This window comes from Pseudonocardia sp. GCM10023141, assembly GCF_042653605.1.
In genome coordinates, this window is the sequence record NZ_JBHSIR010000060.1 from 55541 (window position 1) to 109689 (window position 54149).

Here is a 54149-nt window from a genome sequence, read left to right on the forward strand (position 1 = left end):
CGGCCACGTGCGCGGGCGGTGGGGCGGTGGCCGCACCACCGGCGGGCTGCGCCTGGACGGGCGGCTTCACGACGTCGTCGAACGAGCGGCCGAGTATGAGCTGCAGGACGCCGTTGGCGCCGGGGTCCGGGATCGACGTGGCCGCGGGCACGGAGCTCGCCAGCAAGCCGGCGGCCGCAGCCTGGTCGGGCGAGAACTTGATCACCGTCTGGGTGGTGGGCTGGGGCGCGTTGGACACGTCCCCGATACCGAACCCGAGCGAGCGCAGCGTGTCGCCGATCTGCGCGGCCCGCCCCGGGGTGTCGGACGCGTTGAGCACCTGCACCTTCATGTCGCCCGGCTTGGGCCCGGCGGCGGTGGCGGCCGGGCCTGCGACGGCTGCGGGCAGCGCGACGTGGCGGCGGATCGCGGAGAACAGCGTGGCGGCATCGGCGTCGCGCAGCATCGTGTTGCCGCGACCGTTGAGCTCCGGGCTGGTGGGCACGCTGGTGAACGTGACGCCGTCGGCGTCGAGCCGGTGCAGCGTCCGTGCGACACCGGCGATGCCGTCGATCCCGATGCCGTCGGCGACGATCCCGCCCGCGATCGCGGTGCGCAGGGCCGACACCTGACCGAGGTCCAGCAGCCCCGTGGTGGACAGCGCCCCGTCGAAGACCGCGGACAGCACCTGCTGCTGGCGCTCGAGGCGGCCGTAGTCGGGCGACGGGTCGCCCGCCACGCTGCCGGCGTGCACGAAGTCATCGGTGTGCTGGCTGTCGAGGTTCTGGCGGCCTGCGGAGGGGGCCACCGGGCCCAGCACCGAGTCCTGCACCGGGCGGGCCAGGCAGAGCGGGATGCCCCCGACGGCGGCGACCAGCGGCGAGACCTTGTCGAGGCTCACCCCGATGTACCCGGTGATCGCGAGCCCGGTCAGCTGCTGCACGACCCGCGTGACGCAGCGGGGGCCCCCGACATCGAGTGCCGAGGTGAGCTGCGTGCGGGTCTCGGCGCTCTGGGTCTCGTTGGTGTAGGAACCGGAGATCGGGTCGTAGCGCGGGCACGGCGGGCGGGTCGTCTCCAGGCCGGCCGGGATCGACAGCACCACGACGGGGCCGTTGCCGGCGGGGACGTGGACGACGCTGACGGTGTCGGCGCCTGCCGAGGTCCCCGGCGGGGTGTCCTGCTGGGTGGTGCCGGCGGGTGCGGGCGGGTCGGTGGCCACGACCAGCACGTTCTGGTCGCCCTTCTGCGCCGCGCCGTCGACGATGGCGCCGGACCCGGTGTCCAGCGCGGCGACGTGGCGCACCGACGAGGACAGCCAACCGCGCGTCACCCAGCCGGTGGCGGAGGTCAGGAACACGACCAGTGCCAGCGCGACGAGGAGCAGCTGCCCCAGCGACGGCCGGGGCAGGTCGCGCAGGGAGAACCGCGGCTTGGCGTCGACGTCCTCGTCGTCCGGGTCGGCGCCGAGCACGAGGCCGGCGTGGGCCGCGGTGAGCCGCACCAGCGTCTCGTCGATGCGGCTGGCGCGGATGTCGTCGCTGTCGGAACGCTCGTCGCGGCGGGAGCGCTCAGCGCGCTCGCTGATGTCGGGCACCCCGCTGCCGAGATCGGCGGCCGGACCGGGGCGGGCACCGGGGAGGGCCCGGGCGCCCCCCTCCTGGCGAGCTTCGGTGGGCCCCGCGGCCGGCCGGGCTGCGGCCGCGCGACCGCCCGGAGCCCGCTCGGGCCCGGTGGTGGGCCCGTTCGCGGTGCGACCACCGGCGAACCCGCCGCCGGTGGGACGCGGCCCGGTCCGCCCGCGGGTGGGCGGCGGTGAGCCGGCGGCCCCGGGACCACCGATGGGTGGCCGCGGCGGGACTCGCCGGGACTCCGCGTCACCGGAGCTCGACGGCGGCCGCAGCAGCGGTGGCGGCGGGGGTGGTGGCGGCAGCGACGAGGGGATCGGCGGTTCCGACAGCGGTGGCAGCGGAGCCCGCGCGGGTGCGGACCGGGGCGGAGCGGGGCGGCCCTGCGGCGGGCGACCACCGTTCCCGTTGCGGGCCGGTGCGTCGGGGCCGGGGGGACGGCGGGTATCTCCTCGCACCGGTCCCGGCTGCGCCGCCCGCGACGACCCCCGCGACCCGGCCTGTGACCCCGGAGGGGCCACGGGCGGCGGTGGTGGCGGCGCGGCCGGGGGAGTGCTGGGCGGCGGTCCGGGGTGCCGGCCGCCCGTCGCACGGGGCCGCGCGGCCCGCGGCGGGACCGCAGGATCGGGCCGGCCCGATCGTCGCGGCGGCTCGGGCGGGGCGGAGCGCGCGGCCGCCTCCGCTGCCTCGTCGGCGAGCTCGGCGGCCCGCCTGCGAGCCGCCCGCCCACCGCTGACGGGGGTGCGCGCCGGGCGCGACGGATCGGGCGTGGTCTGCCCCGGCCGGAGCAGACCATGACGCGCGAGGACATCGTCGATCGACTCGTCCTCCACGCCACCTCCTCCGGCCCGACATGCAGCAGGGCGGTCACGGGTTGGAGAACCCCGTGCCCGCCCTGCGACCGTTCACGAGTTTACTAGCCGCTGCGTCCGTGCTGTGCGACGGAGCGGCGACCGCCCGCGGCTCCGGCCAGTCGGACGAGCCCACCCCGCCGGTCACGGTATGCCACAGCATTCCGTCCCGAGTTCTTCGCGGCGTAGAGCAAGCTGTCGGCGGCGCCGACCAGTCGCTCGACATCGGTGAGCGGGCCGTTGCTGTGGGCCACCCCGATGCTGACGGTGACGCGCAACCGCTCGTCGAGCTCGTGCCACGGGTGATGATCCACGCGGTCCCGGGCCTCCTCGCATGCGAACACGGCGTCGCGGAGGCTGCAGCCCGGCAGGACCAGCGCGAACTCCTCACCGCCGTATCGCGCGCAGAACGATCCCTCGGGCAGCCCGCTGCCCAGCTCCGCGACGATCCGCTGCAGCACGCGATCGCCGAAGCGGTGCCCGAACGTGTCGTTGACCTGCTTGAAGTGATCGGCGTCGACGAGTGCCACGCAGATCCCGGCGGTGGTGCGGCAGGCCGGATCGGTCAGCAGCGTCACGAGCCGCTCGTCCAGGTAGCGACGGTTGTAGGTGCTGGTCAGGCTGTCGCGGCGGCTCTGCTCGCGGGCCTCGGCGTGCTCGCGACGCAGCCGGTCGAGCTCGTCGGCCGGTGCGGGCTGGCCGTGCAGCAGCCGCACGGCCACCCGGAGGTGCTCGTAGGCCTGCTCCCAGTGACCGTCGGCGGCCAGCTCCTCGGCCGCTGTCGTGTGGCGCTCGGCTGCGATGTCCGGCGCGATGTCCGGCGCGATGTCCGGCGCGACGTCGAGGGCGGCGTCGCCGATCGCGTCGCCGGGTCGTGCTGTCCGTATCATGATCGTCGATCACCTCCCCTGTTACCCGTGTTATCGACGTGGCGGATGGGGCGCTTGAGGTGTAAAGGGCCGAAGTACCCGTTGGCGCGTTGCTCCACCCGACCGGGGTGCGGCCGTGATCACCGACGGGTATCGGCCGCCGGGATCACCCGCCCGAGTGCTCCAACTCGGCGCCGAAGGGCACGGACGGGTCGTCCGGGTCGTCGAGCCAGTGTTCGGGCAGTGTGACGCGGCCGGGGGAGCCCTGGCGGCCGCGCGGGCCGTCGGCTTCGGCCGGGAAGGGCTCGTCGGGGTCGAGCCTGGCCAGCAGCTCGTCGAGCTCGTCGATGCTGCCGACGAGCCCCAGTGCGCGCCGGATGTCCGGCCCGACCGGGAAGCCCTTGAGGTACCAGGCCATGTGCTTGCGCATGTCGCGAATGCCCTTGTCGACGCCCATGTGCTCCTGCAGGAGCACGGCGTGGCGGCGCAGGGTGGCGGCGACCTCACCGAGCCGCGGTGGCGTCGGCAACGGCTTGCCGGCGAAGGCGGCCTCGAGATCGCCGAACAGCCACGGCCTGCCGAGGCATCCGCGGCCGACGACGACGCCGTCGCACGCGGTGGCCTCGACCATCGCGAGCGCGTCGGCGGCGCTGAAGATGTCGCCGTTGCCGAGCACCGGGATCTCGGCGGGCAGCGCGTCGCGCAGGCGGGCGATGGCCGACCAGTCCGCGGTGCCGGAGTAGCGCTGCGCGGCGGTCCGGGCGTGCAGCGCGACGGCGGCGACCCCGGCCCCGACGGCGCGGTGCGCGGCGTCGAGGAAGGTGTGGCGCTCGTCGTCGATGCCGATGCGCATCTTCACGGTGACGGGAAGCGGCCCGGCGTTGTCGACGGCGGCCTGCACGATGGCCTCGAACAGCCTGCGCTTGTACGGCAGTGCGGCGCCGCCGCCCTTGCGCGTGACCTTGGGGACGGGGCAGCCGAAGTTCATGTCGATGTGATCGGCGAGGTCGCGCTCGCGGATCATCCGCACGGCCTGGCCCATCGCCGCGGGGTCGACCCCGTAGAGCTGCATCGACCGCGGGTTCTCGTCCGGATCCATGGCGATCATGCGGAACGTCAGCGGGTTCTTCTCGACGAGACCCCGAGACGTGATCATCTCGCAGACGTAGAAGCCTGCGCCCTGCTCACGGCAGAGCCTGCGGAACCCGGCGTTGGTGATGCCGGCCATCGGAGCCAGCACGACGGGGGTCTCGGACACGTACGGTCCGATGCGCAGCGGAGGCCGCACGGCGGCGGACACGGTGGACGGGGCACTCACGAGGCCCCATTGTCCTCCTTGTCAGAAGTCCACGGTCATGCAGGCCGCGCGAGCGCCTGCCGTGCCCGCGTGACCGGCGTCGGTGGCGGTGCCCATCGCGTGGATGACCACCGAGTGGGCGCGCCGGTCGTCGGGGAACGCCCACGGCACGGTGGTCTCGGCGCTACCGGCACCGTTGGCGTCGGTGGTGAAGTCGAGCCAGATCTCGTTCTGCGGGTTGGCGTACTTCGGGTCCACGCTGGGCTGCACCGGGTCGACCTTGTTCTGGAAGTGCGGGCCGGCCAGGTCGCCCGTGGCGCCGCAGGCCTTGGTGTGGGCGTGTGCCCCGTAGACCCGGCTGGGTTCGAGCCCGCGCACCGCGAGCTTGACGGTGGTGTTGCCACCCTCGGTCGTGGAGCTGACCGCGCCGCGGGAGCCCGGCCGCACGAGCTTGGCGTCGTAGGTGACCGCGACGCCGGGGGCGTCCACGAACGTGGCGCTCACCTGGGTGTCGTGGGAGGTGACGCTGACAGCGGCCGGAGCGACCGCGGTGGCGGCTCCGCAGCCGGTGAGTGCGAAGACCGCGACGAGACCGGCGAACGCGGGGCGTGGGGAGCGCATGAGAGCAGGATGCGGCGTTGCGCTTGGTAGCAGACGGCGGCCCCCATTTAGGCCACGTGGGGGATTTGTCTGCCGCTGAATGTCACGGTGTGCTGGTGGGTGATGGGGGTGTGGGTGACCGCTGCGCGGGCCCGGCGCCACCGGACACACGAGCTAGACCCGCCCGACCTCGGCCAACGCCCGGTCCAGGATCGCCACCCCCTCGGCCAGCTCCTCCTCGGTGCTGGTGAGCGGCGGCGCGATCCGGAACACCCCGCCCATGCCCGGCAGCTGCACGATGTTCATGTGCAGCCCGAGCTCCAGGCAGCGCCGCGTGACCTGGCGCCCCAGCTCGTCGGAGCCCTCCTTGGTCTCGCGGTCCAGCACGAGCTCGATGCCCTGGAACAACCCGCGCCCGCGGACGTCGCCCACCACGGCATGCCGCTCCTGCAGGCCCAGCAGGCCGTCGCGGAGGAACTCGCCGTTCGCCTCGGTCCGGACGTCCATCTTGTCGCGCTCCAGCACGTCGAGCACGGTGTTGCCGACGGCTGCCACCAGCGGATCGGAGACGTGGGTGGTGAAGAACAGGTAGCCGTTGTCGTGCGCCTCCTGCTCGATCTCCGCGGTGGTGATCACGGCGGCCAGCGGCAGCCCGGCGCCGAGCGTCTTCGACAGCGTCAGGATGTCGGGGGTGATGCCGGCCTGCTCGAACGCGTACCAGCTACCGGTGCGGCACAGCCCGGTCTGCGCCTCGTCGACGATCAGCAGCATGCCCCGTTCCCGGCACTTGACCTGCAGCGCGGCGAGGTAGCCCGGCGGCGGCTCGATGAGCCCGCCGGAGCTGAGGATCGGCTCGACGATGCACGCGGCGAGGCTGCCGACGGACTGGGCGTCGACCAGGTCGAACGCGGTGTCCAGCTGACGGCGCCAGTCGAGCTCGCCCGCGGCGTCGACGACATCGGGCCGGTACGCGTTGGGTGTCGGGATCGCGATGTTGCCGGGGGCGGCGGGCCCGTAGCCCTTGCGGCCCGCGCTGTAGGTGGCGCTCACCGCGCCCTGGGTCATGCCGTGCCACGACCGGCTGAACGAGACGATCTCGAACCTGCCGGTGACCAGCTTGGCCATCCGGATCGCGGCCTCGTTGGCCTCCGCGCCGGTGGTCAGCAGCATGACCTTGGACAGCGGGTCCGGCACCGAATCGGCCAGCCGTCGCGACAGCGTCACGACCGGGCGCGAGAGCATGCCGCTGAAGAGGTGGTCCAGATCCCCCACGGCCTGCCGCACGGTCGCGACGATCTCAGGGTGGGAGTGGCCGAGGATGGCGCTCATCTGCCCCGACGTGAAGTCGAGGAGCCGGCGCCCGTCGGCGGTGTAGAGGTAGCTGCCCTGCGCCCGTTCGATGATCTCGGGGGTGAACCCGCCGGGCCCGTACCGGATCACGTGCCGGTCGACGTCGGTCCAGAACTGCGCGGGGTTCTCCATGGCTTCGACGGTAGGTCGCCCCGCTGCGCGGGTCCATCGACAGATTGTGCCCAGGCTGTGCGGCTGTACCGAACAATGGGGGCATGCTGAGTCCGTGGCGCCTGCGCCTGCTCACCCACTTCGAGAGCCTCGGCACCGTCCGCGCGGTCGCCGATGCGCTGGACATGAGCCCGTCGTCGGTGTCGCAGCAGCTCACGGTGCTGGAGCAGGAGTCGCGCACCGCGCTGTTCGAGCGGCACGGCAGGCGCATCGCGTTGACGCCGGCGGGGGTGCGCCTCGCCGTGCACGCCCGGGAGATCCTTCGGCGCATCGAGACGGCCGAGGCCGACCTCGCCGAACAGCGCTCCGAACCGGTCGGTGACGTGCGCATCGCGTCGTTCTCGAGCGCCCTGCACGCGCTCGTGCTGCCCGTCGCTGCGCGGCTGCGCAGCCGCCATCCCCGGCTGCGGATCGTGGCCACCGAGCTCGAACCGCACGACAGCCTCCGGGCACTGCGCCGCGGCGACGTCGACCTCGCGATCGTCTACGACTTCGCCGACGGCTGGCTGCCGGTCGACGACCAGCTGCATCGCGTGCGCCTCACGAGCGATCCGGTGGTCGTCGTGCTCCCGGCCGACCACCCGCTCGCCGCGGACGGCCCGGTCGAGCTCGCCGCGCTTGCGGGGGAGCGCTGGGTCATGGACCATCCCGGCTGCTACCTGTGCGAGCTCGTCGTCCGGCTGTGCCGGCGGGCCGGCTTCGAGCCGGTCGTCGCAGGCCGCTACGGCAGCTACTCGCTGCTGCTGGAACACGTCCAGACCGGGCTGGCCGTGTCGGCGCTGCCCGCGCTGGCCGTCGACGAGCGCTATGACGTGGCCGTGCGCGAGCTCGCGGACGCGCCGGTCCGCACGATCTTCGCCGCGGTACCGGCGGCGCCGGCACCGCAGCCCGCCGTGCGGGTGGTGCTGCGGGAGCTGACGGCCCGGGGAGCCGCTATCTGAGGTGGTCGGCGAGCGTGCCCTCGGTGCCGAACAGCTCCACCTTCCACTTCTCCAGCAGCGCGGTGGCGTCCATGTCGTCGGGGTGGAAGCCCGGCTTGTTGTAGGCCTGGATGTTCTGGCGCATCGAGCGGTTGAGGAACGGTGAGCGCGGCAGCCTGCGCAGGCTGCGCAACAGCCGGACGGGGTTGTAGGCCGCCCGGTCCCCGGCCAGCGAGATGGCGGTCAGCCCGACCACGATCGGGATGAACAGCGCGTTCACCAGGTGCATCGTGTTGATCCGCAGCCGCTCCGAGCCGCCGGCCGCGCGGAAGACGTCGAACGCGACGGACTTGTGCTCCGACTCCTCGAGCGCGTGCCACAGCAGGACCGAGCGCACCTCGGTCTCGCCGAGCAGTGCCTGCGCCTCCGGGCTCGTCAGCAGGCGTTCGGCGATGGTGGCCGTGTAGTGCTCCAGCGCCGCGGTGACCGCGAGCTGGAACTTGTGCGGGAACAGCCGGTCGGAGCGGATCATCAGCAGGTTGGTGAAGCGATCGGCCATCCGCGTCGGGTAGCCCATCTCCTGCAGCTTGTCGTTGAGCGCCCGGTGCTCGCGCCCGTGCGTCACCTCCTGCCCGATGAAGCCCGCCACCTGTGACAGCAGCTCCTTGTCGGTGAGCTCCTCGCGGTAGCGGCGCACCGCGCGGATGAAGAAGTCCTCACCCTCGGGGAACAGCGCGGAGAGCATGGCGACGATGTGGCTCATCATCAGATCGCCCTGCACGTAGTGGCGGTCCAGCGAGCCGGACGGGTAGGTGAACGCGATCCGGCGCGTCCGCACCGTTCGCGGCGGTACCGGACGTTGCTGCTCGATCGTCATCTCGTCCTCCTCGACGGGTGGCCTGCGCCACACTCAAACGCATGTAACAAACCTCGTCAAGATGTAAACCCCGTTAAGGTGGTGCCATGCGGATGAGCAGCGCGCGTGACGGGGTCCCGGAACCGGATCTCCTGCACCGCGCGCTGGCCACCGCCATCCCCGACGACGAGACGGCCAACCGGATCCTGTCCGCCGCCTTCGACCAGGCCGAGGACTTCGGGCTGCGCCGGTTCACGATGGACGACGTCGCGCGCCGCGTCGGGGTCTCCCGCGTCACCGTCTACCGGTACTTCCCGAAGAAGGACCAGCTGATCAACGCGCTGCTCATGCGCGAGATGCGGCGCTTCCTCACGAAGCTCGACGCGGTGATCGAGGCCGAGAGCACCACCGAGGCGAAGCTGGCGCAGGGCCTGGTGTTCTGCATGACGTTCCTGCGCGCCCACCGCGTGCTCAACCGGCTGCTGCGCACCGAACCCGAGCTGATCCTGCCCCACCTCACCACCAAGGCCGGTCCGGTGATCGCGGCGGCCCGCAGCTGGATCGCCCGCCACGTCCGCGACGAGGTGACGGCGGGCCGCATCGCCCTGCCCGACCGCGACGTCGACGCGGTGGCCGAACTGCTGGTCCGCACCGTCATCTCGCTGGTGATCTCCCCGGAGACCGTCCTGCCCCTGGACTCCCCCGAGGAGCAGCAGCGCCTCGCCGCCTTCTACCTGGTGCCGCTGGTAGCAGCCCTGCGCCCCCGCTGACCACCCACCGCTGATTTCACCATCTCGACACGCCGATTTCGCCACCCGAGCACGCCGATTTCGCCATCTCGACACGCCGTGTTCGCCGTTTCGGCACGGCCATGGCGCGCCGACGTGTGTCGGATCGGCGAAATCGGCGTGATGGATCGGCGAAATCGGCTGCGTGGGTTAGCTGACCAGCACGACGACCAGCGTTCGGGGGCCGTGGACGCCTTCCACGCGCTGCAGCTCGATGTCGCTGGTGGCCGACGGGCCGCTGATCAACGTGATCGGACGGCGGGGGTCGAGCGCGGTCACGAGCTCCGGCACCGTCTGCACCACCTGCTCGGCGCGCACCACGCACACGTGGACGTCCGGCACGAGCGTGATCGCGCGGCGGCCCTGGTCGGGCGAGCCGTCCAGCGCGATCGTGCCCGTCACGGCGCAGGCCGCCGCGCAGGCGGTGACGACGGTGGTGAAGCCGTCGAGCTCCGCGGGTGTCAGCGCGCCGTCATCGGGGGTCCCGTCCGGGCACCAGCCATCCCGCAGTCCCGGCGCGACGATCACCCGCCCGTCGAGCGCGTCCCGGATCGCGGCGGGCACCCCGTCCGGGTCGGTGTGGATCACGGTTGCCTTGTAGTCGACGAGCCGGTCGGTGAACAGTTCCAGCAGCGCGGCGGAGCCGGGCGGGTGCTCGCCGGTGCGGTGGTAGTCGCGGGGGATCGCCGCGGGTCCGGGGGATCCGGCGTTCGCGTTGGCGCCCCGGATCCGGGCGAGCACGTCGTCGCGGGCGCTCATCCCCGCTCCCGCTTCCACCACTCGCGGAACGTCTCGACGGGTGGACGGGCCAGGTCGCGGCTCCCCGTCCAGGCCGACAGCGGCGGCGGCAGCGTCGAGATCCGGCCCGATCGACGGCCCAGCACCCGCCCCAGCCGCGACGCCTTCTCCGCCGCGGCGAACCGCTTCTGGTCGGCCATCACCCAGGCCGCCGCCGCCATGGCGACGGCTTCCGCGCTCGGTACGCCACCCCGGTTGGCGTCGACGTGCTGGGCGCGCAGACGCACGAGCAGCGACGGGATGTCGATCCGCACCGGGCACGCGTCGAAGCAGGCTCCGCACAGCGACGACGCGTACGGCAGCGAAGCGTTGTCCTCCACGCCCGTGAGCTGCGGCGACAGCACCGCGCCGATCGGGCCCGGGTACACCGAGCCGTAGGCGTGCCCGCCCGCACGCTCGTAGACCGGGCAGACGTTGAGGCATGCCGAGCACTTGATGCAGTGCAACGCGGAGCGCCCGACCTCGTCGGCGAGGGTGGCGGTGCGGCCGTTGTCCAGCAGCACCAGGTGGAACGTCTGCGGCCCGTCGCCGGGCGTGACGCCCGTCCAGGCCGAGGTGTAGGGGTTCATCCGCTCGCCCGTCGACGAGCGGGGGAGCAGCTGCAGGAACACCTCGAGGTCCCGCCAGGTCGGCACGACCTTCTCGATCCCCATCACGGTGATCAGGGTGTCGGGCAACGTCAGGCACATCCGCCCGTTGCCCTCGGACTCGACGACGAGCAGCGTGCCGCTGTCGGCCACGGCGAAGTTGGCGCCGGAGATCGCCACCTTCGCGCGCAGGAAGCGCTCCCGCAGGTGCTTGCGGGCGGCCATGGCCAGCAGGCGCGGCTCCGAGGTCAGCTCCGGGTCGACGCCCGGCATCTCGCGCAGGAAGATCTCCCGGATCTCGGCGCGGTTGCGGTGGATCGCGGGCACCAGGATGTGGCTGGGCAGGTCGCCGCCGAGCTGGACGATCAGCTCGGCGAGGTCGGTCTCCTTGGCCTCGATGCCGGCCGCCTCGAGCGCGTCGTTGAGGCCGATCTCCTGGGTGACCATCGACTTGACCTTGACGACCTCGGTCTCGCCGGTGTCCCGCACGAGCCGCGTGACGATCGCGTTGGCCTCGTTGGCATCGCGAGCCCAGTGCACCGTGCCGCCGCGGGCGGCTACCTCCCGTTCGAGGCGTTCCAGGTGCTCGTCCAGCCGGGCCATCGTGGCGGCCTTGAGCGCCGATCCGGCCAGTCGCAGCTGCTCCCAGTCGTCGAGCTCGGCGACGACGGCGGCGCGCTTGCCGCGGATCGTGCGGGTGGCGTGGCCGAGGTTGCGCCGCAGTTGGGAGTCGGCGAGCGCGCCGCGCGCGGCATCGGGGAAGGACTGCTCACCGCGCAGGTGCCCCACGCCGCGCGGGGCCGGAACGCCGAGGAAGGTGCTCATTCCGTGGCCGCCAGTACCTCCGCGAGGTGCACCGCACGGGTGCCGGTGCGCAGCCGCGACAGCCCGCCGCCGATGTGCATCAGGCACGACGCGTCGCCCGCGCTCACGACCTCGGCGCGGGTGGCGATCACGTTGGACATCTTGTCGGCCAGCATCGCCGTCGACGTGTCGGCGTTCTTCAGCGCGAACGTGCCGCCGAAGCCGCAGCACTGCTCGGCGTCGGGCAGCTCCAGCAGCGTCATGCCACGGACGTGGCGCAGCAGTCGCAACGGCTTGTCGGCCACGCGCAGCATCCGCAGCGAGTGGCAGGTGGGGTGATAGGTCACGCGATGCGGGAAGTAGGCGCCGACGTCCTCCACCCCCAGCACGTCGACGAGCAGTTCGGACAGCTCGTAGGTACGGGCGGCGACGTCGGTGGCGCGGCCGGCGAGCCGATCGTCGCCGGCACCCGCGGCGACCATCGCGTGCTGGTGGCGGACCGAGCCCACGCACGACCCGGACGGTGCGACGATCACGTCGTAGGGCTCGAAGACCTCCACGTGGTGGCGCACCAGGGGCAGCGCCTCGCGCTGGTACCCGGTGTTGACGTGCATCTGCCCGCAGCAGGTCTGGGCCTCGGGGAAGACCACCTCGTGGCCCAGCCGCTCCAGCAGCGTGACGGTGGCCCGGCCGACGTCGGGATGGAGCGCGTCGGCCAGGCACGTCACGAACAGTGCGATCCGCATCGGTTCCCTCCCCGCGCTGTGGTCGGACCACACGGTAGACGTGTGGTCCGACCACAGCCAGTTAGGCTCGCCTCATGCGCGTGCACGAGCTCGTCATGGCCCGGATCGAGGAGGACCTCGCCGCCGGACGCCTGACGCTGGGCGATCGCCTGCCCGCTGAGCGGGCGCTGGCCGAGCAGCTCGGGGTGTCGCGGCCACCGGTGCGCGAGGCGATCCGCGTGCTGGAGGCGCTGGGTGTCATCCGGACGGCCACCGGCTCGGGGCCCGATGCCGGTGCCGTGCTCATCGCCGAGCCCGCCACCGGTCTCGCCACCGCCATGCGGTTGCACGTCGCGACCACCGGCGTCCCGGTGCGTGACGTCGTGCAGTTGCGGCTGCTCGTCGAGAGCTGGGCGGTGCGCGAGGCGGCGCAGCGGGCCGCCACCTCGACGGTCGAGCTGGCACGCGCCGCCGACCTGCTCGTCGCGATGGACGAACCCGGACTCGATCCCGACCGGTTCCTCGACCTCGACGGCGCCTTCCACGCGGCGTTCGTCGAATGCTCGGGGAACGTGCTGGTCGAGGCCGTGATGGCCGGGGTGCGGGGAGCGGTCCGCTCGTACGTGGGGGTGGGTGCCCGACGCGTTCCGGACTGGGAACGCACCGCCGAGCGCCTGCGCGCCGAGCACCGCCGGATCTTCGACGCCGTCAGCGCCGGTCGAGCCGACGATGCCGAGCGCGAGGTCCGCGACCACATCGAGGGCTACTACCGCGATGCGGGGATCTGATCGGCATCACGTCGGGTAGGCGGCGGTCCGGATCACCGCGACGTCACGCGGGGCCACCTCGTTGCCGTCGTCGTCGATGTAGCCGACGTGCACCGGGCGCCCACCCTCGCGGGTGCGGCGTTCGATGGTGTTGCCCTCGGCGCGGGGGAGGTGGTGGTCGCCCCACTGCTGTAGGGACGCGAGCACCACGTCCAGCTCGCGTCCCGCATCGGTGAGCAGGTAGGCGTCGCGGGGCCGGCTGCCGGGCTCCTGGTAGGGCTCCCTGGCCATGACGCCGTACTCCACGAGCGTGGCCAGTCGATCGGTGAGGACGTCGGAGGCGATGCCCAGTGCGGCGCGGAACTCGGCGAACCGGGTGGCGCCGGTGAACGCCTCGCGCAGGATCAGGAAGGTCCAGCGCTCGCCGACCACGCCGAGGCTCCGGGCGATCGAGCAGGACGACTCCAGCAGCTTGGGGGCGGCCGTCTTCGAGCTGGTCATGTCGCCATCCTACCCCTGGGTTGCCCAATCCAACCCAGCAAGCTAGGTTGGAATTACCAACTCAGCCACTCGGGAGCCGTCATGGACCTGTCCACCACCACCGCCTTCGTCACCGGCGCCAACCGTGGCCTCGGTCGGCACTTCGCCGAGCAGCTGCTCGCCCGCGGCGCCACGGTCTACGCCGGAGCTCGCAACCCGGCCCCGGTCGACCTGTCCGGGGCGATCCCGGTCGCCATCGACGTCACCGATCCCGCGTCCGTCGCCGCCGCGGCCGCAGCGACATCCGGCGTCACCCTGCTGATCAACAACGCCGGCTCCGGCACCGGAGCCTCGGTGCTGACCGGTTCGATCGACGACATCCGGCTCGAGATGGAGACGCACTACTTCGGCGCGCTGGATGTGACCCGCGCCTTCGCGCCCCAGCTCGCCGCCAACGGTGGCGGCGCCGTGCTCAACGTCCTGTCGGTGCTGTCGTGGTTCACCGCCCCGCACGTGTCGGCGTACTCGGCGGCGAAGTCGGCGGCCTGGTCGCTCACCAACGCGCTGCGCATCGAACTCGCCGGGCAGCGGACCGTGGTCAGCGCCCTGCACGTCGGATACATGGACACCGACATGGCGCGCGACGTGACCGGGCCGAAGAGTGACCCGGCGGTCATCGCGAAGATCGCGCTGGACGGAGTCGAGGCCGGCAGCACCGAGATCCTCGCCGACGAGCTGAGCCGCAACGTTCAGGCCGGGCTGGCCGGCGGCGTTTCGGCACTCTATCCGCAGGTGGCCTGACCAGGAGCGCACCGAATGGCGGCAGCGGCCACTGATCGCATCGATCAGTAATTGACGTAGAGCCGCGAGCACGTTGGTGACCTCGGGATCCTCGACGAGAACCACTCGAAAGAGGGAGTATCCAAACGCAAAGTAATCACCGTGCACGATGGTGGTAGAGCATTTGTCTGTGAGTCATTCAGGCGCTACTTTATTCGTGGCCAGCGAGGCTCCCCAGTCAATCGCTGGCACTGAATGGAATCGGCCCCGGCCGGATCTGCATGACTTGAACGGGAGACAACTGTGCTGAAGAAGGCTGGAATCCTGGTGGCCGCAGCGGCTGCTGGTCTGCTCGCTGTTAGCCCCCTCGCCTTCGCGACGGAGGGCCACTCGGTCACCAACAACAACTCCAACGGTGACACGAGCCACGGCCTCGTGAACGTGGCGGACAACAACGCCAACGTTCCGGTCCAGCTCTGCAACAACAACGTGCCGGTCAACGTGCTGGGTGTTCAGGTCTCCGACCTGTCCGCACAGCTGTCGGGCGCGCTGGGCCTCCTGGGCTCCGGCGAGGCCGGCGACACCGCGCAGTCGGCCGACCGCTCCTGCGGCGACAACAGCGGCAGCGCTGGCGACCTGCACGAGCAGGGCTGATCTAGCTCATCTCGTCAGAGAGCCCGGACCGCTTCGGCGGTCCGGGCTCTCTCGCGTTCGCGGGCTCGTACCGGGCGATGCCGACGCAAGCGCCGAACGGCGGATCCGATGCGTAACGCCGCCGGGGTTGCAGGCGAAAAGGTGATGAGATCGTCCTGGCGGAGGGGCCGGGCCGGTCGCCGGGGCAAGATCCGGCTCAGCAGCGCCCGCTCATGGCATGTGAGCGGGCGCTGCGCCGTCTCCAAGGAGCCGGGCGCATTGGAGGGGTTCAGCGCGCACATCAGGACTCGGAGCACGTCACCGGCACGTTACGTTGCATCCGGGTACGGCCGTCGTCAGTTCCGATGCCGTTGATGTGCGCCCCGCCCGGCCGGGCAGTCCACGCAGGCCTGCCCGGTGTCGCGGTCGGTGGTGGCCCGGTCAGTGCCCGGTGCTGCCCCAGCCCTCCCGCAGCAGCCGCACGATCTCTCTGAAGGCCGCGCGCCGATCCGGTTCGTGGCGCGCCAGGTCGAGTCCGCCGAGGACGAACCGGGCCACCGCTCTCGCCCGCAGGCTGCTTCCCGGCTGCTCCGATGCGATGACCTCGGCCAGTGCTTCCTCGTGCCGATCGAGCATGCGTCGCGCGTACTCCCGCAGTGCCGGCGTGGCGGCGATCATCGCGGTGAACTCGCGGAACTGCGGATCGACGGGGTCGTGGACCAGCCGGTCGGCCAGCAGGTGTGCCTCGATCGCGTCGAGGACGTCCTGTCCCGCCGGGCGATCGCGCACCGCGGCGACGAGCTGTGCTTCCTGGGCGGGGGCCTCGTCGAAGACGAGGGACTCCTTCGTCGGGAAGTGCGTGAAGACCGTGGTCGGTGAGACGTCGGCCCGCGTCGGCGATCTCCTTGACGGTGACGCCGTCGAACCCGCGCTCCAGGAACATCCGCGTCGCGGCGTCGGAGATGTACGTGCGCGTCTGCGCCGCGGGTGTCGGGGTCGTCGCGGAAGTTGGCGGTCTCCAGGACCTTCGCGTCCTCGACGGCTCGCCACCAGCGTTCCCGCTTGGTGCCGCGCCCGGTCTCCTCCTCGATGAACCCGTGCTGGGCGAGGTGGCGCAGGTGCCAGCTCACGGTGCCGGTGTTCTCGCCGAGCCGGGTCGAGAGCGCCGTGGCGGTCGCCGGGCCGTCGAGGGTCAGCAGCTCCGAATCTGGCCTGCGGGTATGAAACCCATGCGGCGCCTCGACGCGCGCAGCCTGCGCGGCTTGGCGCATCCCCTGCGCATGAGCTCGTCGCCGTGGTGGCTGCGGCTGACGCGCTCGCACACACCTCCGGTGCACGGCACACACCGTGCACGGTGTGTGCCGGGACGCTGCGGTGTGTGCGAGCGGTCAGGGGTTGACCACCAGCGCGGTCACGTCGCGGACCCAGCGGGCCGCCGGACTCGCAGCCGGCGGCGGCCAGCACCAGCAGCACCCCGCGCAGTCGGGCGAGGCGGCGCCGTCGCCGCCTGTGTGACTCGGCATGGGCGGTGACATCCTTGGGGTTCGGCAGCAGGGGCCGGGCGCGCTGCGTGAGCACAGGTCCGTGGCGCATTCGACCATGTGCAATGTCGCAAATGTCAGGCAAGCCCTCGATCGCGTGCCCGCATTCGCGGAACCAAATAATGATCAGATCCGCATCCGCGGAGATCCTGGTCGAAGGAGTCGCCGGTGTCCCTGATCTACCTGTTCTCCTACGGCACGCTGCGGTTGCGTTCCGTGCAGCTCGCCCAGTTCGGCCGGGAACTGGGCGGCGAGCCGGACGAGCTCGTCGGCTACGCCATGGCGACACTCGTGATCACCGACCCGGATGTGATCGCGGTCAGCGGGTCCGACCGGCATCCGGTCGTCCGCTTCACCGGCGATCCGGCCGATCGGGTGGCCGGCAGCGTCTTCGTGATCACGGCGGCGGAGCTGGCCGCCGCCGACGAGTACGAGGTGGCCGACTACGTCAGGATGTCGGCTCCGCTCGCGTCGGGGCTGCAGGCCTGGGTGTACATCGGGGCGTCGACGGGTGCGCCCGACGGCTGACCGAGCCCCAGCGATCGGCGGCGTGCAGGGCGTTGAACCGGTGCCGTTGTGGGTACCTCTGGTGGATGACGCTTCCGAGACTCACCTCACGCCGGAAGCACCTGCGTCGGCGCTGGACGGTGCCTGCCGATGCCGAGAGCCCCGCGGTGCTGCGGATCCATGCCAGGAGCGAGCTGGTCCACTGGGACGTCCCCGGGCCGGCGATCGACGAAGCGATCATGGTGCTCAACGAGCTGGTCAGCAACGCACTCCAACACTCCCGCGCCCGCACGGAGGTGCGACTGAGCTACAACGGCGACCGGATCCGGATCCGGGTCCGCGACGATTCGGCCCAGCCACCGAACCTGCGCCCTCGCAGCCTGCTCGCGGTGGCCGGTCGCGGGTTGCAGCTGGTTGACGCGATCGCCCACGGTTGGGGATGGCGACCTCACGCGATCGGGAAGACGGTGTGGGCGTCGATCAGGACCGGTCCGGTGTCCCCCGCTCCCGGGGTCGTGCACTACCTGCGTCCACCGGCGTTGTTGCTGCACTGATGCCACATCTCCGCATCCGGCGGGGGCCGTCCGTGTGAAGTTGCCGGCTCGTCGTTCGCTCGCCGCTAGAGTCCGGTGGTGAACGACTCCCACGGTGACGACGCGCTCGGCGTGGATCTCCGGCTCAGCACCACCACCACCATCGACGACACCGTGATCGTCGCCGCCGCGGGCGAGGTGGACATGGTGACCGTCCCGCAGCTGCACGCGGCCGTGTTCGAGGTGCTCAACAGCGATCCTGTGCCCGGCAGGCTGGTCCTGGACCTGCACGACGTCACGTTCCTCAGCTCCGCAGGCCTGGGCCTGATGGTGGAGATCGCGGGCACCGCCGAGGCCCGCAACATCAGCCTCGCCGTCGTTGCCGGCACCCCGGTACTGGTCCGCCCGCTGGAGGTGACCGGCCTGGCGGAGCGATTCGCGCTCTTCGACGACCTGCCCGCCGCACTGGCCGCCCGGTAGCACCGAACACGCCCGGGGATCCCGCGTTTGGCGCCCGTGACCGGCGGGTACCTGTCGCCATGGCGGTGGTTGCGGTGCGCACGCAGACAGCCCGTTCCCCGCGCAGCGCCGGGCCCGCCGCGGCTGGGCCCACCCCGACCGACGCCGGGTCGGATCGGTCGAGATCTGCCGACGAGTACGGCCATCTCGCTCCGCTGCTGGCGCAGTACGCGGGCCTCGATCCCGCCGACGGACGTCGATCGGCGTTGCGTGCTCGGTTGGCCGATGGGTACCTGCCGGTCGTGCACCACATCGCCCTGCGCTACGACCGGCGCGGTGTCGCGCTCGACGACCTCGTCCAGGTGGGATCGATCGGGCTGCTCAAGGCGCTGGATCGGTTCGACCCGGCGCTGTCGGGGTCGTTCCTGACCTATCTCATCCCGACGGTCACCGGTGAGATACGCCACTACTTCCGCGATCATGCCTGGGCGGTGCGGGTCCCCCGTCCGCTCAAGGACATCCAGGCTCCGCTGCGGGCCGCCGCCGCGGTGTTGACGACCGAGTTGAACCGGGCACCCCGACCCAGCGAGATCGCCGCTCGTCTCGGCATCGACCGTGAACAGGTCATCGAGGCCCTGCGCGTGCAGGACGCCTACCGGCCAGCCTCCCTCGACGGCGATACCGGCACCGACACCGGTGACAGCGCCCTCGTCCGGAGTCTCGGCCAGCTCGACGCCGCCTTCGGCCAGGTCGAGAACCGGGAGTCGATCAAGCGAGCACTGGCCACACTCGCACCCCGGGACCGGGACATCATCGTGTTGCGCTTCTTCGGGGAACTCACCCAATCCCAGATCGCCGAGCAGGTCGGGCTCTCGCAGATGCACGTCTCCCGGTTGCTGGCACAGGCGTTGAAGCTCCTGCGCACTGCCATGACCACGCTCTGATGCATGGCGGTCCGTGCGGCTCGCCGCACGTCCCTCGCAACGGGAATGCAGGCCCTGACCGCGTCGTGCGGACGTGGTGGGCCCCCCGGGACTCGAACCCGGAACCAACGGATTAAAAGTCCGATGCTCTGCCGATTGAGCTAGAGGCCCGCGCCCCACAGCCTACCCACCTCGCGATGCCGTCCCCGGCCTACGCCTGCGGGCGTAGGCGGGCGCCTCCCTGAGGGGATTGTCCGCAGGTGGGCGCGGCGCCCACCATCGCCTCATGACCACATCCCGGGGGGCAGTGCGTTCGATCTGGGACGAGGGCAGGTGGGTGGAGCGGGTCGCCTACGTCCTCGCTGCAGTGCTCTTCGCGAGCGGGGTGGTGCACCTCGGGGTGCTCGTGGTGTCCGGCGGGAGTTGGGAGGGGCCGCTGTCGCTGCGGAAGCCGACGACGTTCGGCCTGTCGTTCGGGGTGACGCTCGCGTCCGTCGCCTGGGCCACGTCATATCTCACGGTGCGGTCGCGGGTGCGGAACCTGTTGCTGGGGCTGTTCATCGCAGCGAGCGTCGTGGAGACGGTGCTGGTCAGCATGCAGGCGTGGCGTGGTGTGCCGTCGCACTTCAACTTCGAGACGGGGTTCGACAACGCCGTGTCCATGACGCTCGCGGCCGGGGGCGGGGTGATCATCCTGGTCGCGGTCGGGTTCGCCGCTGCCGCCGTCGTGGGCGTCGGCGCGATCACCCCCAGCATGCGGGTGGCGCTGCGGGCCGGGTTCGGGTTACTGCTGGTCGCGCTCGGCGCCGGCGCGGTCATGATCGCGACCGGCGTCGTCGAGGCGCGCGGCGGGAACCCGCAGCTGGCCTACGACACCGCCGGCGCGCTCAAGCCGCTGCACTTCGTCGCCATGCACGGGATCCTCGTCCTGCCGGGGCTCGCGTGGCTGCTCCGGTTCGACAATGGGAGCGAGCGGCGACGGACCGCGATCGTCGGGGTCGGGGCGATCGCCTACGCGGTGTTGACGGCCGTGGTCGGCGTCGAGTCGGCAACCGGGGTGTCCCCGCTCGCCGCTCCGCCCCTGCAGACCTCGTTCTCGGTCGCCGCGCTCGTCGTGCTGCTGGGCTGCGGGGGTTTCGCGATGGGCGGTGCGCTCCACCGCGACGGGGCTGCGGTCCGCGCCTGACGCGCGCTACGTTGGCCCGCTGACCGGCGAAGGGTGTTGCGATGCCCGAACCACTGACCGGCGACCATCTCGCCACCGTCCTGCTCCGCGGGCTGCAACCGGCGCGCGTCGTGCTCGCCGAGCCCGATCCGGAGTGGACCGTGCGGTTCGCGTGGCGCGCCGCGCAGTTGCGGGCAGTGCTCGGTGAGCGCGCGCTGCGCATCGAGCACCATGGGTCGACATCGGTGCCGGGCCTCGTCGCGAAGCCGATCGTCGACATGGTCCTGTGCGTCGCCGATCCGGACGACGAGCCCGCCTACCTCCCGGAGCTCACGGCGCTCGGCTACGAGCTGCGCGTCCGCGAGCCCGGCCATCGCTGCCTGCGCATCGGGGAGCCCGCCGAGCCGGTCAACCTGCACTGCTGGGCGCCCGACGATCCGGAGGTGCGGCGGGTGCTGCTGTTCCGGGACCGGCTCCGCGCCGACGCCGCCGACCGCGACCGCTACGCCGCGGTCAAGCGCGAGCTGGCGCGGCGGGAGTGGCGCGACATCAACTTCTACGCCGACGCCAAGGGGTCGATGATCCGCGAGATCCTCGGGCGGGCGGGCTGGGCGGAGGGCTAACCAGCATCCAGCTCCGCCACCCATTGCTCCGACCAGCGGCTGAGGGGGAGCAGGTGGGTCGTGAGCGACTCGCCCTGCCCGGTGAGCTGGTAGCCCGCAGGCGTGGCCGTGGCCAGCCGCACCTCACGCAGCACGTCGAGGCGGCCGCTGAGCACGCTCGACGAGAGCCCGCCGCAGCGCTGCTGCAGCTCGCGGAACGTGAGGGGCGCGTGGGAGTGCAGCTCCCACATGATCCGCAACGTCCAGCGCTGCCCGATCACGTCGAACAGCGCCATGATCGGACGCCTGGGGCGCGACGTCACCGCTTGCTCGGCAGCGGGTGGGCCTCGAGCAGCTCGGCCATGCGCATGATCGACGCCCGCAGCTCCGCGAAGGGGCGCAGCAGCAGCGTCGCCTCGACGAGCCTGCCCTGCTCGTCGGCGACCTGGACGAAGACACCGTTGAGGGTGTCCTCGCCGGCCCGCCCGGTGAACTCGGCGAGGCTGCGCGCACCGGAGACGTGCCGGTGCTGCTCCTCGATGCCCGTGAGGACCTGGCCGATCGTGGTGAACAGGTGCGCGACGTCGGCCCGGCCCGTGTAGCTGCGGATCGGGCTGTGGAACGTCACGTCCTCCGCGAGGACGGCATCTGGATCGGACAGGTTGAGCAGCTCCTGGACGGCGAACGGCACGGCTTCCTCCTCGCAGCGGTGCTTCTTTTTTCGAAGCAGTCGAGGTCACGGTACCGCATGACCTCTGGATGTGGCGCCGTTCTCCGGCTCGGACGCGACGGGGCGCACCTCGACGGTCTCGCCGGTGGCCACCGTGATCCGGGTCCCGATCGGCAGGATGCGGTCGAGGCCGTCGCAGTTCACGTGCGGGCCCCGATCGGACGCTCATCACTTCACCTGCACGAGATAGCGTTCTCGACCTACCGTAGGTGGCGTGAGCGACGAAGAGCTGTTGCGCCGCTATCACGCGGGCGGTGGGCGGCTTGCTGCGGCGAACGCGCGTGGTCTGTCAGTGGTGCCGAGCCTCCACACGGTCGTGTTGACGTGCATGGACTCCCGCATCGACGCCTTTGCGCTGTTCGGGCTGGAACTGGGCGAGGTGCACGTGCTCCGCAACGCGGGCGGGGTGGTCACCGACGACGTTGTGCGCTCACTGACGATCAGCCAGCGCAAGCTGGGCACGCGTGACGTGTTCCTGGTGCAGCACACCCAGTGTGGCCTCTCGACCTTCACCGACGAAGAGTTCTCCGAGGAGCTCGCCGTGGACGTCGGGATGCGCCCGCCGTGGCGCACGCACGCCTTCGTCGATCCGGTGGTCAACGTCCGGCGCGGGATGGCGCGGTTGCGGCACGACCCGTTCCTCATGCCCGACACCACGGTGCGCGGCTTCGTGCTCGACATCGAGAAGTTCGTGCTCGAGGAGGTCGCGCTCGAGGAGCCCGACAGTGCGCGGGAGCACAACCCCTTCCCGTGATCGGGTTGGTTGCACACTGACACCACCAATCACTCAACGTGCACATAGATGACGCATTGTCATCGAACGGACATGATGAGTAACCTCCTGGGGATCTGGTCGTTCACCGGATGCGCACTGCGCAACCGAGTGATCTCGCAGAGTCATCTGACGGGGGAGCCCGGAAGCGCTCCCTGTCCATCCGTCGGTTGGGTCCCATGGCACTGCACACCGCTCCGCGTCCGCCGGCGCCGTCGCGCCCGCCGTCCCGCCGCTCGATGCTGGCCTGGGCGGCAGGCGGTGTCGTCGGGGTGCTCGTCGCCATCGTCGTGGCGCTCGGGGTCGCCGGGCCGAGCCCGGCGCCGGCCCCGGCGGCGCAGCTGCCCGCAGCAGCCGCGACACCCGCTGCCGCCCCCGCGGCCGATCCGGAGCCCATCCCGGCCGGCCTGCCGCTGAGCACCACCTACACGACGATCGGCGGGGCGCCCCGCGACACGGCCGCGACGGCCACCGACGGCATCGTGGTGCACCCCGTGCACGAATCAGTGATCTACGACAGCGCCGGTGGCCGGGCCATCGCCCGGATACAGCCGGCGCAGTTCGGCGACGTCTGGCTCCCGGTGATCGGCCAGCAGCCCGGGTGGGTACGGGTGCTGCTGCCGTCCAAGCCCAACGGGTCGACGGGCTGGCTGCGCGCAGGCGACACCACTGCCGCCCGGACGCCGTACACGATCGCGGTGCACCTGGAGTCCAAGCGGCTGGACCTGCGCCGCGGCAACGACATGGTGGGGAGCTGGACGGTCGGCACCGGCAAGGCGTCCGCACCCACGCCCGCCGTGCGCACCTTCGTGCTCGGCGCGTTCCGCGACCCGAAGCAGAAGTACTCGCCGGTGATCCTGCCGCTCGGTGCGCACAGCCCGACCCTCGACTCGTTCGGTGGCGGCCCCGGCACCGTCGCGATCCACACCTGGCCCACCGACGACGTCTTCGGCGCCGCGAGCAGCGACGGCTGCATCCGCGTCCCGTCGGACGCACTCGACCACCTGACCGGCGTGCCACTCGGGACCGTCGTTCTGATCACTGACGATTGAGGGGATCCACCACCGTGAACAGCAAGAAGCTCGCTGGTGCGGGTGCCGCGGCCATCGCAGCGGCCACCGCTGTGGCCGTGCTCGTGCTCGGGTCGACCACCGCGGTGGCCGCTGAGGCGCGCCCGGCTTCGGCGTACGGGCTCTCGGCCAGCGGCGCGCTGCACATCGACCCGATCCCCGCTGTCGTCTCGCGCGACGGGAAGCTCGTGCGTGACGAGCTGCTCGGACTGAGCAAGCTCGTGCCCGGCGCCGCGAACGGCGGCCTGACGGCGGGGTTGTTCACCGTGCAGGCGCAGCGCGGTGCGGCCGAGACCTCGGTGGCGCAGCTGAACCTGGCCGGGCTGCTGCGTGCCGACCTCATCCGCACGTCCTGCGTCGACGGGCACGGCAAGCTCCAGATCGTCAACGGTTCGGTGCTGGGCACCCCGCTGCCCACCGACTCGGAGTCGCGCAACACGATCAACGTCTCGCCGCTGCTGCGGGTGTCGCTGGGTGGGGAGACGCGCAACGGCGACGGCTCGGTCACCGTCACCGGCATCAAGCTGGAGCTCCTGCCGGCGGGCAAGGCCGACGTCGACAAGCCGCTGACGGCGTCGGAGCGCTCGGCCGTCCCGGCACTGGGTGACCTGCTCGGCACCAAGCTGGACCCGGCCGCCACCGTCGGCGGGCTCGTCGGGCAGCTGACCAGCACGCTCGGCAAGAGCCTCGACTTCTCCGGCTCGCTGCAGACGATCACCATCGGCTCGGCGACCTGCGGCGGCGACGCGGCCCAGCAGCCTGAGGAGCCTGCCGAGGCAACCCCGGTGCGGCATGCCCCCGACCAGGAGGACGCCCCGGAGGCGCCGGTGCCCACGATCGTCGACGGGGACCTGCCGGTCACCCACTGACCGACGCCGGAGCGTTCAGCCGACGGCGGCGGGCGGCAGTCGCCAGTACATGGCGACGGTCGTCCCCGCGTCGGTGCTCTGCACCGTGACGCGCTGGGCGAGCCCCGCGATCAGCACCATCCCGTGGCCGCGCGGACCGGGATCGGCAGGTGGGGGCCGCCACCTGCCGTGGTCGCGCACCAGCACCCTCAGCTCGTCGGATTCCGCGGGTCCGGCCTCCAGCCACGCTTCGGCTCCACCGTCGGGGTAGGCGTGATCGGCCACGTTCGCGAGGGCCTCGTGGGTGGCGAGCACGATGTCGTCGACGTCGTCGGGGCCCATCCCGGCCGCGGCGGCCCAGGTGGCGATCCGCTGGCGGACGCGGCCCAACCCGGCCGCCAGCATCGGCCCGGTCAGGCGCAGCACCAGTCTGGCGGGGCGCCTGCGCCTCACCGACCGTGTCTTGCCTGGCTGCTGGGTCTCGATGAGCACGACTACCCGAACCCGAGCGCTCCCAACCGGTATGGATCGGACGTCCTGCGCGTTGGGGCGTGATGTGGATCGACGTGAAACCGGGCCGGACCGGACATGGCTGGTCGCGATCGCGGCCGCACTCTGGGGAACCGACGCGCTGCTGCGCCAACCGCTGGCGGGTCAGCTCCCTGCGGCGACGATCGTGTTCTGGGAACACCTGCTGATCGTCGTCGTGCTGGTGCCGTTCCTGCCGGCGGCGGTGCAGGCGTTCCGAGCGGCGACGCCGAAGGCCCGCGTGGCGTTCCTGGTGATCGGCGCCGGGTCGTCGGCGATCGCGACCGCCCTGTTCACCGCCGCGTTCAAGTACGGCGACCCGATCACGCCGCTGGTGCTGCAGAAGCTGCAGCCACTGGTCGCGGTGATCGCCGCCGCCGTGCTGATCGGCGAGCGGGTGCGGCGCAGCTACTGGCTCTTCGCGATACCGGCGCTCGCCGGAGCGTGGCTGATGGCGTTCGCGAACCCGTTCTCGGTGGCGCCGTCCGCCGTCACCTCGGCACTGCTGGCCGTCGGAGCGGCGGTGCTGTGGGCGGTGGGCACCGTGCTGGGCAGGCTGGTCAGCGTCGAGACCTCGAGCCGTGACGTCACGGTGCTGCGGTTCGCCATCGGGCTGCCCGCCGCCGCCATCGTCCTGGGCGTGCAGGGCGCGCCGGTGGCCGTCACGATCGCGCAGTTCGGGCCGCTCGTGCTGCTCGCGCTGATCCCCGGCCTGCTCGGTCTCGCGCTGTACTACGTGGGCCTGCGTTCCACCGCGGCTGCGCGGGCGACGCTGGCCGAGATGGCGTTCCCGGTGACCGCGGCGCTGATCGGGGTGACGTTGCTGGGTGCGCACCTGTCCTGGAGCCAGTGGGTCGGGCTGGGCGTGGTGGTGGCCTCGGTGACGGCGCTCGGGCTGCGGGAGCGCTCGACGAAGCCGGTGGTGCAGGTGGCCGAGCCGGTCGCTCCGTAGCCCGCTGTGCTGGGTTGCCTGATGGCAGGAAGGTCAGTGTGCCGAGGGATTGGGGTCCCGTTGCGCCGGACTGGTGATCAACGCCCACAGGTTCCGGTTGGATCATGAGCCACTGCGCGCTCGGCCACCGGCGCCGAATCGCCGCTGCGGCCTAGAGCAGACCGCTGCGGAACTCGTCGAGGACGCGGCGCTCGCGCTTGGTCGGGCGTCCGGCACCCCGGTCGCGGCGGGCCACCGGGATAGCGGCCAGCGGCGGCGGTGCAGGTGTCCGGTCGATGAAGCAGGTGGCGGCGTCGGCGGCCCCGACCCGCTTCTGGATCACCCGCACCACCTCGACGATGCGCGTGGTGTCGTGGACGCGGGCGCGCACCTCGTCACCCGGGGAGACCATCGTGGCGGGCTTGGCGGGCCGGTCGTTGACCCGCACGTGCCCGCCACGGCAGGCCGCAGCGGCGTCCGGGCGGGTCTTGGTCAGCCGCACCGCCCACAGCCATCGGTCCAGTCGCGTCGACTCCACACCCGGAGATGATGCCCCGCCCGCGTGCTGGGCGCATCCGAATCCGGCGGGGCGGGCAGCGCTCAGGGTGTGAACGCGACCGTGATCTCGCCGAGCGCCCCGAAATCCGCGCGCACCGCGTCGCCAGGGCCGATCGGGGGCGGCGGGGTGGTGGTGCCGGTGGTGACGACCTCTCCGGCCCGCAGGGATCGCCCGTACCGGGGCAGGTCCGCGGCGGCCCAGGTCAGCGCCGTGCAGGGATCGCCGAGCACGGCAGCGCCGCTCCCGGAGGACGCCTGGACCCCGTTTATCCACAGGGCGGTGGGCCATGTGGACAGGTCGAGGTCGCGCCAGTCCGGCACCTCCGGCCCGAGCACGAACCGGCCCGCGCAGGCGCAGTCGGCGACGAGCTGCGCGCCACCGGCCGTTTCGAACGCCGCGAAGCGCGAGTCCGGGAGCTCGAGGGCGATGTGCAGTGCGCCGACGGCGTCGAGCAGCTCGTCACCGGACGCACCCGCCGCCACGTCCGTACCCATGACGAACGCGAACTCGGCCTCGGCGACACGCATGTGCATGCCCTCGGAGGCCAGCACGTCGCCACTCTCGTGCCGGAACCGGGAGAACAGCGGACCGATCAGCGGCCCCTCGACGCCGATGTGGGCCTGACCCGCCGTCGACGTGGCGGCGAGCTTCCACCCGTAGGCAGGCCCGGCCAGCGCGCGGAGCGCCTCCTGGACCGCGACGCCCGCTGCGACGTCACGCGGGCGGACAGCGGAGGGCAGCGCGGCGAGGCGCCGGCCGCTCGTCCACGCCGTCCACACCGCCTCGGCAGCGGATTCGGCGGCGGGCTCGGCAGCGGAACGGGTGACGGACACGCCCAGATCTTGCCATCCAGGCGGTTGTGCATGACAGCGATCATGGCCGTGAGCTGCGGGAACACGCCGTCGCCCGCAACCTGATCGCGGGGCCACCTGATGCTAGGTTGCAACCTGCGGGCGAATCGTCCGCCACCCCCTCAGCCCCAAGGTGCGTCCCGAGCCGGGGGTGCGGCACGCAGTGGTGATAGAGCGGAGAGTGCCGGGATGAGCACGCTGGGTCTGGTGGCGGTGATCCTCCTTGTGATCGTCGTCGCGTTGTTCGTCGTGTTGGGCCTGGTCACACGGCGCAAGCGCGCACCCGAGCCGGTCGAGCAGCAGCCGCGCACCGTCGCCGATCTCGTGCGGCTGCGGGCCGAGGCGGGTACCCGGCCGGAGCCGGTGCGCACGGCCGAGCCCGCCGATGGCGTCGAGCCGGTTGCCGCCGCCGAGCCCGCCGCCGAGCCCGTTGTCAGCGCCGAGCCGGCCGCTGCTGTCGAGCCCGCGGTATCCGCGCGGCCCGCCGCGGCCACTCCCGTTGCCGCCGCCGAGCCGCCCGTCGCGGTCGTCCCACCCGCGCTGCCGGCCTCGCTGCCGCCGGTCGCCGATCTCGTCGCTCCGCACGACGCGTCGGAGCCGGTCGCCGCGCCGCCCGCCGAGCCCAGCCGTGCCACCGACACCCCGTGGGGCCGGGCCGCCCGGGTCGCCAACGGCGAGAGCAAGTTCTGGGCACAGGAAGGCGATCCGGGTGCGCCGCCGCAGCCAGAGCCCGCCCCCGCCGAAGTCCGTTCTGCCGCGCCGGTGTGGATCGCGCCGGAGCGCGGCGCCGAGGACGCGAGCTGGTCCGGTTACACCGACTGGGCGGAGGTCGACGCGGCCGAGCACGACGCTCCCGCTGTCACCACGGCGGCCGCCACCACCGCCGAGCCGGTCTTCCGCGCGCTCCCCAAGCCCGGCGTGCCGGCCCCGGCCGCGCAGGATGCCGTATGGACGCCGCCGGAGGAGATGCCCCAGCCCGTTTCGGAGACCCAGCCCGTTTCGGAGACTCAGCCCGCCACCGCCACCGAGGCCGAGGGGGCAGACGCTGCGTCCGGCCCGCGCCCGCTGGTGGTCGTGCCGTCCGCGAACCGATCCGAGGGTGGCGATGTCGCGCCCGCGGCGCGGTCGCTGGCCGTGGCCCCTGCTGCCGAGCCCGGCGAGCTCCCCGTCCTCCGGCCGCTCGCCGTGGTGCCGTCGCCGTCCGAGCGCCCGGCAGCGCCGCGGCCGCTGGCCGTGGTGCCGCCGCTGCCGGTCGAACCCGCCATGTCGGACGAGGTTGCCGACGAGGTGGCCGACGAGGAGGCAACGGGCGATGCGCCCGACGGCCGGCCCGTCGAGGACACCGGGAACGACATCGCGCCGGACAGCGCGCACACTGTGACGGTGTCCTCACCCACGGCAGCCGAACCATCACCCGTCGTGCCGTCCGCGGGTGTGCGTCCCGCGACCTCCGGCGCGCCCGATCCCGTGATCGTGCGCCCTGCGGCCTTCCCGCCCGCCGATCCGCCGATGGGGCCCGTCGACGTGGTCTCGCCGCTCGCACCTGATGAGCCCCACGGTGGGCAGGCGGCCTACGCCGGTGTCCGCACCGCGGCCCGTCCGCGCCGCACCGCAGCGGAGACGGCCGCGGAACAGGCCGCCGCCGACCTGGCCCTGCTTCGCACGTTCGGCTTCTCCGAGGCTGCCGGTGAGCCCGACGGTGAGCCGGTCGTCTCACTGGCCGGTGTCGAGGAGGCCGTCGACATCGAGGACGACGGTGCCGCACAGCCCGTCCGCGTCCGGGTGGTGGGGCGCGACGGCACCGGCATCGCCGATGCCACCGTCTCGCTGCTCGATGACCGAGGCCGCGACACGGCCACCCACACCACCGACGGCGAGGGACGCGGCGAGCTGCGGGCCCCGCACCCCGGCGGGTACGTGCTGGTGTCCACGGCCCCCGACCACCAGCCGGGTGCGGTGGCCATCACCGTGGGCCGCGAGGCCGTCGACGCCGAGGTGCTGCTGGCGCGGTCGGCGTCACTGACCGGCGGCGTGTACGGCGAGGACGGCCCGATCGTCGGTGCCCGCCTGACGCTCGTGCAGGACGGCGAGATCGTCGACACGGTCGACAGCGACACCGACGGCTTCTACCGGATCGCCGACCTGGCCGCGGGGGAGTACGGCCTCTCGGTCACGGCTGCCGACTGCGAGCCGGTCGCGGTGCTGCTGGAGGTGGCCGACGAGACCGAGCTGCGCCACGACATCGACCTCGAGCCGGCCGGGATCCCGAGCGGGCCGGCTCCGTCGGACGGTGACGACATGATGATCGGTCACCGCTGACGTCTCCTGCCCGATAGGTTCACCGCGACGAGCGGTGCAGGCAGGCGGATGGAGCAGGTGGATGGCGGACCAGCCGGTACACGTCGAGGGCAGGCTCGCGGGCGCCCGCGGCGTCGAGTTGTTCTGGCAGGGCTGGCTCCCGGCCGCGCCACCCACCGGAGTGGTGCTGCTCTGCCACGGGCTCGGCGAGCACTCGGGCCGCTACGGCAACGTCGTCGACGCGCTCGTCCCCGACGGGTGGGCGGTGTACGGCGTCGATCACCGCGGCCACGGTCGTTCCGGTGGCCGCCGCGCGCACCTCGACGACTACGCCGACTGGCTGTCGGACTTCGACGTGTTCCGCCGCACCGTCGTGGCGCGCCACGAGGGCCTGCCGGTGTTCCTGCTCGGCCACAGCATGGGCGGGCAGATCGCGCTGGCCTACGCGCTGGATCACCAGCCCGACCTGAAGGGCCTGGTGCTCTCCGCGCCGGCACTGGCCAGCAACGCCGTGCCGAAGGCGGCCGTCCCCGTGCTGCGGCTGCTCGCGAAGGTGGCCCCGACGCTGCGCCCGGCCGGCATCGACGGCACGAAGATCAGCAAGGATCCCGCTGTCGTCGCGGCGTACCAGTCAGACCCGTTGGTGCACCAGGGAAACCCGACGCTCGGACTCTCGGCCGCGCTCTTCGGCCAGTTCGGGGTGCTCCCGGCGCGGGCGCGCTCGCTGCGCCTGCCGCTGCTGCTGCAGCACGGCTCCGCCGACGTCCTCACCGATCCGGCCGGCACGCGGGCGCTCGAGGCCAGCAGCGGGTCCCCGGACCAGACGGTGCGCTGGTACGAGGGGCTGTGGCACGAGATCTACAACGAGCCGGAGCGCGACGCCCCGCTCAAGGACCTGCGCAACTGGCTCGACGCGCACCGCTGACCGTCTCGACGATGTCGGACATTTGCTGCCCCGCCATCCAGAATTGGGAGGAAGTGGCAGGCGGGACCGCTGCTGTGGTGATATGGAGTCATGTCGCCCGCCGCTCACCTCGGAGAGATCTGGGGATGTCGCCGGGCCGACCACTTCGACCAGTGCTGTCGCACGAGCTGACGTACCCCGTCCGCTCGCTCGACCTCGTCACTGGAGTACCTCCGTGCTGCTGCACGCACCCACGCCCCTTGCCCTGTCCGACCTGACCGCGCTCACCCGTGAGGTCGCCGATGAGGTGCGCGCCGGCGTGCACCAGGTGGTGGTGGATCCCGACCGGCGCTGGTACCGGCTGATCCGCAGTGACGCCTACGTCGACGTGTGGCTGATCAGCTGGGCGTTCGAGCAGGTGGCGGAGCTGCACGACCACGCGGGCTCGCTCGGCGCGCTGACGGTGGTGTCGGGGGCGCTGCAGGAGCAGCGCTGGACCGGGCAGGGCCTGCGCGCCCGCAGCTTCGGTGCCGGCCGCAGCGCGGGCTTCCCGCTGGGGCACGTGCACGACGTCGGCAACCACTCCGCCACACCCGCGGTCAGCGTGCACGCCTATTCTCCGCCTCTGACGGCCATGTCGTACTACAGCGTCGAGCCGGAGCGTCGCCTGCGCCGCACCCGTACGGTGCTGACGGCGGCCGGCTCCTCGGAGGGAGTGGGATGACCCGCACGGTGAACGATCTGCTCGAAGCGGCGAGGGCGCGGCTGGACCGCCCGGATCCGCGCCGGGCAGCGGAGCTGGTGGCGCACGGCGCGTACCTCGTCGACACCCGCCCCGGCTGGCAGCGCGAGCAGGAGGGCGAGATCGCCGGGGCGCTGGTGATCGAGCGCAACCACATCGAGTGGCGGCTGGACCCCACGTCCGACGCGCGCATCCCGGAGGCCGTCGATCACGACGTCACGTGGGTGCTGTTCTGCTCGGAGGGCTACTCGTCGAGCCTCGCGGCGGCGTCGCTGCAGGACATCGGCCTGCACAACGCCACCGACATCGACGGCGGGTTCAAGGCCTGGAAGGCCGAGTTCGGCGGGTCCTGATCGAGTCCTCGCCGGCACCCACCTTGGCGTCGCGGCACACACCGTGCACGGTGTGTGCGGGGCACCGCCGGTGTGTGCCGGCGAGGATCAGCCCAGCGCTGCGGTGATGGCGTCCGTGTTGCGCTCCAGCCACGCATCCGTGCGGCGCGCCCGCAATGCCGCGTCCGGTCCCCAGTACGCCGCGAAGCCGGGGACGCCGCGCAGCGCGCCGTCGCGCACGATGTCGCACATCCAGTCGTGGCTCGCCCGCACCGCCGCCACCAGCCCGGCGCGGCCCGCGTCGTCGAGCCGGTAGGCGTCGGCGAGGATCCGCAGTCGTTCCAGGCCGCGATCGCGCCTGCTGTCGTCGACGTCGCCCGGTGACCGCAGCGGCGCCCACAGTCGCGCGGCTGCCGCCACGTCCCACACAGGAGCGCCAGGGGCGGCGAGGTCGAAGTCGATCAGGGCGACGGCCCGGCCGTCGCGGAAGACGAAGTTGTCCAGGTTGGGGTCGTTGTGGGTGACGCCCGGCCCGGCCCACGGCTGCGGCGCGCGGTGCGGCCACGGGTGGGGCGAGGGGTCGAAGTCGGCGGCAGCGTCGTGGAAGCGGCGCAGCAGCTCGCCGACGCTGCGCAGTGCGATGTCGGTGAGCCCCCACGCCGGCGTCGGCGCCGTGACCGCGTCGCCGGGCACGTAGCTGACCACCTCGCGGCCGGCTCCGTCGATGCCGAGGATGCGGGGGGCACCGTCGAACCCGACGTCCTCGAGGTGGCGCAACAGCGCGTGCGTACCGGCCGCGTCGGGCCGCAGCGGGCGGCGCACGGTGTTGCCGACGCGGTACACCAGTCCACGGTTGGCGGTGCCGCCGAGCAGGGGGACCTCCACCGTCACGGGGCCGCCCGGCGCTGCGGCTTCCGGCGGCGCGCCGGCGGGCGGGCCTGCTCGAGCTGGGCCTGCGCGACGAGCGCCGTGGCGAGCGTCGAGTGCGTGACGAGGCTGTCGACGAGACCCCCGCGCACCGCGGCGAGCACGGCGCGCACCTTGGTGGGGCCGTAGACGATGCCGATCACCTCGGGCACCGCGCGCATCTGATCAGCGGTGATGCCGATCATGCGTTCGGTGAGGTCGGTGGCGATCGGCTCGCCGTCGGCGTCGAGCAGCAGCCCGGAGACCTCGGCGCAGACCCCGAGCTTCGTCAGCTGGGCGCGCTCGCCCTCGGCCGCGGCGTCGTAGAGGGTGGACTGCTCGGGTTCCCACGCCCCGACCCCGACCACCGCCTTGGTCACCGACCCGATCAGCGAGAACGCCCGCGCGACCTCGGGCTGCTGGCGCAGCGCCCGCGCCGTCGCGGCGTCGGGCACGGCCATCGGCGCGTAGAAGAAATATGCAGGCCCGCCCGCGGTGCGGGCGACCTCGCGCACGAGCTCGATGGAGCTGTCGTCGGCGCCCGGCCGCGCCAGCGCCCCGGTGAGCTGGACGACCGGCACGGGCGCCAGCCTGCGCAGCAGAGTGGCCATCGCGCTGACCGACCGGGACCAGGACAGCCCGAGCACGTCGTCGGGCTCGACGATCTCGGTGAGCAGGTCGGCCGCGGCGGCGCCGAGGTGGTCGCGCAGGGTGGCCGGGTGCTCGTCGGGGGTGTCGGTGACGATGCAGTGCTGCAGCCCGAGCGCGTCCATCAGGCGGCCGGACAGGTCGACGTCGACGACGCCGGGGTGCACGATCTCGATGCGCACCAGGCCGCTGCTGCGGGCGTCCTCCAGCAGGCGCGCGACCTTGAACCGGCTCAGCGCGAACTCCTCGGCGATCTCCACCTTGGAGCGTCCGTCGAGGTAGTAGCGCCGTGCGACGGACGCAGTCAGCACCAGCTGCGCCGGGCCCTCGGTAGCCACGATGATCCACCCCCTTGCTCATATGAGCGCTCGCATGCCCATTGTTGCATGAAGTATTGACGGGCGGTGACCCGTGCCACAAGCTTTCACCTGTGCACGAGTGCGCTCATCTGAGCGCGGCTTGTCAACCCTTGGAGGACGCGATGAGGCGGTCGGGAGTGCGGGCGATGCTGCTCGCGCTGGTCGTCGGAGTGTCGAGCACCGCATGCGCGGGCTGGGGTGGTGGCGTCGGAGGCGGCGGGCCCAACAGCATCAACGTGCTGATGGTGAACAACCAGCAGATGGTGGACCTGCAGCGGCTCACGGCCGACAACTTCACGAAGGAGACCGGCATCTCGGTGAACTTCACCGTGCTGCCCGAGAACGACGTCCGCGACAAGATCAGCCAGGAGTTCTCCAGCCAGGCAGGCCAGTACGACGTCGCGACCGTCTCCAACTTCGAGATCCCGATCTACGCACGCAGCAAGTGGATCGCGCCGCTGGATCCCTACCTCGCGGCCGATCCGGGCTTCGACCAGTCCGACATCCTCAAGCCGATGACGGCGTCGATGACCGGCGACGACGGCAAGATCTACGGCGAGCCGTTCTACGGCGAGTCGTCGTTCCTCATGTACCGCAAGGATGTGCTCGCGGCGAAGGGCATCACGATGCCCGCCAACCCGACCTGGCAGCAGGTCGCCGACATCGCCGCCAAGGCCGACGGCGCCCAGCCCGGGATGAAGGGCATCTGCCTGCGCGGCCAGCCCGGGTGGGGCCAGGTCTTCGCCCCGCTCACCACGGTGGTCAACACGTTCGGCGGCACCTGGTTCACGAAGGACTGGCAGGCCCAGGTCAACGCCCCGGAGTTCACCAAGGCCGTGCAGTTCTACGTCGACCTCGTGCGGGCGCACGGCGAGACCGGCGCCCCGCAGGCCGGGTTCACCGAGTGCCTCAACAACCTGATCCAGGGCAACGTCGCGATGTGGTACGACGCGACGTCGGCGGCGGGCTCGCTCGAGGCCGCCGACTCCCCGGTCAAGGGCAAGATCGGATACGCCCCGGCTCCGGTGGTGGACACGAAGAGCTCGGGCTGGCTCTACGCCTGGTCGTGGGGCATCCAGCAGGCGAGCCAGAAGAAGGACGCCGCCTGGAAGTTCATCTCGTGGGCGTCGAGCAAGGGGTACGAGAACCTCGTCGGGAAGCAGATCGGGTGGTCCAGCGTCCCGGCCGGCAAGCGGGCCTCCACCTACTCCAACCCGGACTACCTCAAGGAGTCCTCGTCGTTCGCGGCGCCGACCAAGGCCGCGATCGACGCTGCCGACCCGCGCAACCCCGGGGTGCAGCCCCGACCGGCGCTGGGCATCCAGTTCGTCGACATCCCCGAGTTCCCCGACCTCGGCACGCAGGTGTCGCAGGAGATCAGCTCGGCGATCGCGGGTCAGATCAGCGTGCCCGACGCGCTGCAACGCGGCCAGGACCTGGCCGACGACGTGGCAGCCCGCTACCGGTCCCGAGTGGGAGGTAACTCGTGAGCACCACAGTGGAACGTCCGACGAGCGCGGCCGGGTCGGCACAGCCGCACAGCGGTCGCCCGCTGCAACGGGCCGGAGCGTGGGCCCGCCGGGCGCCGCTGCTCCCGGCGCTGATCTTCATGATCATCGTGACGCAGCTGCCGTTCGTCGGCACGCTCGTCATCTCGTTCATGAACTGGAACGCCTACTACCCCGACGAGGTCGGGTTCGCCGGCTTCGACAACTTCGGGCGCGTGCTCGGCGACATCAACACGCGCAACGCGATCTTCACGACGATCCTGCTCACCGTGTCGGTCGTGCTGATCAGCCTGCTGCTCGGCATGCTCATCGCGCTGCTGCTCGACCGCACCTTCCGTGGCCGCGGCATCGTCCGCACGATGATGATCACCCCGTTCCTGGTGGTGCCCGTCGCGGCGGCGCTGCTGTGGAAGCACGCGCTGTTCAACCCGGAGTACGGCCTGCTCAACGGCGTGCTGACGTGGATCTTCGGGGCCAATGCCATCCAGCCGGACTGGGTCACGGTGGCGCCGCTGACGTCGGTGGTCATCGCGCTGGTGTGGCAGTGGACGCCGTTCATGATGCTGATCCTGCTGGCCGGCCTGCAGGGCAAGCCGCTGGACGTCATCGAGGCGGCCCAGATCGACGGGTGCAGCGGCTGGCAGATCTTCCGCCACATGACGTTCCCGCACCTGCGCCAGTACCTGGAGCTCGGTGGCCTGCTCGGGTCGATCTACATCGTGCAGAACTTCGACGCGGTCTTCACGATCACGTCGGGCGGGCTCGGCACGGCCAACCTGCCGTACACGATCTACCAGGTGTTCTACACCGCTCACGACTACGGGCGGGCCTCCGCGGCCGGCGTCGTCGTCGTGATCGGCACCATTCTCATCGCCACGTTCGCGCTGCGCACCGTGTCGTCGCTGTTCCGCGAGGAGGGGTCCAAATGACCACCACAACCGCGGAGCGGTCGCGCACCGCAGCCGCCGACACGGCGGCGCTCGCCAAGCGCGGACGCTCGGGCGTCGTGCTCGGCGTGGTCGCCTGGCTCGTCGGCATCCTGTTCGTGTTGCCGGTGGTCTGGATGCTGCTCACGTCGTTCCACAGCGAGACCGACGCGGCCACCAACCCGCCGTCGGTGTTCGCCCCGCTGACGCTGGACGGCTACGCCAACTTCTTCGGGGGTGGCACCGGGGCGAGTCCGTGGCCGCCGCTGCTGAACTCGATCACGGCGAGCGTGCTGTCGACGGTGCTCGTGCTCGCGTTCGCGATCCCCGCCGCTTACGCGCTGTCGATCAAGCCGGTGAAGAAGTGGACGGACGTCCTGTTCTTCTTCCTGTCCACGAAGATGCTGCCGGTGGTGGCGGGCCTGCTGCCGATCTACCTGATCGCGCAGGGCATCGGGATGCTCGACAACATCTGGCTGCTGATCATCCTGTACACGTCGATGAACCTGCCGATCGCCGTCTGGATGATGCGCTCGTTCCTCGCCGAGGTGCCGGGTGAGATCCTCGAGGCGGCCTCGATGGACGGCTGCTCGCTGACGCGGACGCTGCGCACGATCGTCATGCCGATCGTGCTGCCCGGGATCGCGGCCACCTCGCTGATCTGCTTCATCTTCAGCTGGAACGAGCTGCTGTTCGCCCGGGTGCTCACCGGCACGGTGGCGCAGACTGCTCCGGTGTTCCTCACCAGCTTCGTCACCAGCCAGGGGCTGTTCCTGGCGAAGGTGTGCGCGGCTGCGGTGATCGTGTCGCTGCCGGTGCTGATCGCCGGCTTCTCGGCACAGGACAAGCTCGTACAGGGACTCTCGTTGGGAGCAGTGAAGTAGTGAGAGCGGCAGTGATCAGTGCGGACGCGGTGACCGTCGAGACGGTCCCGGATCCGACACCGGGCCCCCGGCAGGTGGTGGTGAAGGTCGCCGCGTGCGGCATCTGCGGCACCGACCTGCACATCGCGGAGGGGGAGTTCGCTCCCACGCTGCCGGTGATCCCGGGGCACGAGTTCGCCGGTGAGGTGGTGGCGCTCGGATCCGACGTCACCGAGGTGCGGGTGGGCGACCAGGTGGCCGTCGACCCGTCGCTGCACTGCGGCGAGTGCTACTACTGCCGTCGCGGCCGGGGCAACCTCTGCGAGCGGTGGGCCGCGATCGGTGTCACCACCGCGGGGGGTGCCGCCGAGTTCGCGGTGGCGCCGGTGGCCAACTGCGTGGTGTTGCCGGCGGGCGTGGCGCCCGCCGACGCGGCGCTGATCGAGCCGCTCTCGTGTGCGGTCCGCGGGTTCGACGTGCTGGCGCCGCAGCTGGGTGATCACTACCTGATCTACGGCGCGGGCACGATGGGCCTGATGATGATGGAGCTGGCCAAGCGCGCCGGCGCCGCCAGCGTCAGCATGGTCGACCTCAACCCCACCCGCCTCGAGACGGCGAAGACGCTGGGCTGCTCGGCCACCGTCACCAGCGCCGACGAGCTCGACCGGCCGCGCGGCTGGGACGTGGTCATCGACGCCACCGGGGTGGTGGCGGCCATCGAGGACGGTCTGGGGCGCGTCGGCAAGGGCGGCACGTTCCAGCAGTTCGGGGTGTCCAACGAGGGTGCGGTGGCCCGCTTCTCCCCGTTCAAGATCTACAACCAGGAGATCCGGATCGTCGGGTCGATGGCGGTGCTGCACAGCTTCGAGCGGGCGGCCGAGCTGTTCGCCGAGGGCGCGTTGCGGGCCGACATCATGATCAGCCACCGGATGTCGCTCGACGAGTACCCGGCCGCGCTCGACCAGTTCCGCAAGGGCGTCGGCCGCAAGATCCAGGTGCGCCCCTGACATCGGCGGCCCCGGGATCGAGGCGCACGGACCACCCGCCTCGGTGGATAGCTGCCGCCGGTTGTCAGCTAATCCGCCTAGCGTGCGGGCGGTGAGCATCGTCGAGCTGCGGCAGTACACCCTGCGTCCCGGTCGTCGGGACGATCTCGTCACGCTGTTCGAGCGCGAGTTCGTCGAGGCGCAGGAGGAAGCGGGGATCCGGGTGATCGGCACGTTCCGCGATGTCGGCGACCCCGATCGGTTCGTCTGGATCCGGGGCTTCGCCGACATGGCGACGCGGCTGGCCGGGCTCACGGAGTTCTACGGCGGTCCGGTGTGGAAGGAACACCGCGATGCGGCCAACGCCACGATGATCGACTCGGACGACGTCCTCCTGCTCGCGCCCGTCGATGGCGAGTTCTGCGTGGCGGAACGGACGGACGGCGCGGGGGAGCCGGGGCGGGTGCTCGCCGTGGTGCACCTGGACCGCGCGCCCGATCCGGCGGCCGCCGCGGCCCGGCTGGGGGCGCCGCTCGTCGTGCTCCGCACGGCGGCTGCCGTGAACGACTTCCCGGCGCTGCCGGTGCGGCCCGAGCCGGCCGAGGTGTGGTTCGCGCGCTTCCCCGACGCGGCGGCGTTGCGCGCGGCGCGTGCCGCACTCGAGGTCCCGGACGCGGCGCAGGTGCTGGTGCTGGAGCCGACGGCCCGCTCCGCCTACCGCTGACGCTCACCGATCCGTCGGCCAGTCCCAGCCCAGCTGGAGGAACATGCCGAGCCGGTCGCTGACCGCCCGGATCTCGGCGCTCTTCCCTGCGGCCATCGTGAAGATCCGGCTCGGGCATCCGCGGATGCGTGCCGGTGTGGTGCCCCGCACCGTCAGCCTGGCCACCACCGGATCGCCTTCGGCGATGAGCTCCTCGGGGAACATCCCGCCCTCGCCGAATGCGGAGAGCTGCTGGCGGACGGCGTCGAAGGCGGCACCGGGTTCGTCCGGCTCGCCATGGATGATCTTGTTGTGGTCGATCACGTCGGCCGCCATGAACTCGCCGAGATCGTCCAGCCTGCGCTCGTTGATCGCCTCGAAGAAGTCGCGCACGACCTGTTTGCCATCCGTCGCGGTTCCTCTCTTACTTTGTAAGATTTACCGATGCGCTTACCCCGTAAGAGAGTCAAGGGAGGTCGGGATGGCGCAGCGCACCCGGGGTGAGCGGGCGGGGCTCAGCGTCGGGCTCGTGCTCGACGCGGCGCTGGCCGTGCTCGACCGCGATGGGCTCCGCGCGGTCACGATGCGGGGGGTCGCCATCGAGCTCGGCGTCGAGGCCATGACGCTCTACCACTACGTGCCGAACAAGGACGCCCTCCTCAACGGGCTGGTGGATCGCGTGCTCGCGGGCGCCACCCCGTCGCCGATCGGCGCCGCGACCTGGCGCGATGACCTGCGCACCGGTGCCCGGACGCTCCGTGCCGCGCTGCTGCGCCACCCCGGCGTGCTACCGCTGGCGGTCACCAGGCCGGCGTCGACGCCGTCGACGCTGCAGGTGGTGGAGCAGGGGCTGGGGGCGCTCTGCGAGGCGGGTTTCCCGCCGGCGCGGGCTGTCGACGTGATCAATGCGATCACGGTGTTCGTCCTCGGCCACACCGCGGCCGAGGTCGGCACGACGCCGGTCAACGAGCGATCAGGACCGGGCTCGACGGCGCACCTCGCCACGCTCGACGCCGACCGCTTCCCGCTGCTGCACCGCGCCGCGACAACCGGCCAGGGCGTGTCCGACGGTGATCGCTTCACCTTCGCGGTGGACGCGCTGCTGGCCGGGTTCGCGGCGACGCTCACGGCCGGCTGAGCCGATCACCGCATTCCGTGATTTCCCGTCATCCGGGCCGGTAACGGTCGGGCGCATTCGTGCGACAGGTCATCGGGCAAGGGTGCCGATTGTGACCTTGATGCCCGGCAAGTCCTGATCATCACGGATGGGCTGGGGGGCACGTGGCGCCGACGCTGCGCGAGCGTTTCGACACCGGGAAGAACAACTTCGACATCCTGCGGCTGGTGTTCGCCGCGATGGTCGTGGTGGAGCATGCCTGCATCCTGCAGGGCCACGCCGGAACGTTCTGGGCGCGATCGGGCACCACGGGCGAGTTCGGGGTCGACGGGTTCTTCGTGCTGAGCGGGTTCCTGGTCACCCGCAGCTACCTGCGCCTGAATTCGCTGCCGCGCTTCGCCTGGCACCGGTTCCTGCGGATCATGCCCGGTTTCTGGGTGTGCCTGCTGGTCTGCGCGCTGGTCGTCGCCCCGCTCGCGGCGCTCATCCAGGGGATGTCGGGCATCGAAGGCTTCACCGGTGCCCCGTCGGCGTGGCGGTTCCTCGTCGTCGACTCGTTCCTGGTGATCCAGCAGTACGACATCGGCGGCGTGCTCGCGGCGGCCCCGTACGAGCCGTCGTTCAACGGTGCATTGTGGACGCTGACGTTCGAGGCGTTCTGCTACGTGCTGGTCGCCGCACTCGGCGTGGTCGGGCTGCTGCGCAGGCGCCGCTGGGTGGTGCCTGCCTTCGCCGCGGTGCTGATCGTGCTGACGGTGCTGCAGGAGAACGGCTTCGCGGTGCCGGTGAGCGACAAGGTCCTGCGGCTCGTCCTGATGTTCGCGCTCGGCGCCGTGGCCTACCTCTACGGCGAGCGGATCCCGATGCGCGGCTGGTACGCGCTGCTCGCGCTCGCCGTGGTGATCTTCTCGGCGGTCGCGTTCCCGGACAACTACCGCCTGCTCGGCGCGGTGCCCGCCGCCTACCTGGTGTTCTGGCTAGCGCTGGCCGGCACGCGGTTCGTGTCGCTGCGCGTGGACCTGTCGTACGGCATCTACATCTACCACTGGCCGGTGATCCAGCTGCTCGCGCTGACGTCGGTGCGCTGGCTGCCGGACTGGTCGTTCGTGGCGATCGCGATGGTCTCGACGGTGCCGGTCGCGCTCGCCTCGTGGTTCCTGGTGGAGAAGCCCGCGCTGGCCCGCAAGCACAGCCCGTTCCCGGATCGGGTGGCGGCCTCGCTGACGCGGCCGTGGCGGGCACTCGCGACCGGGCCGCAGACGTTCCGGATGGCGAAGCCGAGGGCGGGCGCGGCAGTGTCCGTGCCGGGGCCGCGGCTCGACGGGGAGCGATCCGGCATCCCGGCGATCACCGCGCCGATCCCGGTGTCGGGGCAGATCCCGGCGCAGATGCCCGCCCCGGCCCCACGACACGCCCGGAGCTGACCCTGCAGATCAGCGCGGCAGCTCGTCGATGGCCTTCTGGATCCGCTTGATCGAGATCGGGTAGCGCGTGCGCATCGGGTGCGCGTACAGGCCGACCCGCAGCTCCTCGATCATCCAGCGCACCTCGCGCAGAGCCGGGGACGGTTCGACGCCCGCGGGGAGTGCGGCCACCTCGGCGTCGTACTCGTCGGCGGCGACGTGGACCTGCGCGGTCCACTCGGCGTCGCGAACGGTGTCGACGCGCAGCTTCTCGATCCGGCGCTCGATGGCCTCGAGGTAGCGTGCGACATCGGCCAGCCGCGACGCTCCCGCAGCCGTGACGAAGCCGGGGCGCACCAGCGCGTCGAGCTGCGCGGTGATGTCGGCACGGCCGGCCTGCAGCAGCGGGGCGCGCAGGTCGCCGACCTGACCCTGCACGCGGTGCCACACAGCGAGCACGCCGCGCACGGCCTGCAGCACCTGCAGCGTGGTGGAGCCGAGCCGCTGCTGGAACAGCGTGCGCAGCCGGGTGTAGCCGCGCTCGTCCCATGCGGGCCCGCCGGCCGCGATGATCAGAGCGTCGGCGGCGGCGGTGACGCAGTCCTCCAGCAGCGCGGAGACCGAGCCGTGCGGGTTGCGTGACAGCGTCAGCTTGGTGGTGTTGTCGAGCTCGCGCTGCACCTGCCGCGCCGGTGACGGCGTCTCGAGCAGCAGCAGTCGCCGGACGCCGCGCAGGTGCGCCGGGTCGCGCTCGGCGGCCGTCGGGAAGACCCGGACGTCCACCGCCGAGCCGCGGTCGATCAGCCCGGGGAAGCCGGTGACGACGTGGCTGCCGCGCCGGATGCTGTGCTCCCGCGGGAGGGTGCCGATCGTCCAGGTGGTGAGCCCGGTGCGTTCCAGCTCGACGCCCGCGGCCGCCAGTTCGGCGCGGACGCGCGGCGCCAGCTTGTGGCGCAGCGCCTCGAGATCGGTGCCGCGGGTGATCTCGTGCCCGTCCTCACCGATCACCCGGAACGTGACCGACAGGTGCTCGGGCAGCCGGTCGAGCTCCCACGCCTCGCGGGGGATGCGGACCTCACGCATGCGGCCGAGCTCGCGCTCCAGGCCGTCGAGCAGCGGCTCGTCGCCTGCCCGCAGGCGGGCGAGCACCGCTCGGGCGTGGTCCGGGGCGGGGGCGAACAGCCGTCGCAGGTTCTTCGGCAGCGTCTTGATCAGTGCCGTGACCAGCTCCTCGCGCAGCCCCGGCACCTGCCACGTGAACGGCGTCGGATCGATCTGGTGCAACGCGGCAACGGGCACGTCGACGGTGATGCCGTCGTCGCGGTGCCCGGGCTCGAAGGCGTAGGACAGCGGCAGCGTCAGCCCGCCCGCCTCGACGTGATCGGGGTAGGATGCGGGGTCGATCGCCTCGGCCTGCGCGGTGCGCAGCATCTCCTCGGTGAAGTCGAGCAGCTGCGGCTCCCGGCGCGACGTCTTCTTCCACCAGGTGTCGAAGTGGCGGCCGGACACGATGTCGGCGGGGATGCGCTGCTCGTAGAACGCGACGAGCGTCTCCTCGTCGACCACGAGGTCGCGCCGCCGTGCGCGGTGCTCCAGCTCCTCGACGTCCTCGAGCAGCTCGCGGTTGGCGTGGAAGAACCGGTGGCGGGTGTCCCAGTCGCCCTCGACGAGCGCGTGGCGGATGAACAGCTCGCGCGATGTCTCGGCGTCGATGCGGCCGTAGTCGACGTTGCGGTCGACGACGATCGGGATGCCGTGCAGCGTGACCCGCTCGACGGCCACGGCCGCCGCCCGCTTGCGCGACCAGTGCGGCTCCGAGTACGTGCGCTTCACCAGGTGACCGGCCACCGGCTCGATCCACTCCGGCTTGATCCGCGCGACGGTGCGGGCGAACAGCCGGGAGGTCTCGACGAGCTCGGCTGCCATCACCCAGCGCGGCTGCTTCTTCGCCAGCGAGGAGCCGGGGAAGATCATGAACTTGGCGCCGCGGGCGCCGAGGTACTCCCGCGTCTCGGCTTCGCGCAGGCCGATCTGCGACAGCAGTCCGGCCAGCACGGAGATGTGGATGCGGTCGGCGTCGGCATCCGTGTCGTTGGGCGTCAGCCCCGCGTTGCGGGCGGCGGACCGGAGCTGGCTGTGCAGGTCCTGCCACTCGCGGATGCGCAGGTAGTGCAGGAACTCGTCGCGCAGCATCCGGCGGAAACGGCTGCCGGACAGCTCGGCGCGCTGCTCGTTGACGTAGGTCCACAGGTTGCGGAACGCCAGGAAGTCGGAGCCGTCCTCCGCGAACCGCGCGTGCTTCTCGTCGGCGGCCTGGCGCCGCTCGGTCGGACGCTCGCGCGGATCCTGCACCGACAGCGCGGCAGCGATCACCAGCACCTCGCGCAGGCACCCGTTGCGGTCGGCCTCCACCAGCATGCGGCCCAGGCGCGGGTCGACCGGCAGCGCCGCCAACGCGCGCCCGACGGGGGTGAGCGCGTTGCGGCCGTCGAGCGCGCCGAGCTCGTGCAGCAGTGCGATGCCGTCGCCGACGTTGCGCGCGTCCGGCGGGTCGACGAACGGGAACGCGGTGATCTCACCGAGCTCCAGCGAGATCATCTGCAGCACGACCGACGCGAGGTTGGTGCGCAGGATCTCGGGGTCGGTGAACTCGGGGCGGGCGTCGAAGTCGTCCTCGGCGTAGAGCCGGATGCAGATGCCGTCGGCGACCCGGCCGCAGCGGCCGGCGCGCTGGTTGGCGCTGGCCTGACTGATCTTCTCGATCGGCAGCCGCTGCACCTTGAGGCGCCGCGAGTAGCGCGAGATGCGCGCGGTGCCCGGGTCGACGACGTAGCGGATGCCCGGCACGGTGAGCGAGGTCTCGGCGACGTTCGTGGCGAGCACGACCCGACGCCCGGTGTGCGGGGCGAAGACGCGCTGCTGCTCGGCGATGGACAGCCTGCCGTAGAGCGGCACGATCTCGGTGCCGCGGAGGTTGCGCTTGTCCAGCGCGTCGGCGGCGTCGCGGATCTCCCGCTCGCCGGGCAGGAACACGAGGATGTCGCCGTCCCCCTCGCGTTGCAGCTCGGCCACGGCGTCGCCGATGGCGTCGAGCTGATCGCGGTCGGGATCGGCCTCGGGATCGTCGGGGTCGACGACCGGGCGGTAGCGCACCTCGACGGGGAAGCTGCGCCCGGAGACCTCGATGATCGGCGCCGGTTGCTGCGGGGTGCCGAAGTGCTGGGCGAACCGCTCCGGGTCGATCGTGGCGGAGGTGATCACGACCTTGAGGTCGGGGCGCCGGGGGAGCAGCTGCGCGAGGTACCCGAGGATGAAGTCGATGTTGAGGCTGCGCTCGTGGGCCTCGTCGATGATCAGCGTGTCGTACTGCCACAGCATGCGGTCGCCGGTGAGCTCGGCGAGCAGGATGCCGTCGGTCATGAGCTTGACCAGCGTCTTCTCGCCGACCTGATCGGTGAAGCGCACCTTCCAGCCCACGGCGTCGCCGAGCTCGGTGTGCAGCTCCTCCGCGATGCGGGCCGCGACGGTGCGCGCGGCGATCCGGCGGGGCTGGGTGTGGCCGATGAGGCCACGCACGCCGCGGCCGAGTTCGAGGCAGATCTTGGGGATCTGGGTGGTCTTCCCGGAGCCGGTCTCACCCGCGACGATCACGACCTGGTGATCGCGGATGGCGGCGGCGATGTCCTCGCGGCGAGCGCTGACCGGCAGCTGGGCCGGGTAGCTGATGGCCGGTACGGCAGCGCGCCGGGCGGTGATCTGCAGCTCGGCGGTGTCGATCGCGGCGGCGACGCCGGCCAGCGCGCGGCCCCTGGCGACGTGGTCGCGGGTGCGGCGGGCGGTGTCGAGGCGCCGCGACAGGCGATGCTCCTCGCGCAGCGTCAGCGCGGGGAGGCGCTCGGCGAGCGCGTGCACGTCGGCCTCGGTGAGGACGGGGACGGGACCGGCGTCGCGTGTGCCCTCCGGCCGGCGGTTGCGGCCCGGGCGTGCTCGCGGTGCGCCGTTCGCCTCGGCAGCGGCCGGGGTATCGGCAGCGGCACGGGTTCCGGCTGCGGCATCAGGTGCGGCCGGCGCATCGGGGCCGGCGTTGTCCACGGCGGTGTCGGCCGCGGACCGGGGGCGCCTGCGCCGTGGCCGGCGTTTCCGGGCGGGGATGTCCGCGCTCCCGCGGCCCGTCCTCTGGTCGCCGCCGCTGCCACCACCACCGGCGGGCACGACGCCCTCGCGGGAGGGGAGGGCGTCGGCTGGTGGGGTGACCTGCGCGGGGCGCGCGTCAGTGGCTCGGGCCGCGGGAGTGGTCATGGTGAAATGCAGTCTGCCTTGGTCGGGATCAGACGGAGCGTAGGGCCGGGGTGATCTCGTCGGCGACCGGATTATCGAGCGCCGGGTGCTCCACGAGTGCCAGCACGCGGTTGGCGAGGAAGCGGGCCGTGCGTACCGTGCTGCCGCCGCGGGTGGTCTCGCTGACCTCGACGACACCGCGTGCATGCGTGATGCCGACCTTGCGGCCTGCGCGCGTCGCGACGATCTCGTAGGTGCGGGTGGTGCCGCTGCCGGCGTCGATCACGATCTCTACTCGGTCGCCCTTCATGGTGCTGCCTCTTCCCCGTCGGGTACTGGTGACAACGGCTCCGACCTGCGAATTGTTCCCCGGGAGCCAGGTGTGAGGGGCGGCGCCGTCGGGGGCCGGCGCCGCCGGGAAGCTGCGTCCGTGGTGGGACATGGACGCAGCGAGCTGCGATGGGGAAGGAGGGGGGTTTGAGTGTTCGGCCCGGACGCCGGGCGCCTCACGGCGCTTGGCGCACCTCCGAAGAGGTGGCAAATGTTGAGACCCGGGGCTCGGATCGCCCGGACCGAACAGTCCTCACAACCGCCGACCCCCGCAGAACATTCCCGCGCTGCGGAGATCGACCTCGTCCGAACCGGGCGCCGGGCGCCTCTCGGCACGTGGCGCACCACAAGGGGTGGCAAAAGGGTGGGACCCGGGGCTCGATCGCCCGATGCGGACAGCTGGCTCAACGGCCGACCCCGGCAGAACATTCCCGCCCCGTCGAGCGCCGCACAGGGCGACCGTTCGGCGCGGTCAGCAGTCCTGCGCGGTGGTTGTCGCCCCTACAGCGCCGCGAGTACCCCGTCGGTGAACGGCGGCCAGGCCGCCACCGACCACGGGTTGAAGTCGCGGTCGGTGAGCGCGACGCAGGCCGCACCCGCGTCCGGGTCCACCCACAGGAACGTGCCCGCCTGCCCGAAGTGCCCGAACGTCCGGGGGGAGCTGTGCGCGCCCGTCCAGTGCGGGGACTTGCCGTCGCGGATCTCGAAGCCCAGGCCCCAGTCGTTGGGCCGCTGCCTGCCGTAGCCGGGCAGGATCCCGTCGACGCCCGGGAAGGCCACCGTGGTGGCCTCGCGCAGCGTGTCGGGGTGCACGAGCGTGGGCGCCTGCAGCTCGGCGGCGAACAGCGCCAGGTCGGCCGCGGTGGCCACGCCGTCGGCGGCGGGGGAGCCGTCCAGCGTCGTGTCCGCCATCCCCAGCGGCTCGCAGACGGCCTCGCGCAGGTACTGCGCGAACGGCATGCCGGCGGCGGCCGCGATGGTGGCGCCCAGCACCTCGAACCCGACGTTGGAGTAGATCCGCTTCGCACCCGGGCGCGCCTGCACGACGCCGTCGGTGAACGAGAGCCCGGACGTGTGCGAGGCCAGGTGCCGCACGGTGGAGCCCTCCGGCCCGGCCGGGGTGTCCCACTCCACCGCGCCCTCCTCCACGGCGATCAGGGTGGTGTAGGCCGCGAGCAGCTTCGTGACCGACGCCAGCCGGAACGGTCGCCGCTGGTCGCCCGCCGCGGCACGCACCGTGCCGTCGGCGCCGACCACGGCGACCGCGACGTTGTCGACCGGCCAGCCCAGCGCCGCGTCGACGGCCTCCTGCAGGTCAGGCATCGCCGTAGACCGGGATCGCCGCACCGCTGATCGGTGCCGCGTCGGGACCGCAGAGGAAGACGATGACCTTGGCGATGGCCTCCGGGGCGACGGCGCGAGCGGCCATCTCGGGTGACATCCAGCTGCGGTTGGCCGGAGTGTCGATGGTGGAGGGCAGCACGGCGTTCACCCGGATCTTCTGCGCGCGCAGCTCCCCGGCGAGCAGCTGCGTGAGCCGCACCACCGCCGCCTTGCTGGTGGCGTGGACGATCGGCGCCGGCCCCTCCACCGCGGTGCGCGACCCGACGTTGACGATGGCGCCGCCACCGGCAGCGGCGAACCGCGGGGCCACGGCCTGCGCCGTCCACAGCGCCGAGCCGAAGTTGGAGCGGAACAGGCTGTCGAGCTGCTCCTCGTCGACGTCGGTCAGCGCGCCGGGGGTGAACCCACCGGCGAGCCCGACCAGCGCCGTTGCCGTGACGGGCAGTGCGTCGACGGCGCCGAACGCCTCCTGCACCGCGGCCCGGGACGCCAGGTCGACGGCGATGTGGTGCACGCCGTCGCGTTCACCGAGCGCGTCGAGGTGCGCGCTGGGGCGGTCGAGCGCGACCACCGGCCGGCCCGCCGCCAGGAACTCGGCGACCACAGCATGTCCGAGTGCGCCCGCGGCGCCCGTCACGATCACAGCATCCACGCTGCACATCGTGACAGTCCGGTGGGATGCTCCTGCAGGTGGCACGGGTGCGGGTGGGGACGTCGGGGTGGCGCTACCCGCCGTGGCGCACCACGTTCTACCCGAAGGGGCTCCCGCAGCGCCGCGAGCTGGAGCACCTCTCGCGGCAGGTCACCAGCATCGAGATCAACGGGTCGTTCTACGCGCTGCAGCGCCCCGAGAACTACCGCGCCTGGGCCGCGGAGACCCCGGACGACTTCCTGTTCTCCGTGAAGGCGCCGCGGTTCATCACGCACATGAAGCAGCTGCGCGAGGTGGAGACGCCGCTCGCCAACTTCTTCGCCTCCGGGGTGCTGGCGCTGGGGGCGAAGCTCGGTCCGGTGCTGTGGCAGCTCCCGCCACGGATGCGGCTCGATCCCGACCGCATGGCGACGTTCCTGGCGCTGCTGCCCCGGACGTCCACGGCCGCTGCCGCGCTCGCGGTCCGCCACGACGAGCGGATGGAGGGCCGGACGCTGCTCGAGATCGACGCCGACCGCCCGCTGCGCCACGCGGTGGAGGTCCGCAACGAGACCTTTCGGGACCCGGCCTTCCGCGAGCTGCTGCGGGCGCACGACGTGGCGCTCGTCGTCGCGGACTCGGCGGGGCAGTGGCCGCGCTTCGACGATGTCACCGCCGATTTCTGCTACGTCCGGCTGCACGGCGAGGGGGAGCTCTACGTCGGCGGATACACCCCGGACGCGCTCGACGGCTGGGCGGCGACGGTCCGCGGATGGGATCGCGACACCGTCGTCTACTTCGACAACGATGCCAAGGTGCATGCGCCCTATGACGCGATCGCGCTGCTGGACCGCCTGCGCGCGTGATCGCCGCCCCGGCCGCTGCCGATCACGACCGGACGGCGCGGAGCTCCTGTGCCGCCTTGTGCACGGCCAGCAGCCGGCGCCCGATCACCATCAGGACGGCCGCGACGACCATCGTGGCCGATCCGACGAGCCACGCTATCGGGAACGACAGGTGCGTCGCGAGGAAGCCGAACCCGACCGGCCCGATGAACCCGCCGCCGTAGACCCCCACCTGCACGATCGACGTGGCGGCGACCGGTGCCGACGGGTTGAGCTGCGTCACCGCGAACTGCAGCAACCCCGGCCAGGCCCAGCCCAGTCCGAAACCGAGCACGGTGCCGATCACCAGCGCCGCGGTGCCGGGGGTGGCGAGCAGCGCGAGCCCGCCCGCACCCAGCAGCAGGCTGGCCGCCACGACGGCGATGTGCCCGCCGCGCCGCCGGTCGGCGAGCCAGCCGTGCAGCAGCCGCAGCAGGAGCCCGACGACGCTGCCCAGCGTGAGGGTGAGCCCGGCGGCGGCGGGGTCGATCCCGCGATCCACCGCGGAGGCGACGAGGAAGATCCCCAGCGCCGAGGAGGCCGCCGCCGCCAGCCCGGCCGCCACGCCGATCACGGCGAGCGCCCCGGTGGCGCGCTCGCCGGGCACCGCGGGGGTGCGCCGGTACCCGCCCCCGTCGCGCGGCGTGAGCAGCAGTGCCGACAGCGCCAGCACGGCACCGGTGACGTACGCCCACCGCCACCCGACGGTCAGCGCGATCGCCGGCACCGCTGCGCCGGCGATCAGGGTGGCGAGCGGGATGGCGGCCTGCTTGATGCCGAAGGACAGGCCGAGCCGCGCGGCGGGGATGTGGCGCGTGAGCGTCAGGTTGGACGCGAGCTGGCCCAGCACGTTGCACCAGGCACTGCACAGCAGCACGACGACGAGCGCGGCGTAGGACCGCACGAGCGCCGCGACCAGCAGCATCACGACCGCGGCGCCGAGCACGGCTGCTCGGCTGGTCACGGTGGAGCCGAACCGCTCGACGAGCCATCCGCACGGCAGGGACGCGCACGCGCTCACCCCGAAGAAGAGCGCGACGACCAGGCCGAGTCCGGCCGGGTCGAAGCCGAGCTCCGCGGAGAGCTGCACGGCGAGCCCGCCGGTGAGGAAGATCGGCAGCACCGAGACCGTGGTGGTGGTGACGGCGCCGACCGCGGCGCGCCCGGCGCCGGGAGCAGGGGGTGCCGACGCCGTCATGTGAGCAACGCTAACCGACGGACCGGGCCGCGGCGCCGTCCTGTGAGCCGTCCGCAGTCGCCTCCAGCTGCTCGATCGCCCACTGCGCCCAGCCGTGGATGGCATCGAACTGGCGCAGGCCGAACTCGGCGGCCAGCAGCCCGAACCCGGCAGGGCCGCGCTGTGTCGCGGGGCCGTTCAGCTCCCGGATCTGGCGCAGCTCGGCAGCGCCGGCCGCGGTGTGCTGGGCGATCCCGCGCAGCATGGTGATGGCGTCGGCGGGCTCCAGTGCGGAGATGAGGAACATCCGCAGCACGTCCTCGTTGCGCACCTTGCTCTGCTGGGGGCGGCGCAGGAGCCAGGTGCGCAGCTCGTCGCGACCGGCGTCGGTGGCGGCGTAGGTGCGGCTGCCCCGCGCGCCCTCGTGGGTGACCTCGATCAACCCGGCCTCGGCCAGCTTGCCCAGCTCCGGGTAGATGCTCGTGTGGCCGGCCTGCCAGGCGTAGCGGCCGATGTCGGCCTCGAACGCCTTCGTCAGCTCGTAGCCGCTGCGGGGCTCGACGATCAGCAGGCCCAGCAGTGCGTGGGAGAGGGACATGCAGCAACCGTACACGTCAACTTCGACATGTCAGAGTTGACATGTCAGGTCGGTAGGGTGCAAGCTCCTCCCATGACCTCAGGGACCACCACCCCGCTCCACATGGCCGGCCACCTCGCCCCGGTTCCCGACGAGATCGAGGCGTTCGATCTGCCGGTCGAGGGTGCGCTGCCGCCGGAGCTCACCGGCCGCTACTTCCGCAACGGGCCCAACCCGCTGCCCGGCGACGTGTCCAGCCACTGGTTCACCGGCCAGGGGATGCTGCACGGCATCCGGCTCCGCGACGGCCGGGCCGAGTGGTACCGCAACCGCTGGGTGCGCACCGCCACGATGGAGGGCCGCAGCGGCATCGGGCCCGACGGCACGTTCGACCGCACCGTCGGTGTCGCCAACACCCACGTCATCGCGCACGCCGGCCGGATCATGGCGCTGGTGGAGAGCAGCTTCCCGCAGGTCGTCACGCCGGAGCTGGCCACGGTCGGCCCGTGCGACTTCGACGGCAGGCTCACCACGGCCATGACCGCGCACCCCAAGACCGATCCGGTCACCGGGGAGCTGCACTTCTTCGGCTACGGGCTGACGCCGCCCTACCTCACCTACCACCGGCTCGCCGCCGACGGGCAGCTCGTGACGAGCGCCGAGATCGCGGTACCTGGGCCGACGATGATGCACGACTTCGCCATCACCGACCGGCACGCCGTCTTCCTCGACCTGCCGATGACGTTCCAGCTCGAGCTGCTGGCCAAGGGCATGCCGTTCGGCTGGGACCCCTCCTACGGCGCCCGCATCGGCGTCATGGCGCTCGACCGTCCCGGCCAGGTGCGCTGGTTCGACGTGGAGCCCAACTACGTCTTCCACGTCGGCAACGCGTTCACCGACGCGGCCGGCCGGGTCGTTCTCGACGCGGCGCGCTACGCACCCGCCGACGCCGTCGCGATGTGGGGCGGGCTGGGTGCCGATCTCGCCGCGGACGCCGCCGCCACCGGTACGGCGCGGCTGCACCGCTGGACGCTCGACCCGGCCACCGGCTCCGTCACCGAGACGCCACTGCACGACCAGGGCATCGAGTTCCCGACCGTCGACGACGAGCGCGTCGGCCGCGAGGCCCGCTACCGCTACGCCGTGGCCGACACGGCCGGGCGAGCCGGGATCGTCAAGTTCGACACCGCGCAGGGCACGGTCGCCGAGCACGCCATGGCCGCCCACACCGTGGCCGGGGAGGCCGTGTTCGTGCCGTCGGCCGCACCCGGCCGGGCGGAGGACGACGGCTGGCTGCTCACCATCACCACCCGCCGCGACGGCAGCGCGTCGCAGCTGCTCGTGCTCGACGCCACCGACGTCGCCGGCGCGGCGGTGGCTGCTGTGACACTTCCCCGCGGTGTGCCGTCCGGCTTCCACGGCTCCTGGATCGACGACACCGAGCTGGAGCTGTCATGACCTACCCCGTTGCCGCACCTGCACCCGCCGTCGCGAACCAGAACCGGAGCATCGCCATGACGAGCAACGAGCAGCCCGCAGCCCCGACCGGCAACGACGGGCCGCCGGTCAACCCGGCGCGGGCCATGATCCGTGGGCTGGCGCTGGACGTCGGCCTGCCGGTCGTCACCTACTACGCGCTGCACCTGCTGGGCGCCAGCGACTGGGTCGCCCTGCTCGCCGCGTCGGGCGTGGCGGCGGTCCGGATCGTGTGGAGCGCCGTGCGGGAGCGCACCCTCAACCAGTTCGCCACCATCATGCTGCTGGTCTACGGCCTCGGCTTCGCGCTGGCCTTCGTCACCGGCGACCCGCGGACGCTGCTGCTCAAGAGCTCCTTCGTGACCGGCGCCGTCGGCGCGCTGTTCCTCGCCTCGGCCATCCACGGCAAGCGGCCGCTGACGCTGAGCGCGGCACAGAGCTTCGTGCCGGCGAAGGCCGCGACACTCGCCGAGCTCTACCGGGCGAACACCGACGCGCGCCGCGGCTTCCGGCTCTCGTCCACCGTGTGGGGAATCGGCCTGCTCGCCGAGGCGCTCGTGCGGATCCCGGTGGTCTACCTGCTCCCGATCGACGTCGCGTACGGCGTGACGGAGGTCATGTTCATCGCGGCCTTCGCGCTGCTGATGGTCTGGAACGGCTGGTACATGCGCCGGTCCGGGTTCGTCGGGGCCTGAACCACCCTTCGCCCACCGGCCAGGTCAGCCGCGGATGCGGTTGGTCTGGCCCTTCCATTCCTGCTCCCGCAACGCGAACTTCTGGATCTTCCCGGTGGACGTCTTGGGCAGCTCCTTCACGAACTCCACCGCCTTGGGTGCCTTGTACCGGGCGATCTTCGAGCGCACGTGCTCGATGACCTGCTCCTCGGTGGCGCTCTCGCCGTCGGAGAGCACGACGAACGCCTTGGGCCGCTCGCCCCACTGCTCGTCGGGCACTCCCACCACCGCAACCTCGAGCACCGCCGGATGGGACATCACGGCCTGCTCGACCTCGACCGTGGAGATGTTCTCCCCGCCCGAGATCACCACGTCCTTCGCGCGGTCACGCAGCTCCACGTACCCGTCCTCGTGCATGACACCGAGGTCGCCGGAGTGGAACCAGCCGCCCGCGAAGGCCTTCTCGGTGCCTGCCGGGTCCTGGTAGTAGCCGGTCATCACGTTGTTGCCGCGCATCACGATCTCGCCCATCGTGGTGCCGTCGGCCGGGACGTCGTTCATGTCGTCGTCCACCACGCGCAGGTTGTCGGCGCAGATCATGCCGACGCCCTGGCGCGACTGCAGGGTGGCGCGCTGCTCGGGGTCGAGGTCGTCCCATGCGCGCTGGTACTGGTTCACCGAGTACGGGCCGTAGGTCTCGGTGAGCCCGTAGACGTGCACGATCCGGAAGCCCATCCGCTCCATCTGCAGGATCGTGGTGGGCGACGGCGGCGCCCCGGCCGTGGTGACCACCAGCTGGTAGTCGAGCGTCACGGCCTCGGACGCCCGCATGATCGTGGTGACCACCGTCGGAGCCCCGTTGAGGTGCGTGACGCGGTGCTCGGTGATCAGCTTCCAGATCGTGTCGCCGCGGACCTCCCGCAGGCAGATGTGGGTGCCGCCGATGGCCGTCAGCGCCCACGGGGTGCACCAGCCGTTGCAGTGGAACATCGGCAGCGTCCACAGGTAGACGCTGTCGGGGGTGTGCGTGGAGTGCACGATCTCGCCGAACGAGTTCAGGTACGCCCCGCGGTGCGAGTACTGCACGCCCTTGGGTCGCCCCGTGGTGCCGGACGTGTAGTTGATCGAGATCGTGGCCGTCTCGTCCTCGACGGTCCACGCGATCGGGGTGTCGTTGCCACGGGCCAGCAGGTCGTCGTAGATCACGCCGCTGCCGGTGCCGTCGCCGGGCGCGGCGGGGTCGACGACGGTGATGATCTCCTCGACGGTGCGCAGCCTGCCGGCCACCGGTGCGACGGTGGGGTAGAGCGCGGCGTCGATGACGAGCAGCTTGGCCCCCGAGTGGTCGAGGATCGTGCGGACCTCGTCGGTGGACAGCCGCGTGTTGATGGCCACCAGCACCGCGCCCGCGAGCGGCACCGCGAAGTGCGCCACCAGCATCTCGGGGATGTTGGGCAGCAGGTAGGCGACCCGGTCACCGGGCTGCACGCCCGAGCCGCGCAGGGCGTGCGCCACCCGCGTCACCTCCGCGGCGAACTCCGCGTAGGTGTGGCGGCGCTCGCCGTAGACGATGGCCGACTTGTCCGGGTAGACCTCCGCGGACCGGCGCAGGAACGCGAGCGGGGTCAACGGGGTGTTCCAGACGGACGTCATCGGCGGCACTCCTCGGATCGGGGACCCTGATCCTGAGCGCTCACCGACGCCAGGGCAACCGCCGGGTGGTCGGCCCGGTGCGCGGATCAGCTGATCCGCTCCTCCAGGTGAACCGTGATCGTGTCGCCCGGGTTCTTGCCGATCTTCCGCAGCAGCTCGGCCTTGACCGGCAGCTTGTGGGTGCCGTCGCCCAGTGCCATGAACGAACTCCGGAACGGGTGGCCGTCCATGGTGCCGCGCACCTTGACCAGGCCGCGGGTGCCGAAGAAGGCGGCCGAGCCCGGCATGACGACGTAGGTCCAACCGCCCGCGGCGGGGCTGCGCACCAACGGCGCCGTGAACTCCGTGTCCAGCGTGCCGGGGACGTGTGCGGTGCTGCTCATCGCTGGTGTGCTCCTCGTGTCCGGCGTCCGGGGTGGCCGCCGTCTACCGAGGACGTAGAAGCCGCGCGCAGCTTCTCGACATGCTGCGCGCAGAACTCCTCGCTCAGTCCTCGACGAGCTTGATGGCCGCGCGCGGGCAGGACAT

General features: G+C 71.9%; 59 protein-coding genes and 1 tRNA gene (2 of these 60 running past the window's edge). 29 read left to right on the plus strand and 31 right to left on the minus strand.

The features are described from left to right. The 5 genes from ACFPFQ_RS34110 to ACFPFQ_RS34130 all read right to left on the minus strand — a co-directional run. On the minus strand, nucleotides 1-2440 hold the 5' portion of the coding sequence (locus ACFPFQ_RS34110) for an LCP family protein (RefSeq protein WP_379626354.1). 11 nt of this gene lie to the left of the window's left edge; 2440 of the gene's 2451 nt are visible here — the first part of the coding sequence; it begins with the start codon at nucleotides 2438-2440; the stop codon falls past the left edge of the window. Between the two features lie 83 nt (nucleotides 2441-2523). Then, nucleotides 2524-3348, minus strand: coding sequence for a GGDEF domain-containing protein (locus tag ACFPFQ_RS34115; RefSeq protein ID WP_379626356.1), 825 nt, complete (start codon nucleotides 3346-3348; stop codon nucleotides 2524-2526). Between the two features lie 145 nt (nucleotides 3349-3493). Next, on the minus strand, nucleotides 3494-4645 hold the full coding sequence (gene dusB / locus ACFPFQ_RS34120) for a tRNA dihydrouridine synthase DusB (protein ID WP_379626358.1): 1152 nt from the start codon (nucleotides 4643-4645) through the stop codon (nucleotides 3494-3496). 21 nt (nucleotides 4646-4666) lie between these two features. Continuing rightward, nucleotides 4667-5245, minus strand: coding sequence for a superoxide dismutase family protein (locus ACFPFQ_RS34125; protein WP_379626360.1), 579 nt, complete (start codon nucleotides 5243-5245; stop codon nucleotides 4667-4669). A 153-nt stretch (nucleotides 5246-5398) separates the two neighbouring features. Further along, nucleotides 5399-6706, minus strand: a complete 1308-nt coding sequence (locus tag ACFPFQ_RS34130) for an aspartate aminotransferase family protein (RefSeq protein ID WP_379626362.1) — start codon at nucleotides 6704-6706, stop codon at nucleotides 5399-5401. Between the two features lie 83 nt (nucleotides 6707-6789). Here ACFPFQ_RS34130 and ACFPFQ_RS34135 point away from each other — a divergent pair, with 83 nt between their 5' ends. After that, nucleotides 6790-7686 carry a LysR substrate-binding domain-containing protein gene (locus tag ACFPFQ_RS34135; protein WP_379626364.1) on the plus strand — a complete coding sequence of 299 codons (897 nt, stop codon included), beginning with the start codon at nucleotides 6790-6792 and terminating at the stop codon, nucleotides 7684-7686. Here the strand turns inward: ACFPFQ_RS34135 and ACFPFQ_RS34140 are convergent. Then, on the minus strand, nucleotides 7679-8542 hold the full coding sequence (locus ACFPFQ_RS34140; protein WP_379626366.1) for a metal-dependent hydrolase: 864 nt from the start codon (nucleotides 8540-8542) through the stop codon (nucleotides 7679-7681). The two genes, ACFPFQ_RS34135 and ACFPFQ_RS34140, sit on opposite strands and share 8 nt — an antisense overlap. A gap of 92 nt (nucleotides 8543-8634) precedes the next feature. Between ACFPFQ_RS34140 and ACFPFQ_RS34145 the strand changes: the two genes are divergently transcribed. Beyond that, nucleotides 8635-9291 (plus strand): TetR/AcrR family transcriptional regulator, encoded by a 657-nt coding sequence (locus ACFPFQ_RS34145; RefSeq protein WP_379626368.1) that lies wholly within the window; start codon nucleotides 8635-8637, stop codon nucleotides 9289-9291. Nucleotides 9292-9459: 168 nt separating this feature from the next. Here the strand turns inward: ACFPFQ_RS34145 and ACFPFQ_RS34150 are convergent, their stop codons facing one another. The 3 genes from ACFPFQ_RS34150 to ACFPFQ_RS34160 are packed head-to-tail and all read right to left on the minus strand — an operon-like array spanning nucleotide 9460 to nucleotide 12244. Then, nucleotides 9460-10068: a LutC/YkgG family protein gene (locus ACFPFQ_RS34150; RefSeq protein WP_379626370.1), complete on the minus strand. Its 609-nt coding sequence runs from the start codon at nucleotides 10066-10068 to the stop codon at nucleotides 9460-9462. Next, the gene (locus tag ACFPFQ_RS34155; RefSeq protein WP_379626372.1) at nucleotides 10065-11519 is read right to left on the minus strand and encodes a LutB/LldF family L-lactate oxidation iron-sulfur protein; all 1455 of its coding nucleotides are present in this window, start codon (nucleotides 11517-11519) and stop codon (nucleotides 10065-10067) included. The genes ACFPFQ_RS34150 and ACFPFQ_RS34155 overlap by 4 nt, the downstream gene beginning before the upstream one ends. Beyond that, nucleotides 11516-12244, minus strand: a complete 729-nt coding sequence (locus tag ACFPFQ_RS34160; protein WP_379626373.1) for a (Fe-S)-binding protein — start codon at nucleotides 12242-12244, stop codon at nucleotides 11516-11518. The genes ACFPFQ_RS34155 and ACFPFQ_RS34160 overlap by 4 nt, the downstream gene beginning before the upstream one ends. 74 nt (nucleotides 12245-12318) lie before the next feature. Between ACFPFQ_RS34160 and ACFPFQ_RS34165 the strand changes: the two genes are divergently transcribed. Beyond that, nucleotides 12319-13011, plus strand: a complete 693-nt coding sequence (locus ACFPFQ_RS34165) for a FadR/GntR family transcriptional regulator (protein ID WP_379626375.1) — start codon at nucleotides 12319-12321, stop codon at nucleotides 13009-13011. A 6-nt stretch (nucleotides 13012-13017) separates the two neighbouring features. Here ACFPFQ_RS34165 and ACFPFQ_RS34170 read toward each other — a convergent pair whose 3' ends face one another. Then, nucleotides 13018-13491: a winged helix-turn-helix transcriptional regulator gene (locus tag ACFPFQ_RS34170; protein ID WP_379626377.1), complete on the minus strand. Its 474-nt coding sequence runs from the start codon at nucleotides 13489-13491 to the stop codon at nucleotides 13018-13020. A gap of 81 nt (nucleotides 13492-13572) precedes the next feature. Here ACFPFQ_RS34170 and ACFPFQ_RS34175 point away from each other — a divergent pair, with 81 nt between their 5' ends. Together ACFPFQ_RS34175 and ACFPFQ_RS34180 are read left to right on the plus strand one after the other, a co-directional pair. Continuing rightward, nucleotides 13573-14271, plus strand: a complete 699-nt coding sequence (locus ACFPFQ_RS34175) for an SDR family oxidoreductase (RefSeq protein WP_379626379.1) — start codon at nucleotides 13573-13575, stop codon at nucleotides 14269-14271. A gap of 282 nt (nucleotides 14272-14553) precedes the next feature. Then, on the plus strand, nucleotides 14554-14904 hold the full coding sequence (locus ACFPFQ_RS34180) for a hypothetical protein (protein ID WP_379626381.1): 351 nt from the start codon (nucleotides 14554-14556) through the stop codon (nucleotides 14902-14904). 420 nt (nucleotides 14905-15324) lie between these two features. On the opposite strand, the gene ACFPFQ_RS34185 is transcribed toward ACFPFQ_RS34180, so the two are convergent. From ACFPFQ_RS34185 to ACFPFQ_RS34195, 3 genes are all read right to left on the minus strand, one after another. Further along, a complete protein-coding gene (locus ACFPFQ_RS34185; RefSeq protein ID WP_379626479.1) occupies nucleotides 15325-15672 on the minus strand; it encodes a hypothetical protein in 348 nt (115 codons plus the stop codon). Then, nucleotides 15558-16154: a helix-turn-helix domain-containing protein gene (locus ACFPFQ_RS34190; RefSeq protein ID WP_379626383.1), complete on the minus strand. Its 597-nt coding sequence runs from the start codon at nucleotides 16152-16154 to the stop codon at nucleotides 15558-15560. The genes ACFPFQ_RS34185 and ACFPFQ_RS34190 overlap by 115 nt, the downstream gene beginning before the upstream one ends. A gap of 117 nt (nucleotides 16155-16271) precedes the next feature. Beyond that, nucleotides 16272-16406, minus strand: a complete 135-nt coding sequence (locus tag ACFPFQ_RS34195) for a hypothetical protein (protein WP_379626385.1) — start codon at nucleotides 16404-16406, stop codon at nucleotides 16272-16274. 186 nt (nucleotides 16407-16592) lie between these two features. On the opposite strand from ACFPFQ_RS34195, the gene ACFPFQ_RS34200 reads away from it, so the two are divergent. The 4 genes from ACFPFQ_RS34200 to ACFPFQ_RS34215 all read left to right on the plus strand — a co-directional run bounded on the left by ACFPFQ_RS34200 (nucleotide 16593) and on the right by ACFPFQ_RS34215 (nucleotide 18867). Then, complete coding sequence (locus tag ACFPFQ_RS34200) at nucleotides 16593-16952, plus strand: gamma-glutamylcyclotransferase family protein (RefSeq protein ID WP_379626387.1); 360 nt, start codon at nucleotides 16593-16595, stop codon at nucleotides 16950-16952. A 65-nt stretch (nucleotides 16953-17017) separates the two neighbouring features. After that, a complete protein-coding gene (locus ACFPFQ_RS34205) occupies nucleotides 17018-17485 on the plus strand; it encodes an ATP-binding protein (RefSeq protein WP_379626389.1) in 468 nt (155 codons plus the stop codon). 78 nt (nucleotides 17486-17563) lie between these two features. After that, nucleotides 17564-17944: an STAS domain-containing protein gene (locus ACFPFQ_RS34210; RefSeq protein ID WP_379626391.1), complete on the plus strand. Its 381-nt coding sequence runs from the start codon at nucleotides 17564-17566 to the stop codon at nucleotides 17942-17944. Between the two features lie 74 nt (nucleotides 17945-18018). Next, complete coding sequence (locus ACFPFQ_RS34215) at nucleotides 18019-18867, plus strand: SigB/SigF/SigG family RNA polymerase sigma factor (RefSeq protein ID WP_379626393.1); 849 nt, start codon at nucleotides 18019-18021, stop codon at nucleotides 18865-18867. 74 nt (nucleotides 18868-18941) lie between these two features. Here ACFPFQ_RS34215 and ACFPFQ_RS34220 read toward each other — a convergent pair. Then, nucleotides 18942-19017: transfer RNA gene (locus ACFPFQ_RS34220), tRNA-Lys, on the minus strand. Nucleotides 19018-19132: 115 nt separating this feature from the next. On the opposite strand from ACFPFQ_RS34220, the gene ACFPFQ_RS34225 reads away from it, so the two are divergent. Further along, the gene (locus ACFPFQ_RS34225) at nucleotides 19133-20032 is read left to right on the plus strand and encodes a hypothetical protein (RefSeq protein ID WP_379626395.1); all 900 of its coding nucleotides are present in this window, start codon (nucleotides 19133-19135) and stop codon (nucleotides 20030-20032) included. A gap of 41 nt (nucleotides 20033-20073) precedes the next feature. Beyond that, complete coding sequence (locus ACFPFQ_RS34230) at nucleotides 20074-20634, plus strand: GrpB family protein (protein WP_379626397.1); 561 nt, start codon at nucleotides 20074-20076, stop codon at nucleotides 20632-20634. Here the strand turns inward: ACFPFQ_RS34230 and ACFPFQ_RS34235 are convergent. Further along, nucleotides 20631-20936, minus strand: coding sequence for a winged helix-turn-helix transcriptional regulator (locus ACFPFQ_RS34235; RefSeq protein ID WP_379626399.1), 306 nt, complete (start codon nucleotides 20934-20936; stop codon nucleotides 20631-20633). The two genes, ACFPFQ_RS34230 and ACFPFQ_RS34235, sit on opposite strands and share 4 nt — an antisense overlap. Then, nucleotides 20933-21304 (minus strand): nuclear transport factor 2 family protein, encoded by a 372-nt coding sequence (locus ACFPFQ_RS34240; RefSeq protein ID WP_379626401.1) that lies wholly within the window; start codon nucleotides 21302-21304, stop codon nucleotides 20933-20935. Before ACFPFQ_RS34240 ends, ACFPFQ_RS34235 begins: the two co-directional genes overlap by 4 nt. A gap of 253 nt (nucleotides 21305-21557) precedes the next feature. Here ACFPFQ_RS34240 and ACFPFQ_RS34245 point away from each other — a divergent pair, with 253 nt between their 5' ends. The 3 genes from ACFPFQ_RS34245 (at nucleotide 21558) to ACFPFQ_RS34255 (ending at nucleotide 24054) form a co-directional block, all read left to right on the plus strand. After that, entirely contained in the window at nucleotides 21558-22097 is a 540-nt protein-coding gene (locus ACFPFQ_RS34245) for a beta-class carbonic anhydrase (protein WP_379626402.1), read from the plus strand. A gap of 197 nt (nucleotides 22098-22294) precedes the next feature. Next, nucleotides 22295-23167 (plus strand): L,D-transpeptidase, encoded by an 873-nt coding sequence (locus tag ACFPFQ_RS34250; RefSeq protein ID WP_379626404.1) that lies wholly within the window; start codon nucleotides 22295-22297, stop codon nucleotides 23165-23167. A 14-nt stretch (nucleotides 23168-23181) separates the two neighbouring features. Continuing rightward, nucleotides 23182-24054: a hypothetical protein gene (locus tag ACFPFQ_RS34255; protein WP_379626406.1), complete on the plus strand. Its 873-nt coding sequence runs from the start codon at nucleotides 23182-23184 to the stop codon at nucleotides 24052-24054. A 15-nt stretch (nucleotides 24055-24069) separates the two neighbouring features. Here ACFPFQ_RS34255 and ACFPFQ_RS34260 read toward each other — a convergent pair whose 3' ends face one another. After that, entirely contained in the window at nucleotides 24070-24486 is a 417-nt protein-coding gene (locus ACFPFQ_RS34260) for an ATP-binding protein (RefSeq protein ID WP_379626408.1), read from the minus strand. A 103-nt stretch (nucleotides 24487-24589) separates the two neighbouring features. Here ACFPFQ_RS34260 and ACFPFQ_RS34265 point away from each other — a divergent pair, with 103 nt between their 5' ends. Then, complete coding sequence (locus tag ACFPFQ_RS34265) at nucleotides 24590-25513, plus strand: DMT family transporter (RefSeq protein ID WP_379626410.1); 924 nt, start codon at nucleotides 24590-24592, stop codon at nucleotides 25511-25513. Between the two features lie 151 nt (nucleotides 25514-25664). Here ACFPFQ_RS34265 and ACFPFQ_RS34270 read toward each other — a convergent pair whose 3' ends face one another. Both ACFPFQ_RS34270 and ACFPFQ_RS34275 read right to left on the minus strand, forming a co-directional pair. Next, nucleotides 25665-26030 (minus strand): RNA-binding S4 domain-containing protein, encoded by a 366-nt coding sequence (locus ACFPFQ_RS34270; protein WP_379626412.1) that lies wholly within the window; start codon nucleotides 26028-26030, stop codon nucleotides 25665-25667. 62 nt (nucleotides 26031-26092) lie between these two features. Next, complete coding sequence (locus tag ACFPFQ_RS34275; protein WP_379626414.1) at nucleotides 26093-26884, minus strand: 2-keto-4-pentenoate hydratase; 792 nt, start codon at nucleotides 26882-26884, stop codon at nucleotides 26093-26095. Nucleotides 26885-27091: 207 nt separating this feature from the next. Here ACFPFQ_RS34275 and ACFPFQ_RS34280 point away from each other — a divergent pair, with 207 nt between their 5' ends. The 4 genes from ACFPFQ_RS34280 (at nucleotide 27092) to ACFPFQ_RS34295 (ending at nucleotide 31199) form a co-directional block, all read left to right on the plus strand. Continuing rightward, complete coding sequence (locus tag ACFPFQ_RS34280) at nucleotides 27092-29221, plus strand: carboxypeptidase regulatory-like domain-containing protein (protein WP_379626416.1); 2130 nt, start codon at nucleotides 27092-27094, stop codon at nucleotides 29219-29221. Nucleotides 29222-29282: 61 nt separating this feature from the next. Next, the gene (locus ACFPFQ_RS34285) at nucleotides 29283-30125 is read left to right on the plus strand and encodes an alpha/beta hydrolase (protein WP_379626418.1); all 843 of its coding nucleotides are present in this window, start codon (nucleotides 29283-29285) and stop codon (nucleotides 30123-30125) included. Nucleotides 30126-30339: 214 nt separating this feature from the next. After that, the gene (locus tag ACFPFQ_RS34290; protein ID WP_379626420.1) at nucleotides 30340-30828 is read left to right on the plus strand and encodes a cysteine dioxygenase; all 489 of its coding nucleotides are present in this window, start codon (nucleotides 30340-30342) and stop codon (nucleotides 30826-30828) included. Continuing rightward, nucleotides 30825-31199 (plus strand): rhodanese-like domain-containing protein, encoded by a 375-nt coding sequence (locus tag ACFPFQ_RS34295; RefSeq protein WP_379626422.1) that lies wholly within the window; start codon nucleotides 30825-30827, stop codon nucleotides 31197-31199. The genes ACFPFQ_RS34290 and ACFPFQ_RS34295 overlap by 4 nt, the downstream gene beginning before the upstream one ends. 87 nt (nucleotides 31200-31286) lie before the next feature. Here ACFPFQ_RS34295 and ACFPFQ_RS34300 read toward each other — a convergent pair whose 3' ends face one another. Next, complete coding sequence (locus tag ACFPFQ_RS34300; RefSeq protein ID WP_379626424.1) at nucleotides 31287-32069, minus strand: phosphotransferase enzyme family protein; 783 nt, start codon at nucleotides 32067-32069, stop codon at nucleotides 31287-31289. Next, a complete protein-coding gene (locus ACFPFQ_RS34305; RefSeq protein WP_379626426.1) occupies nucleotides 32066-33070 on the minus strand; it encodes a sugar-binding transcriptional regulator in 1005 nt (334 codons plus the stop codon). The genes ACFPFQ_RS34300 and ACFPFQ_RS34305 overlap by 4 nt, the downstream gene beginning before the upstream one ends. Before the next feature lie 143 nt (nucleotides 33071-33213). Between ACFPFQ_RS34305 and ACFPFQ_RS34310 the strand changes: the two genes are divergently transcribed. The 5 genes from ACFPFQ_RS34310 to ACFPFQ_RS34330 all read left to right on the plus strand — a co-directional run bounded on the left by ACFPFQ_RS34310 (nucleotide 33214) and on the right by ACFPFQ_RS34330 (nucleotide 38098). After that, on the plus strand, nucleotides 33214-34581 hold the full coding sequence (locus tag ACFPFQ_RS34310; RefSeq protein ID WP_379626428.1) for an ABC transporter substrate-binding protein: 1368 nt from the start codon (nucleotides 33214-33216) through the stop codon (nucleotides 34579-34581). Next, nucleotides 34578-35528, plus strand: coding sequence for a carbohydrate ABC transporter permease (locus ACFPFQ_RS34315; protein WP_379626430.1), 951 nt, complete (start codon nucleotides 34578-34580; stop codon nucleotides 35526-35528). Before ACFPFQ_RS34310 ends, ACFPFQ_RS34315 begins: the two co-directional genes overlap by 4 nt. Further along, nucleotides 35525-36409, plus strand: a complete 885-nt coding sequence (locus ACFPFQ_RS34320; RefSeq protein WP_379626432.1) for a carbohydrate ABC transporter permease — start codon at nucleotides 35525-35527, stop codon at nucleotides 36407-36409. Before ACFPFQ_RS34315 ends, ACFPFQ_RS34320 begins: the two co-directional genes overlap by 4 nt. Next, nucleotides 36409-37395: a zinc-dependent alcohol dehydrogenase family protein gene (locus ACFPFQ_RS34325; RefSeq protein ID WP_379626434.1), complete on the plus strand. Its 987-nt coding sequence runs from the start codon at nucleotides 36409-36411 to the stop codon at nucleotides 37393-37395. The genes ACFPFQ_RS34320 and ACFPFQ_RS34325 overlap by 1 nt, the downstream gene beginning before the upstream one ends. 91 nt (nucleotides 37396-37486) lie before the next feature. Continuing rightward, nucleotides 37487-38098, plus strand: coding sequence for an NIPSNAP family protein (locus tag ACFPFQ_RS34330; RefSeq protein WP_379626436.1), 612 nt, complete (start codon nucleotides 37487-37489; stop codon nucleotides 38096-38098). Nucleotides 38099-38101: 3 nt separating this feature from the next. Here the strand turns inward: ACFPFQ_RS34330 and ACFPFQ_RS34335 are convergent, their stop codons facing one another. Then, entirely contained in the window at nucleotides 38102-38470 is a 369-nt protein-coding gene (locus ACFPFQ_RS34335; RefSeq protein WP_379626438.1) for an ester cyclase, read from the minus strand. Nucleotides 38471-38558: 88 nt separating this feature from the next. Here ACFPFQ_RS34335 and ACFPFQ_RS34340 point away from each other — a divergent pair, with 88 nt between their 5' ends. After that, complete coding sequence (locus ACFPFQ_RS34340; protein WP_379626440.1) at nucleotides 38559-39215, plus strand: TetR/AcrR family transcriptional regulator C-terminal domain-containing protein; 657 nt, start codon at nucleotides 38559-38561, stop codon at nucleotides 39213-39215. 143 nt (nucleotides 39216-39358) lie between these two features. After that, nucleotides 39359-40618, plus strand: coding sequence for an acyltransferase family protein (locus tag ACFPFQ_RS34345; RefSeq protein ID WP_379626442.1), 1260 nt, complete (start codon nucleotides 39359-39361; stop codon nucleotides 40616-40618). A 9-nt stretch (nucleotides 40619-40627) separates the two neighbouring features. Here the strand turns inward: ACFPFQ_RS34345 and hrpA are convergent, their stop codons facing one another. The 4 genes from hrpA to ACFPFQ_RS34365 all read right to left on the minus strand — a co-directional run bounded on the left by hrpA (nucleotide 40628) and on the right by ACFPFQ_RS34365 (nucleotide 47201). After that, the gene (gene hrpA, locus ACFPFQ_RS34350) at nucleotides 40628-44896 is read right to left on the minus strand and encodes an ATP-dependent RNA helicase HrpA (protein ID WP_379626444.1); all 4269 of its coding nucleotides are present in this window, start codon (nucleotides 44894-44896) and stop codon (nucleotides 40628-40630) included. Between the two features lie 28 nt (nucleotides 44897-44924). Next, nucleotides 44925-45185, minus strand: coding sequence for a hypothetical protein (locus tag ACFPFQ_RS34355; protein WP_379626445.1), 261 nt, complete (start codon nucleotides 45183-45185; stop codon nucleotides 44925-44927). A gap of 521 nt (nucleotides 45186-45706) precedes the next feature. After that, entirely contained in the window at nucleotides 45707-46528 is an 822-nt protein-coding gene (locus ACFPFQ_RS34360; RefSeq protein WP_379626446.1) for a serine hydrolase domain-containing protein, read from the minus strand. Beyond that, a complete protein-coding gene (locus ACFPFQ_RS34365) occupies nucleotides 46521-47201 on the minus strand; it encodes an SDR family NAD(P)-dependent oxidoreductase (RefSeq protein WP_379626448.1) in 681 nt (226 codons plus the stop codon). Before ACFPFQ_RS34365 ends, ACFPFQ_RS34360 begins: the two co-directional genes overlap by 8 nt. 26 nt (nucleotides 47202-47227) lie before the next feature. Between ACFPFQ_RS34365 and ACFPFQ_RS34370 the strand changes: the two genes are divergently transcribed. Continuing rightward, the gene (locus ACFPFQ_RS34370; protein ID WP_379626450.1) at nucleotides 47228-48046 is read left to right on the plus strand and encodes a DUF72 domain-containing protein; all 819 of its coding nucleotides are present in this window, start codon (nucleotides 47228-47230) and stop codon (nucleotides 48044-48046) included. A 22-nt stretch (nucleotides 48047-48068) separates the two neighbouring features. Here ACFPFQ_RS34370 and ACFPFQ_RS34375 read toward each other — a convergent pair whose 3' ends face one another. Next, complete coding sequence (locus ACFPFQ_RS34375) at nucleotides 48069-49262, minus strand: MFS transporter (RefSeq protein ID WP_379626452.1); 1194 nt, start codon at nucleotides 49260-49262, stop codon at nucleotides 48069-48071. 10 nt (nucleotides 49263-49272) lie between these two features. Further along, nucleotides 49273-49839, minus strand: a complete 567-nt coding sequence (locus ACFPFQ_RS34380) for a PadR family transcriptional regulator (protein ID WP_379626453.1) — start codon at nucleotides 49837-49839, stop codon at nucleotides 49273-49275. Nucleotides 49840-49911: 72 nt separating this feature from the next. On the opposite strand from ACFPFQ_RS34380, the gene ACFPFQ_RS34385 reads away from it, so the two are divergent. Together ACFPFQ_RS34385 and ACFPFQ_RS34390 are read left to right on the plus strand one after the other, a co-directional pair. Then, nucleotides 49912-51276, plus strand: a complete 1365-nt coding sequence (locus ACFPFQ_RS34385) for a carotenoid oxygenase family protein (RefSeq protein ID WP_379626455.1) — start codon at nucleotides 49912-49914, stop codon at nucleotides 51274-51276. Then, on the plus strand, nucleotides 51273-51989 hold the full coding sequence (locus ACFPFQ_RS34390) for a VC0807 family protein (RefSeq protein ID WP_379626457.1): 717 nt from the start codon (nucleotides 51273-51275) through the stop codon (nucleotides 51987-51989). Before ACFPFQ_RS34385 ends, ACFPFQ_RS34390 begins: the two co-directional genes overlap by 4 nt. 24 nt (nucleotides 51990-52013) lie before the next feature. Here the strand turns inward: ACFPFQ_RS34390 and ACFPFQ_RS34395 are convergent, their stop codons facing one another. From ACFPFQ_RS34395 to ACFPFQ_RS34405, 3 genes are all read right to left on the minus strand, one after another. Then, nucleotides 52014-53621 carry an acyl--CoA ligase family protein gene (locus ACFPFQ_RS34395; protein WP_379626459.1) on the minus strand — a complete coding sequence of 536 codons (1608 nt, stop codon included), beginning with the start codon at nucleotides 53619-53621 and terminating at the stop codon, nucleotides 52014-52016. Between the two features lie 86 nt (nucleotides 53622-53707). Then, on the minus strand, nucleotides 53708-54004 hold the full coding sequence (locus ACFPFQ_RS34400; RefSeq protein WP_379626461.1) for a DUF1905 domain-containing protein: 297 nt from the start codon (nucleotides 54002-54004) through the stop codon (nucleotides 53708-53710). A gap of 103 nt (nucleotides 54005-54107) precedes the next feature. Beyond that, on the minus strand, nucleotides 54108-54149 hold the end of the coding sequence (locus ACFPFQ_RS34405) for a ferredoxin (RefSeq protein ID WP_379626463.1). Its footprint extends 153 nt past the window's final position; the window shows 42 of its 195 coding nt (coding positions 154-195); its start codon lies off the right edge, out of view — the gene reads right to left on this strand; the stop codon is at nucleotides 54108-54110.

Excerpts from the sequence above, each read along its gene's own strand:
- ACFPFQ_RS34130 (WP_379626362.1), bottom strand. The coding sequence starts at position 6,706 with ATGGAGAACCCCGCGCAGTTCTGGACCGACGTCGACCGGCACGTGATC.
- ACFPFQ_RS34205 (WP_379626389.1), top strand. The coding sequence starts at position 17,018 with ATGACGCTTCCGAGACTCACCTCACGCCGGAAGCACCTGCGTCGGCGC.
- ACFPFQ_RS34400 (WP_379626461.1), bottom strand. The coding sequence starts at position 54,004 with ATGAGCAGCACCGCACACGTCCCCGGCACGCTGGACACGGAGTTCACG.
- ACFPFQ_RS34135 (WP_379626364.1), top strand. The coding sequence starts at position 6,790 with ATGCTGAGTCCGTGGCGCCTGCGCCTGCTCACCCACTTCGAGAGCCTC.
- ACFPFQ_RS34150 (WP_379626370.1), bottom strand. The coding sequence starts at position 10,068 with ATGAGCGCCCGCGACGACGTGCTCGCCCGGATCCGGGGCGCCAACGCG.
- ACFPFQ_RS34370 (WP_379626450.1), top strand. The coding sequence starts at position 47,228 with ATGCTCCTGCAGGTGGCACGGGTGCGGGTGGGGACGTCGGGGTGGCGC.
- ACFPFQ_RS34160 (WP_379626373.1), bottom strand. The coding sequence starts at position 12,244 with ATGCGGATCGCACTGTTCGTGACGTGCCTGGCCGACGCGCTCCATCCC.
- ACFPFQ_RS34145 (WP_379626368.1), top strand. The coding sequence starts at position 8,635 with ATGAGCAGCGCGCGTGACGGGGTCCCGGAACCGGATCTCCTGCACCGC.
- ACFPFQ_RS34175 (WP_379626379.1), top strand. The coding sequence starts at position 13,573 with ATGGACCTGTCCACCACCACCGCCTTCGTCACCGGCGCCAACCGTGGC.
- ACFPFQ_RS34320 (WP_379626432.1), top strand. The coding sequence starts at position 35,525 with ATGACCACCACAACCGCGGAGCGGTCGCGCACCGCAGCCGCCGACACG.
- ACFPFQ_RS34380 (WP_379626453.1), bottom strand. The coding sequence starts at position 49,839 with ATGTCCCTCTCCCACGCACTGCTGGGCCTGCTGATCGTCGAGCCCCGC.
- ACFPFQ_RS34395 (WP_379626459.1), bottom strand. The coding sequence starts at position 53,621 with ATGACGTCCGTCTGGAACACCCCGTTGACCCCGCTCGCGTTCCTGCGC.
- ACFPFQ_RS34140 (WP_379626366.1), bottom strand. The coding sequence starts at position 8,542 with ATGACGATCGAGCAGCAACGTCCGGTACCGCCGCGAACGGTGCGGACG.
- ACFPFQ_RS34115 (WP_379626356.1), bottom strand. The coding sequence starts at position 3,348 with ATGATACGGACAGCACGACCCGGCGACGCGATCGGCGACGCCGCCCTC.
- ACFPFQ_RS34355 (WP_379626445.1), bottom strand. The coding sequence starts at position 45,185 with ATGAAGGGCGACCGAGTAGAGATCGTGATCGACGCCGGCAGCGGCACC.
- ACFPFQ_RS34285 (WP_379626418.1), top strand. The coding sequence starts at position 29,283 with ATGGCGGACCAGCCGGTACACGTCGAGGGCAGGCTCGCGGGCGCCCGC.
- ACFPFQ_RS34165 (WP_379626375.1), top strand. The coding sequence starts at position 12,319 with ATGCGCGTGCACGAGCTCGTCATGGCCCGGATCGAGGAGGACCTCGCC.
- ACFPFQ_RS34250 (WP_379626404.1), top strand. The coding sequence starts at position 22,295 with ATGGCACTGCACACCGCTCCGCGTCCGCCGGCGCCGTCGCGCCCGCCG.
- ACFPFQ_RS34195 (WP_379626385.1), bottom strand. The coding sequence starts at position 16,406 with ATGCCGAGTCACACAGGCGGCGACGGCGCCGCCTCGCCCGACTGCGCG.
- ACFPFQ_RS34170 (WP_379626377.1), bottom strand. The coding sequence starts at position 13,491 with ATGACCAGCTCGAAGACGGCCGCCCCCAAGCTGCTGGAGTCGTCCTGC.
- ACFPFQ_RS34295 (WP_379626422.1), top strand. The coding sequence starts at position 30,825 with ATGACCCGCACGGTGAACGATCTGCTCGAAGCGGCGAGGGCGCGGCTG.
- ACFPFQ_RS34280 (WP_379626416.1), top strand. The coding sequence starts at position 27,092 with ATGAGCACGCTGGGTCTGGTGGCGGTGATCCTCCTTGTGATCGTCGTC.
- ACFPFQ_RS34360 (WP_379626446.1), bottom strand. The coding sequence starts at position 46,528 with ATGCCTGACCTGCAGGAGGCCGTCGACGCGGCGCTGGGCTGGCCGGTC.
- ACFPFQ_RS34190 (WP_379626383.1), bottom strand. The coding sequence starts at position 16,154 with ATGCGCCAAGCCGCGCAGGCTGCGCGCGTCGAGGCGCCGCATGGGTTT.
- ACFPFQ_RS34225 (WP_379626395.1), top strand. The coding sequence starts at position 19,133 with ATGACCACATCCCGGGGGGCAGTGCGTTCGATCTGGGACGAGGGCAGG.
- ACFPFQ_RS34340 (WP_379626440.1), top strand. The coding sequence starts at position 38,559 with ATGGCGCAGCGCACCCGGGGTGAGCGGGCGGGGCTCAGCGTCGGGCTC.
- ACFPFQ_RS34310 (WP_379626428.1), top strand. The coding sequence starts at position 33,214 with ATGAGGCGGTCGGGAGTGCGGGCGATGCTGCTCGCGCTGGTCGTCGGA.
- ACFPFQ_RS34385 (WP_379626455.1), top strand. The coding sequence starts at position 49,912 with ATGACCTCAGGGACCACCACCCCGCTCCACATGGCCGGCCACCTCGCC.
- ACFPFQ_RS34125 (WP_379626360.1), bottom strand. The coding sequence starts at position 5,245 with ATGCGCTCCCCACGCCCCGCGTTCGCCGGTCTCGTCGCGGTCTTCGCA.
- ACFPFQ_RS34230 (WP_379626397.1), top strand. The coding sequence starts at position 20,074 with ATGCCCGAACCACTGACCGGCGACCATCTCGCCACCGTCCTGCTCCGC.
- hrpA (WP_379626444.1), bottom strand. The coding sequence starts at position 44,896 with ATGACCACTCCCGCGGCCCGAGCCACTGACGCGCGCCCCGCGCAGGTC.
- ACFPFQ_RS34390 (WP_379626457.1), top strand. The coding sequence starts at position 51,273 with ATGACCTACCCCGTTGCCGCACCTGCACCCGCCGTCGCGAACCAGAAC.
- ACFPFQ_RS34375 (WP_379626452.1), bottom strand. The coding sequence starts at position 49,262 with ATGACGGCGTCGGCACCCCCTGCTCCCGGCGCCGGGCGCGCCGCGGTC.
- ACFPFQ_RS34155 (WP_379626372.1), bottom strand. The coding sequence starts at position 11,519 with ATGAGCACCTTCCTCGGCGTTCCGGCCCCGCGCGGCGTGGGGCACCTG.